This is a genomic window from Nocardiopsis sp. SBT366 (assembly GCF_001083815.1).
GTDB lineage: Bacteria > Actinomycetota > Actinomycetes > Streptosporangiales > Streptosporangiaceae > Nocardiopsis > Nocardiopsis prasina.
Window position 1 is genome coordinate 1 of the sequence record NZ_LAVM01000050.1, and the last position, 43555, is coordinate 43555.

General features: G+C 69.9%; 38 protein-coding genes. 8 read left to right on the forward strand and 30 right to left on the reverse strand.

Translation table 11 applies throughout. The annotated features are described in order from the left end of the window. A partial coding sequence (locus ADX84_RS16185; protein WP_049575044.1) for an ABC transporter ATP-binding protein occupies positions 1-761 on the forward strand: 761 nt, incomplete at its 5' end. On the opposite strand, the gene ADX84_RS16190 is transcribed toward ADX84_RS16185, so the two are convergent. Further along, positions 706-1554, reverse strand: coding sequence for a BTAD domain-containing putative transcriptional regulator (locus ADX84_RS16190; protein WP_049574923.1), 849 nt, complete (start codon positions 1552-1554; stop codon positions 706-708). The genes ADX84_RS16185 and ADX84_RS16190 overlap by 56 nt on opposite strands. 462 nt (positions 1555-2016) lie before the next feature. On the opposite strand from ADX84_RS16190, the gene ADX84_RS16195 reads away from it, so the two are divergent. Continuing rightward, positions 2017-4800, forward strand: a complete 2784-nt coding sequence (locus ADX84_RS16195) for a LuxR family transcriptional regulator (RefSeq protein ID WP_156208107.1) — start codon at positions 2017-2019, stop codon at positions 4798-4800. A 71-nt stretch (positions 4801-4871) separates the two neighbouring features. On the opposite strand, the gene ADX84_RS16200 is transcribed toward ADX84_RS16195, so the two are convergent. The 3 genes from ADX84_RS16200 to msrA all read right to left on the reverse strand — a co-directional run bounded on the left by ADX84_RS16200 (position 4872) and on the right by msrA (position 7936). Further along, positions 4872-5891 (reverse strand): acyltransferase, encoded by a 1020-nt coding sequence (locus ADX84_RS16200; protein ID WP_199776616.1) that lies wholly within the window; start codon positions 5889-5891, stop codon positions 4872-4874. 311 nt (positions 5892-6202) lie between these two features. Beyond that, positions 6203-6886 carry a DUF6518 family protein gene (locus ADX84_RS16205; protein WP_049574934.1) on the reverse strand — a complete coding sequence of 228 codons (684 nt, stop codon included), beginning with the start codon at positions 6884-6886 and terminating at the stop codon, positions 6203-6205. A 384-nt stretch (positions 6887-7270) separates the two neighbouring features. Next, positions 7271-7936, reverse strand: a complete 666-nt coding sequence (gene msrA / locus ADX84_RS16210) for a peptide-methionine (S)-S-oxide reductase MsrA (RefSeq protein WP_156208108.1) — start codon at positions 7934-7936, stop codon at positions 7271-7273. Positions 7937-8045: 109 nt separating this feature from the next. Here msrA and rarD point away from each other — a divergent pair, with 109 nt between their 5' ends. From rarD to ADX84_RS16225, 3 genes are all read left to right on the forward strand, one after another. Next, positions 8046-8969: an EamA family transporter RarD gene (rarD, locus tag ADX84_RS16215; RefSeq protein WP_049574937.1), complete on the forward strand. Its 924-nt coding sequence runs from the start codon at positions 8046-8048 to the stop codon at positions 8967-8969. Positions 8970-9087: 118 nt separating this feature from the next. After that, positions 9088-9951 carry a hypothetical protein gene (locus tag ADX84_RS16220; RefSeq protein ID WP_049574940.1) on the forward strand — a complete coding sequence of 288 codons (864 nt, stop codon included), beginning with the start codon at positions 9088-9090 and terminating at the stop codon, positions 9949-9951. 195 nt (positions 9952-10146) lie between these two features. Then, positions 10147-11448 carry a hypothetical protein gene (locus tag ADX84_RS16225; protein ID WP_049574945.1) on the forward strand — a complete coding sequence of 434 codons (1302 nt, stop codon included), beginning with the start codon at positions 10147-10149 and terminating at the stop codon, positions 11446-11448. Positions 11449-11942: 494 nt separating this feature from the next. On the opposite strand, the gene ADX84_RS16230 is transcribed toward ADX84_RS16225, so the two are convergent. The 17 genes from ADX84_RS16230 to ADX84_RS16310 form a co-directional block, all read right to left on the reverse strand. Continuing rightward, entirely contained in the window at positions 11943-12947 is a 1005-nt protein-coding gene (locus ADX84_RS16230; protein ID WP_049574949.1) for a polyprenyl synthetase family protein, read from the reverse strand. A gap of 140 nt (positions 12948-13087) precedes the next feature. After that, positions 13088-14749, reverse strand: a complete 1662-nt coding sequence (gene nuoN, locus ADX84_RS16235; protein WP_049574954.1) for an NADH-quinone oxidoreductase subunit NuoN — start codon at positions 14747-14749, stop codon at positions 13088-13090. Next, positions 14746-16389: an NADH-quinone oxidoreductase subunit M gene (locus tag ADX84_RS16240; protein ID WP_049574957.1), complete on the reverse strand. Its 1644-nt coding sequence runs from the start codon at positions 16387-16389 to the stop codon at positions 14746-14748. The genes nuoN and ADX84_RS16240 overlap by 4 nt, the downstream gene beginning before the upstream one ends. Further along, entirely contained in the window at positions 16390-18336 is a 1947-nt protein-coding gene (nuoL, locus tag ADX84_RS16245) for an NADH-quinone oxidoreductase subunit L (RefSeq protein ID WP_049574961.1), read from the reverse strand. It abuts the gene before it with no gap. Positions 18337-18350: 14 nt separating this feature from the next. Further along, a complete protein-coding gene (gene nuoK / locus ADX84_RS16250; protein WP_017543069.1) occupies positions 18351-18650 on the reverse strand; it encodes an NADH-quinone oxidoreductase subunit NuoK in 300 nt (99 codons plus the stop codon). Continuing rightward, positions 18638-19600 (reverse strand): NADH-quinone oxidoreductase subunit J, encoded by a 963-nt coding sequence (locus tag ADX84_RS16255; RefSeq protein ID WP_049574964.1) that lies wholly within the window; start codon positions 19598-19600, stop codon positions 18638-18640. The genes nuoK and ADX84_RS16255 overlap by 13 nt, the downstream gene beginning before the upstream one ends. Next, positions 19597-20145, reverse strand: a complete 549-nt coding sequence (gene nuoI / locus ADX84_RS16260) for an NADH-quinone oxidoreductase subunit NuoI (protein ID WP_049574967.1) — start codon at positions 20143-20145, stop codon at positions 19597-19599. Before nuoI ends, ADX84_RS16255 begins: the two co-directional genes overlap by 4 nt. Continuing rightward, the gene (gene nuoH / locus ADX84_RS16265) at positions 20138-21511 is read right to left on the reverse strand and encodes an NADH-quinone oxidoreductase subunit NuoH (protein ID WP_049574979.1); all 1374 of its coding nucleotides are present in this window, start codon (positions 21509-21511) and stop codon (positions 20138-20140) included. Before nuoH ends, nuoI begins: the two co-directional genes overlap by 8 nt. After that, positions 21508-23967 carry an NADH-quinone oxidoreductase subunit G gene (locus tag ADX84_RS16270; protein WP_049574984.1) on the reverse strand — a complete coding sequence of 820 codons (2460 nt, stop codon included), beginning with the start codon at positions 23965-23967 and terminating at the stop codon, positions 21508-21510. Before ADX84_RS16270 ends, nuoH begins: the two co-directional genes overlap by 4 nt. Beyond that, positions 23964-25286, reverse strand: a complete 1323-nt coding sequence (nuoF, locus tag ADX84_RS16275; protein WP_017543074.1) for an NADH-quinone oxidoreductase subunit NuoF — start codon at positions 25284-25286, stop codon at positions 23964-23966. The genes ADX84_RS16270 and nuoF overlap by 4 nt, the downstream gene beginning before the upstream one ends. Then, complete coding sequence (gene nuoE, locus ADX84_RS16280) at positions 25283-26023, reverse strand: NADH-quinone oxidoreductase subunit NuoE (RefSeq protein WP_017543075.1); 741 nt, start codon at positions 26021-26023, stop codon at positions 25283-25285. Before nuoE ends, nuoF begins: the two co-directional genes overlap by 4 nt. Beyond that, positions 26020-27315 (reverse strand): NADH-quinone oxidoreductase subunit D, encoded by a 1296-nt coding sequence (locus ADX84_RS16285; RefSeq protein WP_049574988.1) that lies wholly within the window; start codon positions 27313-27315, stop codon positions 26020-26022. Before ADX84_RS16285 ends, nuoE begins: the two co-directional genes overlap by 4 nt. A gap of 55 nt (positions 27316-27370) precedes the next feature. After that, positions 27371-28111, reverse strand: a complete 741-nt coding sequence (locus tag ADX84_RS16290; RefSeq protein WP_049574991.1) for an NADH-quinone oxidoreductase subunit C — start codon at positions 28109-28111, stop codon at positions 27371-27373. Position 28112: 1 nt separating this feature from the next. Continuing rightward, positions 28113-28658: an NADH-quinone oxidoreductase subunit B family protein gene (locus ADX84_RS16295; protein ID WP_017543078.1), complete on the reverse strand. Its 546-nt coding sequence runs from the start codon at positions 28656-28658 to the stop codon at positions 28113-28115. A 64-nt stretch (positions 28659-28722) separates the two neighbouring features. Beyond that, positions 28723-29082 (reverse strand): NADH-quinone oxidoreductase subunit A, encoded by a 360-nt coding sequence (locus ADX84_RS16300; protein WP_017543079.1) that lies wholly within the window; start codon positions 29080-29082, stop codon positions 28723-28725. Positions 29083-29240: 158 nt separating this feature from the next. After that, complete coding sequence (locus tag ADX84_RS16305; RefSeq protein ID WP_017543080.1) at positions 29241-30545, reverse strand: geranylgeranyl reductase family protein; 1305 nt, start codon at positions 30543-30545, stop codon at positions 29241-29243. A 419-nt stretch (positions 30546-30964) separates the two neighbouring features. Then, on the reverse strand, positions 30965-31675 hold the full coding sequence (locus ADX84_RS16310; RefSeq protein ID WP_049574996.1) for a demethylmenaquinone methyltransferase: 711 nt from the start codon (positions 31673-31675) through the stop codon (positions 30965-30967). A 161-nt stretch (positions 31676-31836) separates the two neighbouring features. Between ADX84_RS16310 and ADX84_RS16315 the strand changes: the two genes are divergently transcribed. Next, positions 31837-33105: a delta-60 repeat domain-containing protein gene (locus tag ADX84_RS16315; protein ID WP_049575000.1), complete on the forward strand. Its 1269-nt coding sequence runs from the start codon at positions 31837-31839 to the stop codon at positions 33103-33105. 78 nt (positions 33106-33183) lie between these two features. On the opposite strand, the gene ADX84_RS16320 is transcribed toward ADX84_RS16315, so the two are convergent. Beyond that, entirely contained in the window at positions 33184-33492 is a 309-nt protein-coding gene (locus ADX84_RS16320) for a DUF4229 domain-containing protein (RefSeq protein WP_049575005.1), read from the reverse strand. A gap of 406 nt (positions 33493-33898) precedes the next feature. On the opposite strand from ADX84_RS16320, the gene ADX84_RS25585 reads away from it, so the two are divergent. Both ADX84_RS25585 and ADX84_RS16325 read left to right on the forward strand, forming a co-directional pair. Continuing rightward, positions 33899-34099 (forward strand): BldC family transcriptional regulator, encoded by a 201-nt coding sequence (locus ADX84_RS25585; protein WP_026116196.1) that lies wholly within the window; start codon positions 33899-33901, stop codon positions 34097-34099. Between the two features lie 115 nt (positions 34100-34214). Further along, complete coding sequence (locus ADX84_RS16325) at positions 34215-34571, forward strand: PLD nuclease N-terminal domain-containing protein (RefSeq protein WP_049575009.1); 357 nt, start codon at positions 34215-34217, stop codon at positions 34569-34571. Between the two features lie 120 nt (positions 34572-34691). Here ADX84_RS16325 and ccsB read toward each other — a convergent pair whose 3' ends face one another. The 8 genes from ccsB to ADX84_RS26380 all read right to left on the reverse strand — a co-directional run. Next, positions 34692-35687: a c-type cytochrome biogenesis protein CcsB gene (gene ccsB, locus ADX84_RS16330; RefSeq protein ID WP_049575013.1), complete on the reverse strand. Its 996-nt coding sequence runs from the start codon at positions 35685-35687 to the stop codon at positions 34692-34694. Further along, positions 35684-37318 carry a cytochrome c biogenesis protein ResB gene (locus ADX84_RS16335; RefSeq protein WP_049575017.1) on the reverse strand — a complete coding sequence of 545 codons (1635 nt, stop codon included), beginning with the start codon at positions 37316-37318 and terminating at the stop codon, positions 35684-35686. Before ADX84_RS16335 ends, ccsB begins: the two co-directional genes overlap by 4 nt. Position 37319: 1 nt before the next feature. Further along, entirely contained in the window at positions 37320-38150 is an 831-nt protein-coding gene (locus ADX84_RS16340) for a cytochrome c biogenesis CcdA family protein (RefSeq protein ID WP_049575020.1), read from the reverse strand. Further along, positions 38150-38920, reverse strand: coding sequence for a TlpA family protein disulfide reductase (locus ADX84_RS16345; protein WP_369801095.1), 771 nt, complete (start codon positions 38918-38920; stop codon positions 38150-38152). Before ADX84_RS16345 ends, ADX84_RS16340 begins: the two co-directional genes overlap by 1 nt. 281 nt (positions 38921-39201) lie before the next feature. Beyond that, the gene (locus tag ADX84_RS16350; RefSeq protein WP_013155995.1) at positions 39202-39405 is read right to left on the reverse strand and encodes a helix-turn-helix domain-containing protein; all 204 of its coding nucleotides are present in this window, start codon (positions 39403-39405) and stop codon (positions 39202-39204) included. A 258-nt stretch (positions 39406-39663) separates the two neighbouring features. Further along, entirely contained in the window at positions 39664-40461 is a 798-nt protein-coding gene (locus ADX84_RS16355; RefSeq protein ID WP_049575031.1) for a phosphatase, read from the reverse strand. 187 nt (positions 40462-40648) lie between these two features. Continuing rightward, positions 40649-41809 (reverse strand): acetoin utilization protein AcuC, encoded by a 1161-nt coding sequence (locus ADX84_RS16360; RefSeq protein WP_049575035.1) that lies wholly within the window; start codon positions 41807-41809, stop codon positions 40649-40651. Between the two features lie 226 nt (positions 41810-42035). After that, a partial coding sequence (locus ADX84_RS26380) for a hypothetical protein (RefSeq protein ID WP_049575040.1) occupies positions 42036-43555 on the reverse strand: 1520 nt, incomplete at its 5' end.

The window sequence follows — 43555 nt, forward strand, 5'->3', positions numbered from 1 at the left end:
CTCCCCAGCCCCGCCGCCGCCTCGATTCCCCGCCTCCCTCTATCGCCTTCGACCGCGTCACGTTCGGTTACGACCGAGACCCCGTTCTACGCGATGTGAGCTTCGTCGTGGCACCGGGCTCCCGCACGGCCGTGGTCGGCCCCTCCGGCGCGGGCAAGTCCACCCTTCTGGCACTGATCGAACGCTTCTACGACCCCACTTCCGGATCGGTGCGCGTCGACGGCACCGACGTACGAGCGCGAGCGCGCGACGACCTGCGCTCGGGGCTCGGCTACGTCCAGCAGGAGGCACCCGTGCTTTCCGGGTCCATCAGGGACAACCTCCTTCTCGCCGCTCCGGAGGCGGGGGACGAGAGGCTGTTGGAGGTGCTGGATCGGGTTGACCTGACCGGGGTCGTGCACCGGTCACCCCAGGGATTGGACACCCCTGTCGGACAGGACGGCGTCCTGTTGTCCGGCGGGGAGCGTCAGCGGCTCGCGATCGCCCGTACCCTGCTCGACGCCCCACCGGTCCTGCTGTTGGACGAGCCCACCAGCAACCTGGACGCCCGCAGCGAAGCGGCCCTGCGCGAGGTCATGGACGACGTGGCACGTCGGCGGACCCTCCTGGTCGTGGCACACCGATTGTCCACCGTGACGGATGCGGACCAGATCGTGGTGCTCGACAGGGGAGCCGTCGTGGCTGTGGGAAGCCACGAGGAGCTTCTCACGTCCAGCCCGCTCTATCGAGAACTCGCGACACACCAGTTGCTGGCAGGTTGAGACGTGTCCGCGAACTCTCTCCGTGACGCTGGCCAGGGTCCGACACCTGCCGGAGATCACCCGCGAGAATGGCGGTGTGCAGCTCCTGGATCTCGTGGCCCGGATCAGTACCCAGCTCGTCGACCAGGTCCTCGCGCAGCCGGTGGAACCTCGCCAGGGCGTCCGCCGTGTACCCGGACGCGTACAGGGAGTGCATGAGGGCCGCTACGACGGGTTCCGCCAAGGGGTTCTGCTCGGCCAGACCGGTGAGCGTGTCGACGGCCGCGTGCGGCCGCCCGGACTGGACCAGGCTCTTCGCCCAGGAGACGCTGGCGTCCACGTACATGCGTCGGTAGCGTTCGCGCCGGTGCTCGATCCAGTCTCCTTCCAGGCCAGCCAGGGGCTCACCCTGCCAGAGACCGAGTGCGTCCTCCAGCAGATCGGCGCGCTGTTCGGCATCGCAGCGGGAGGACCTCCTGACCATGTGCTGGAAGCAGTGCGCGTCGACGCTCGCCCTGTCCGCTTGCAGGAGGTAGCCCCCGTCGTGTCGCCGCAGGAGGGCGTTGCCCCCATCGTTCGAAGCCGACGTGCGGACGATCCTCCGAATCCGGCTGATGTGACTGTGCAGGGTCCTTCTCGCATTCTCGGGAGGGTCGCTCCCCCACACACGCCAGATGAGCGCCTCCACCGTCACCAGGCGCCCGGCGTCCACGAGCAGGGCCGCAAGGACCTTTCGCAGCTGCGGTCGGCTCCGGGCGAGGATGTTCCGCCCGTCCGACCGGACGGAGACCGGTCCCAGTAAACTGAACTCCAACTCTGATCCCATCCTTGGTCGGCCACGAGGGCCCGTATCGTTCCGGGAAAAGGACTCAGTGGGCAGCACGGCGCGCGTATCCGCCGCCGGTCCCCGTATCGTCCGCCGACGCCCATCGGCATTCCGCGCCGGACGATAAGCAGTGCCCCGAGGCTTTTCCCGATCCCGGCAACGATGAACCCGTCGTTCGTCGAACAACCCCCGTTGCGGACGCCTGGATCGAGTATCCAACGCGCAACACGCGACGACTTGAGTAGAAGTGACTGAGTCTCTCCGCGTCACCGCACGAGCACGGAAGGCAATCAGGAGATCCGCCTCGGGAACCGCCGGGGCACGGGGAGTCCAGGCAGCCCACGGGCCAGCACCTGCCCTGGTGACATCCCTGGCCGTTTCCGGCCAGAGCCGCCACTCGCCCCGGTCCGGCAATCGGGTTTACGTGAACAGGCGCTCGGGGAAGCTCGGATGAGGCGAGAGCCAAACAACATAAGACCGAGACGGAATGCCCTACACGTGAATATCGGTCGATTTTCAGAGGAAGCACATGTCACGAGAGTCCTCGAAGACGCCCAGCGCGGCCACGGCGGTGCGATGGCGATTACCGGCGACATCGGCACGGGAAAGAGCGGACTTCTTGAATTCGCGAGAGAATCAGCGAGAAGGCAACGCGGGCCAACGACACTCCACGTGAAGGCCCGAGGCTCCTCCTTCGTGATCGAATCGGACCTCCCCGGAAGAGTGAACCCCTCCGTTCACGACTGCTTCCACGAAGTGCTTTCGTCCGGGGCTCTCGGTCTGGCGGAGACCCTCGGAGCTGATCGCGTCCGGGAGGAGGCCCGCCTCGTCGAACTCCTGCTCTCCCATCTGCTCGCCTGGGCACCGATCGTCCTGTGCGTGGACGACGTCGACCTCCTGCTCCCCGAAGCGGCCGGACTCGTCTCCCTCCTCTCGCACAGGGTGTCCGGACATCCCGTCTCCGTGCTTCTCACGTACCGGGACGCCGCGGCCCATCCGGACGTGCCGGGGCTGCACCCTGAGCTCCGGTTGGGCGGACTGTCCCGCGGCGCCACACAGGACCTGCTGTACGCACGAGGGCTGGCACTGCCGGACACGCTGAACGAGGTGGCGCACCGAGCCACGGGGGGCAACCCGCTCGCCCTGACCGAGTTGGCCGAGACGCCCAGGGCGCGCGAGAGCCTGGCCGAGACCTCTCTGAGCGATCGGATCCCGGTGGGGCCCAGGACCCGGCGCTCCTTCGGAGCCGCGATCGAGGAGATTCCGGCGCCCGAACGCGCGTGGCTCCTCCTGGCGGCGGCGGAGGCACGAGGAAGGCTCGGAGTCGTCATGGGCGCCGGGGCCCGTCTGGGCCTCGACCACCTGGGAATCCGCGAAGCGGAGAACTCCGGATGGCTGAGCCTGTCCTCGGGGGCCCTTCGCTTCCAGAACCCGGTGATCCGATCAGTGGTCTACGACATGGCTTCGTTCGAGGAGCGTCGGCGCGCGCACCACGCGATCTCGGACGAGTTGGCGGGGTCGGACGGCGAACGCTCCGCATGGCACCGGGCCCTGGTGGCCACCTCGCCTGACGGCGTCCTGGCCCAGAGCGTGGAACAGGCCGTGGAGACGGCCCGTCGCAACGGTGGTGAACCAGGGGTGGCCGCGCTGTTCCAACTCTCCTCCCGCCTGACCCCGGACCCCGGGAACACCCACCGAAGGCTCTTGGCGGCCGCCACCGCGGCGACCAACGCGGGCCTGCCCGAGTGGTCCTCAGCGCTCCTGCGGCGCACCTTCGCCATCAACGGCGCACCGGTGAACCCGGTACCCGCCGCCACCGACTGTGACCCGGGTGAGCCGGAGACTCCGAGAGCGGCCTACTCCCGACTCACCAGCGAAGGCACGGCCCGTCGTCTCACCGACCCCGACGAAGCCGCCTGGTCGTTCAGAAGCGCCGCCCACGCCGCCCATCGCATGAACGACCACGAGGGTTCCCGCTCCGCTCTGAGGAGGATCCTCACGCTGGAGTGCGCGCCACCCGTGCGGGAGGCGGCCAGGGCGCTCTCACACGACCGCGCACCAGGCGCTGACCAGGTCTCCGATCTCCTGGACGGGTTGACACAGGGTGGGGCCTCGGCCGACCCACAGCGGTGGATGTGGGCTTCGGACGTCGCCTGCAAGGCGCGGGACCAGCGTCTGGCACAGCGGATCACCGAGAACGCCCACCAACGTCTGCGAAGCATCAGGGCCGCCGGAATGCTGCCCGAGGTGTACCTGCGCCAGGCCCACATCGCGCTGCTGGACGGACGGTGGTCCTCTGGCATCGCGCACAGCCGCTCGGGACTGCGTCTGGCGAGACTCACCGGTCAGGAACGGTGGGCCCCGCGCCATCACGCGGCGGCTGCCCTACTCTCAGCGCTCCACGGAACCGCCGAGGAATGCCACCACCACGTCGGGCACGCTCTGAACCGCGCCCTCCTGGAGCATGACCGGGTGACCGCGGCAGAGTGCACAGCCGCCTTGGGCCTTCTCGAACTGGGGAGAGGGCGACGAGTACAGGCGTGGAACCACTTCTCCTCACTGGTGCGATCCGACTCCCCCCTGTCACACCAGGACGTGGCACTGCGCATGATCAGCGCGACAGTCGAGGCCGCGATCGCGGCGGGAGAGGTCGACGACGCCAGGGACGTCCTGGAGAGTCACATCGCTCTCGCCGGGCCGACCCCGGACTGTTGGATGGAAGCGGACATCCACCACGCCCAGGGACTGTTGGCCGCGGCCTCCGGGGACCCTCGCGTCGAGCAGCACTACAAGAGGGCGATCGCGCTGTACGAGGAGCTGGAGTGTCCGTTCCAGCTGGCTCGGGTGAACCTGTACTACGGGACCTGGCTCAGGCGACAGCGCAGTCGCACGCTCGCCCGCGCACCGTTGAGGTCCGCGACGCAGCTGTTCACGGCGCTGAAGGCCACCCCGTGGTGTGATCGGTCCCGGTCCGAGGAACGGGCCTGCGGATCGATCACCGTCGCCGTCGGCCCGGTCAAGGAGCTCAGCCCGCAGGAGTCCCAGGTGGCACGACTCGCGGCACAGGGTCTGAGCAACCGTGAGATCGGTGAGTTCCTCAGCCTGAGTCCCCGCACGGTCGCGTCACACCTGTACCGCATCTTCCCGAAGCTGAACATCACGTCCAGGCGCCAACTCCGGGATATCGACATGTCCGAGAGTTCGTCCCCTTCGAGGGGCCGAAGGACCCGCTGAGGTGACGGGGCCGGACCGACGTCGTGCCCGCCCCGGCCCCCGCTCGGATCTCCCACCTCCGTGTGCACCGCCTAGACCGTGGCGCGCAGGAGGGGGATCCTCTGGGCGACGGCCACCAGTACGAGGCTGATCAGCGTGGTGGCGACGGCGTACCCGGCGGCGATGGTCAGTCCCACCAGCCCGTCGGGGGTCCCCCCGAGGTCCCTCAGCGTGTACAGGACCATGACGTGCACGAGGTAGACGCCGAAGCTCAGCGCGGAGAGCACGGCGATCGCCCGGTTCACCCGGTGCTCGGTGCCCAACTCCGCCAGCCGGGTGCCCCAGGCGCGCAGCAGCAGGAAGGCGCCGACCGACGCGAGGATCATGGTCGGGGAAAGGAAGTCGTAGACGTACTCGGCGCCGATCCCCCACTCACCGACGGACGCCGCGGCGGCCCAGGCGCCCAGGACGGTCCCGGTGGTGCCCAGCACGAAGGCCACCGAACCGTGGAGCGCGTCGCGCGGCCCGGGCCCCCGGTCCGTCAGCAGCCAGCCCAGCAGGTAGTAGCCGAGGAACGGCAGGAACCTGGTCGCGGCGGTGACCCCGCCGACCCCGTCGACGAGGGCGGACACCTGGTCGACGACACCGATGGAAAGGGCCGCGCCGGCGAACCACCACAGGCCCGTGCGCGAGGTGTGCGCCACCACCGTGCGCAGGAACGGCGTGAACACGTAGAGCCCGGCGATGACGTACAGGAAGTAGAGGTGGATCGAGGGCGACCCCGAGGCCGCCTGGGCCAGGGAGTCGGGGAACCCGAGGCCGTCACGCCAGAACTGCCACAGCAGGTAGGCGCCGGTCCACACGAGCAGCGGCACACCGATGCGGGCCCACCGTTTGCGGTAGAAGCCCCGGACGTCCTCATCGCGCGGGCGCAGCAGCAGCGCGCCGCTCATCATCACGAACACCGGCACGCACCAGCGCAGCGCGGCGTCCACCACGTGCGCCGCCCACCAGGTGGGGCCCCCGAGGTCGGTGTAGGTCGTGCTCACGAACGGCGAATAGGCGTGCACCAGCACGACGGCCGCCATGGCGGCCACACGCGCGAAACCCATCCACGCGGTCTTGGAGACCGCCGGTGCGGCGGGTCCCTGCGGAGACGGGGCTACAGCGTTCTGGGGGGCTTCATCGACTCGCACACCTTCACCGATATCTGTTCGTTACCTGAAACGCAAGTCAGGATTCCGTTACCCGGGGTAAGTGATCGGGCCTTTTCCGTGGTCAGCGGCCCCGTACGGGCGCCCACAGGAAGACGGAGAAGTTCACCGACCACACGCCGCGAAGGGCGCACGGGTGGATCGGAGCATCCTGACAGACACACGCGGGAGCGGCAACAGGGCGAGGATCGCCGCCGTCCGCTCCTCGATCAGGGGTTGCCGCTCGCGGCCCACAGGAGCACGAACAGGACGGTGGCGCCGAAGTTGACGATCGGAACGAGTGTGACGGCACACAACAGGGCCACACCCCGGGACGCCCATCCACGGCAGAGCACCAGCACGAGCACGGCCAGGGACACGTCCAGGAGACCCGACACCGGGTGGACGGCGATCCTCCCGGCCGACTCGGAGGCCTGGACGGCGTCCCACAGGAAGGTCGCCACCAGCCCAAGGGGAACACCTGCCGCCAACGCCCGGACGGGCACCGACGGGGATCGGAGCCGACTCCCCAGGAACCCCAACAGGGCGCCCAGGAGGAGCCCGACCACCACCCACACCCGGTACTCCGGCACGTTGGGGTCGTTCGCGGCCGCCAGGTGGCCCAGGACGGCCGCCAGACAGGTCAGCGAACCGGAGAGGGTCGCCAGCCAGGGCCGGACCGCCGTCCAGCCGAGGAGGACCGGAGGCACGACGTGCGGGCCTACGGAGAGCTCCAGGAACCCGATGTCCTCCGGGTTGAGCCCGTTGACCAACGCCGCGAGCACCCCCGAGGCGAGCCCGGTTCCCACAGCGAGCCCCAGGAGGAGCCATCGCCTCCGGTCCAGGAGAACCCGGGCCGCTCCGGGTGAGGTGTCGGGTCGGGTGTCGGAGGGATCCTGCCTCCGGTCGGGCATGGGGACTCCAGGGGGCGAGGAGGCTCGGGGCCCGCCCAGAGCAGGGGGACGGGCCCCCTGCCTACCAGGGACGAGGGGACCCGACCAGTCCCCCTCGCCCTCTTCCCTGCCGGTCGTGACCAGGGAGCGCGCTCGGTCGTGCTTTGTGGATCGTTCCTCCCACCCGTCGCCCGCCGCCACACTCAACGGACGCCCGCGGCGCGGTGTCCCCGCGTTACCGCCAGGCAGCCTTCCGCCGCGCCGACGAAGCTCGGGCAGCCGACCCGGGCGGGCCCCGCTGCGGACGCTGCGGAGCTCGCGTGGCGGCGCACAGTAGGGAAGACGGGTGCTCATCGCCGGTGGCGGCTGCGCCGCGACCGGCGATGAGCACCCGGAAAGCACGCCCTAGTCGTCGCTGGAGGCCACGCCGATCGGGCAGCTGGCACCGGTTCCGCCGATACCGCAGTAGCCGTTGGGGTTCTTCGCGTCGGACAGGTACTGCTGGTGGTAGTCCTCGGCGAAGTAGAAGGCCCTCAGCGGAGCGATCTCCGTGGTGATCGGGCCGTAGCCCGAGCGCGTCAGGACCGGCTGGAAGGCGTCGCGGGTGGCCTCGGCCGCCTCGCGCTGGGCCTCCGAGTGGTAGTAGACCGCCGACCGGTACTGCGAACCGACGTCGTTGCCCTGGCGCATGCCCTGGGTGGGGTCGTGGCCCTCCCAGAACACCTTGAGGAGCTCCGTGTAGGTGATCCGCGACGGGTCGAAGACCACTCGGACCATCTCGGTGTGGCCGGTCAGGCCGGAGCACACCTCCTCGTACGTGGGGTTGGGCGTGTAGCCGCCCGCGTAGCCCACGGCGGTGGTGATGATCCCGTGCTCCGCACCCAGCCTCCAGAAGATGCGTTCCGCACCCCAGAAGCAGCCCATCGCCACGTCGGCGACCTCACTGCCCTCCGGGTAGGGCGGGGTGAGCCGGGTGCCCAGCACCGTGTGGCCGAAGGGCACCGACATCGCGGTGTCCCGGCCGGGAAGGGCCTGGGCGGGGTCGACCATGGTCGTCTGTCTGCCGAACATGTCTCCAGGCTATCCGGCCTGTCCAGGGGTTCCCGGGGCGCGCGCGAGGTTGTCCACAGGCTGGGACGGACAGGAGACAGTTGGGCGGATTCGTCCTACCATTGCGGTTGTGTCGGAAACCAACCGCGGTGTCGCCCTCGGGGCGACCGCCTTCCTCCTGTGGGGCTTCGCGGCCCTCTACTGGCCCTTTCTCACCGATTCCGAACCCGCCGAGGTCCTCGCCCACCGCATGGTGTGGGCGCTCCTCGCGATGTGCGTGTTCCTGCTGCTGGCCCGGCGTGGCTGGTCCTGGCTTCCCCAGGTGCTGCGCAACCCCAGGCAGCTCCTGCTGGTCGGGGCGGCCGCGGTGCTCATCTCCGTGAACTGGTGGGGGTTCATCTACTCGGTCTCCACCGCCCAGACCCTCCAGGCCTCGCTGGCGTACTTCATCAACCCTCTGATGACGGTCTGCCTCGGCGTGGTCCTCTTCGCCGAACGCCTGCGTACCGCCCAGTGGGTCGCGGTGGGCCTCGGTGTGGTCGCGGTCGTGGTGATGACCGTCGCCTACGGCTCCACCCCCTGGCTCTCACTGCTGATGGCCGCGACGTTCGCCGCCTACGGGGCGGTGAAGAAGTACGTGAGCCTGGACGGGATGCAGAGCCTGACCGTCGAGACCCTCGTGATGTTCCTGCCCGCGCTGGGGTTCGTGGTCTATCTGGAGGCCACCGGGGCGGGCACCAGCCTGTCTGTCTCGCCCGGGCACACCGCGCTGCTGGTGGGCGGCGGGTTCGTGACCGCGCTGCCCCTGTTGTTGTTCGGGGTGGCGGCGCGCAAGGTGCCGCTGAGCGTGATCGGCATGCTCCAGTTCATCGCCCCGACCATGATGTTCGTGATCGGCTGGCTGGTCCAGGGCGAGGAGATGCCGCTGAGCCGGTGGGGCGGCTTCGTGTTCGTCTGGCTGGCGGTGTGCGTGTTCGCCTTCGACCAGGTACGCAGCTCACGTGCCCGGTCCGCGGCGCGTCGCGAGGCGGCCCTCACCGAATCGAGACCCTGACCTGGAGTTCCCGGTTTCGGTCATTCAAAACTACCCTCGGTGACACTGTGCTAACGTCAGGTCGTGGGCGTCGGGCTCTGCCCCGCCCCGACCTGGTCACACGTCTCGGAGGGTCCCCTTGATTCCTCGCACCAGCCGAACCGGCACGCTCCGTGCCGTCTCGGCCGTGTGCGCGGCGGTGCCCTCCGCGATCGGCCTCCCGCTCCTGTTGGGCGCCCTCCTCGCCGTCCTGTGGCTGCTCAGCGCCGCACCGGCCCAGGCGGACACCGCCTCGTTGGGCTCCGGCGCCCTGGGGGCCCCGGTCTCCGAGACCGCCACCGCCACCGGCGAGGCCCTCGGACTGGGCGAGGCCCCGGCACTGGGCTCGGTCGTGCCCGAGAAGGTCACCGAACCGGTGACCACCACGCTCGGCACCGTGCACCAGCGTCTGGAGAAGCGCACGGTCGAAACCGCCGAGGCCGCCGTCAGCCTGCCCGAGCCCGCCGTGGCCGAGGTGCGCGGGTTCGTCGCGGAGATCGACCGCACCCGCGAGGAGACCGTCGAGCGCGGCCTGAGCCAGGGTCCGTCGATCCCCGAGCCCCGGGCGACCCGCTCCTCCGACACCGACGAGGACGAGGAGACCGGCGCGGACCGGGCCTCCGAGGAGGACGAGGGCTCCGAGCCCGCCGAGCGGTCGGAGGGACACGGCGTGCCCGTGCTCCCCTCGCTGACCGCGCACCACGCCTCCACCGCCCCGAGCACCGCGACGCCCGACTCCGAGCAGGAGGACGGCGACCGCGCCACGGAACACCAGCGCGTACAGCCCGCCACCGGGTCGCCCGCTCCCTCCGCCAACGGACCGGCGCCCGCGCCCTCCGTCGCCGGATACCTCACGGCCGCGCCGCTTCCCGCGCCCGCCGCCGACGCCGTGCGCCTGGCCGCGCACCGGCTGCACACCGTGCCCGCCGACCCGGCCGACGACCTCACGGTCTCGCCGGACTAGCGAACGGTCCCGCCCCGGGCGCACGACGCGCCCCCGGACCGTTCCCAGCACGTACTTCCTGGGAGCTGACCTGAGTCCCGTGCCCTCGTTCACGTGATTCACGTCAGCCGGTGGTCCGCCCCGGCTCCCCACGACCGCCGTCCACGGCGTCGCGGTCGTCCCGTTCATCCAGAGCTTCACCAGGGAAGGAAAACCATGACGCACACCAAGCGCTTCTCCGCCCGAGCAGTACTCCTCGTCACGGGCACCGCGGGCTTCGTCGCCCTCGGCGCCGGTGTCGCCGGAGCCGAGGCCCTGGCCACCCCGATGCAGGAGCTCTCGCCCGTCGTCGAGCGCGCCCTCGTCGAGGGCGTGGCCCCGACCATGCACGTGCTGGCCCCCGAGGGCGTCACCCCGATCGCGGACCGCGCGCTGAGCGAGCTCCAGGAGACCGCGAACGCTGAGAAGCCCGCCCCCGACCTGGGCGCCATCCTGCCCGACTCCCCGCTGTCCGAGACCGTCACCAAGGCGCAGGACGCCACCGGCCTGGACGGCAACCCGCACGACACCGTCGGGCACACGGTGGGCCGGAACGTGGAGTCCGCCGCCCAGGACGCCGGGACCGTCGTGGAGGACACCGCCCGCGGGGCGGGCGCTTCCGCGGAGTCCACCGCCTCCGAGGTGCTGCCCCACACGGTCCAGGCCGCCGCCGACCTGCGCGACGAGATGCTGGTCCTGCCCGAGCTGGACACCACCGGGCTGCCGAACCTGGAGGACCGCCGCCTGCCCGAGCTGAGCGAGGCGCCCTCCCTGAGCGAGGTCACCGACCTGGGCAGCGTCACCGACCTCACCGGCGACAACGCCCTGGTGTTGAACGACCTCAACCCGGTCAGCGCCCTGTCCGAGCCCAAGCCCACTCCCGTCCACACGAGCGCCGCCGTCCCGTCCGAGGGCGCCGACCTCACCGCGCCCAACATGTGGGACCTGGCGGCCGCCTTCGGTCTGGAGACCCCGAACCAGATCCAGGACGTGGTCGAGGCCACCGAGCTGACCGCCGACAACTACGTGAACCTCGGTGAGGAGGAGGTCCTGGGCATGGTGGGCAACCGCGCCTGGGAGGGCCGCGACCTCACCACGGTTCCGCAGAGCTCCCCCGTGACCCCCGGCGTCGAGGCCCCGGCCTTCGAGGCCCCCAGGGTCACGGACCTGACCGACGCCCTGCTGACCGGTGCGTCCGACCTCGGCTCCGCGGACCTGCGCTCCGCCGAGCCGGTCTCGCTCCAGGGCCCGCTGGCCGACGCCCAGCTGCCCCAGATCGCCGAGGGCATCGACACCACCACCGCCGAGGACCTGGTCAACGGCCTGAGCCGGGGCACGGACCTGCTCAACGACCTGGACACCAGCGACCTCGTCTCCATCGAGGGCGGCACCGCCGAGCAGGAGACCCCCGAGGGCATGGTCCAGCACCCCACCTTCATGGACCTGCCGGGTTCCGAGGCCCTCCCCCTCGTGCGCTGACCCCTTCCGGTCCCACTTCGCGGCGCCGCCCCACGCACCGGGGCGGCGCCGCCGTCGTTTCCGGCCTGGAGGAGAGCCCGGGACGGGCCGCACAGGTTCCAGGGGCGTGCTCGCAGGTGCCCCCCTGGCCAGGTTGGCGTCGAGGAAGGAGCGCTTCCCTCCGATGGGCGGGGAAGACCGAGCGGTGGCCGCCGTCCGCCCAGGCGATCCCACCGCCAGGACGCTCGCTGCCACCAGTGCGAGGGTGCCGCTGGCCGGTCCTCGGGTCCGGGCAGTGGCCGTGTGTCCGCATTCCTCGCGAGGGTGGCGCCTTCGGCCAAGGCGACCTGGGGCGCATGTGGGCGCGGACCCGAGGCCGAGTACGCGAAGCACCAGGAAGCGCCCGAGCGCCCCGCTGCCGTCCTCTGACGGCTACCGAAGGCCACACACGGACGCGGGCCCCGCCTGGAACCGGGGTTCCGGACGGGGCCCGCGCGTGAGTCGGGGCGGGTGGGTCAGCCGGAGCGCTCCACCACGTAGTCGCACAGGGCCAGGAAGGCGTCCCGCGCCGGGATGTCGGGCAGGGTCGTCAGTTCGTCGCGGGCCCTTCCGGCCCACCCGCGCAGCGTGGCGTCGGCCTCGGCCATCGCCGGGTGCGGACGCAGCAGCCCGAGGGCCTCCTCGGCCTCCGTGTCGTCCAGCGGACGGCCCAGCAGCGACTTCAGCCGCTCGTCGGCCGGGTCCACCGAGCGCATCGCGTAGAACATCGGCAGCGTCAGCACACCCTCGCGCAGGTCCGTGCCGGGGACCTTGCCCGAGTCGGCGCTCTCGCTGGCCACGTCCAGGATGTCGTCGGCCAGCTGGAAGGCCATACCCAGCGCGTCGCAGGCGCGGGTGAGGGTGCTCACCGTCTCCGGGTCGACCTTGCCGAACATGCCGCCGAACTCCGCCGAGGAGGCGATCAGCGACGCCGTCTTGTCGTCGATGACGTTGAGGTAGTGGTCGAGCGGGTCGATTCCGTCGCGCGGCCCGGAGGTCTCCAGGATCTGCCCCTGGACCAGTCGCGCGAAGGTCTCGGCCTGGAGCCGGACCGCCTCGGTGCCGAGGTCGGCGAGCATCGTCGAGGCCTTGGCGAACACGTAGTCGCCGGTGAGGATGGCGATGGTGTTGCCCCAGCGCTGGTTGGCGCTGGGCTCGCCGCGGCGCAGCTCCGCCTCGTCCATGACGTCGTCGTGGTAGAGGGTGGCCACGTGGGTCAGCTCGACCACCGCGGCCGCCGGGATGAGGTCCGGGACCCGCGGGTCACCGAAGTGCGACGCGAGCAGCACCAGCATGGCGCGGAAGCGCTTGCCTCCGGCCGCCAGCAGGTGGGAGGCGGCCTCGGTCAGCATGGGGTCGCTGGACCGCACCGACTCCCTCAGCAGCTCCTCGACCTTCTCCAGGTCGTCCTGGATCTCCCGGGCGAGGGTCGGGTCGACTCTCGGCAGAGCGAGAAAACCGCTCGGGACAGCACCGCTCACCGTAAGGCTCCACCTGTTGAACGGGCGTGCTGGCGGCCCCCTCGGAAGGGGACCGCCACACGCTCAGCACATGAACATGATCCGACTTGCCACGGTATCCGACCCGGAATGAAGGTCCAAAGCCACACCCGGGTCGACGGTCACTCGCCGGCGGGTGCCTCCGTGACCTGGTCGACCATGACCGCGGCCGGTTCCTGACCCGGCTCACCGGACGGCAGAAGGGTGTCCAGGAAGGCCCCCGGGAGGATCCCGAGCGCCAGGGTCGCCGCCACACCCACCGTGATCACGCTGCCGGTGAGCATCCCGGCACGGGCCACCGTCGGGCCCTCGCCCTCGGAATCCCGGAAGAACATCACAACGATGATCCGCACGTAGAAGTACGCGGTGACGGCGCTGCTGAGCACGCCGACGACGACCAGCGGGGTCGCACCGGCCGCCACGGCCGCCTCGAACACCGCGAACTTGCCGATGAACCCGCTGGTGAGCGGGATACCGGCGAAGGCCAGCAGGAACAGCGACAGCGCCAGGGCCAGACCCGGGGACCGTCGCCCCAGTCCCGCCCACTTGTCGAGGTCACCGAGCTCCTGCCCGCCGTCCCTGGTGCGCACCAGGGTGACGACGGCGAAGGCGCCCAGCGTGGTGAACCCGTAGGCCGCCAGGTAGAACATGGCGCCCGCGAGGCCCTCGACGCTGCCCGCGACCACGGCGGTGAGGATGAACCCGGCGTGCACGACCGAGGAGTAGGCCAGCAGCCGCTTGACGTCGCGCTGGGTGACCGCCACGACCGCGGCGACGACCATCGTCAGGATGGCCACCGTCCACAGCATCGGCTCCCAGATCGCCACCGAGGTGCCGAACGGCACGAAGAACACCCGCAGCAGGGCGCCGAAGGCGGCGACCAGCGTGCAGGAGGCCATCAGCGCGGTGATCGGGGTCGGGGCGCCCTGGTAGACGTCGGGCTTCCAGTTGTGGAAGGGCACGGCGCCGACCTTGAACAGCAGGCCGATCGCGACCATCCCGACGCCCATGAGCAGCAGCGGCTCGCCGTTGCCGTCCTGGAAGATCTCCGCCCCGCCGGACTCCACGGCCTGGCGGATCACGCCGAAGTTCACCGAACCGGCGTAGCCGTAGACCATGGCGATCCCGAACAGGAAGAACGCCGAGGAGAACGCGCCGAGCAGGAAGTACTTGACCGCGGCCTCCTGCGAGAACAGGCGGCGCCTGCGGGCCAGCCCGCACAGCAGGTACAGCGGGAGGCTCATGACCTCCAGGGCGATGAACATGACCAGGAAGTCGTTCGAGGCCGGGAACATCAGCATGCCCAGCACCGCGAACAGCACCAGCGGGTAGACCTCGGTGTGCTGCGAGCCCGCGAGGATGTGCGTGCGCTCCTCCTCGCTGCCCGGTACCGTGGCGGCCTGGGCGGAGAACGCGTCCCTGCCGTCCCGCCGTTCGGCGATCAGCATCAGGCTGATCAGGGCCAGCACCGTGATGGTGCCCTGGAAGAACAGCACCGTGCGGTCCACGGCCAGCACGCCGTTGGCGATGGTCGTGCCCTCGCCGACCGCCTCCACCTGGAGAACCAGCAGGAGGAACGCGCCCAGCAGCGCGACCGCCGTCAGGACGATCTGCGCGGTGCGGCGGGAGCCCTTGGGCCAGAAGGCCTCCAGGAGCACCCCCAGCACACCGGCGCCGAAGAGCACCAGGAACGGTGCCAGCAGCCACCAGTCCAGAACCGGCGGAGCCTCGGTGACTCCGTGGAGCGCCGGGGGCGCCCCGTCCGCGAGATTGAGGGGGATCACTCCTCGTCTCCTTCCGCGTCGCCGTCCGCGACCGCCACCTCGGTGTCGGCCTCGGCCTCCACGGTGCGTTCGACGGCGGGGTTGATCACGTTGAGCAGGGGCTGCGGGTAGACGCCGAACGCGATGATCAGGGCGATCAGCGGGGCGACCGCCCAGGTCTCACGCCCGGACAGGTCCGGCAGCTTGGCCAGCTTCTCCGGGGTGGGACCGGTCATCGTGCGCTGGTACATCCAGAGGATGTAGAGGGCGGCGAGGACCACGCCGAGCGCGGCGACGATCGCCGGGACCGGGCTGAAGGCGTAGACGCCGACGAACACCAGGAACTCGCTGACGAAGGGGGCCAGGCCCGGCAGTGCCAGACCGGCCAGACCCGCGATCAGGAAGACCCCGGCGAGTTTGGGGGCGACCTTCTGGACGCCCCCGAAGTCCTCGATGCGGGCGCTGCCCCGTCGGGCGATGAGGAAGCCCACGATCAGGAAGAGCGCGCCGGTGGCGAACCCGTGGTTGACCATGTAGAGGGCGGCCCCGGCCTGGGCCTGCTGGGTCAGGGCGAAGATGCCCAGGGTGATGAAGCCGAAGTGGGACACCGAGGTGTAGGCGACCAGGCGCATCATGTCGCTCTGGCCGATCGCGAGGATCGCACCGTAGAAGATGCTCACCAGGCTCAGCGCCACCACGGGCCACACGAACCACGACACCGCGGCGGGGAACATCTCCAGGCAGTACCGGAGCATCCCGTAGGTGCCGACCTTGTCCAGCACGCCCACCAGCAGGACGGCCGTACCGGGGCTGGACGACCCGGCCGCGCTGGGCAGCCAGGTGTGCACGGGCCACATCGGGGCCTTGATCGCGAAGGCGATGAAGAACCCGAGGAAGAGCCAGCGCGCGGTGGCCGGGTCGACGGCCGCGAGGGCGCCGCCCGGATCGGTCAGCTCGGTCCACAGGAAGGTGCCGCCGATGACGTACACGCCGATCACCGCGACCAGCATGATGAGGCCGCCGGCGAGGCTGTACAGCAGGAACTTCATCGCGGCCTTGGCGCGGTCCGCGCCGCGCCCGTAGCGCCCGATCATGAAGTAGACCGGGATGAGCATGGCCTCGAAGAACACGTAGAACAGGAAGACGTCGGTGGCGGCGAAGACACCGATCATCATCGCCTCGAGCGCGAGGATGAGCGCGAAGTAGCCGCGCCCGCCGTCGTCACGGTCGTCGTGTTCCCGCCAGGCGGCCAGCACCACGAGCGGCACGAGCACCACGGACATCAGGATCAGTACGAGGGCGATGCCGTCGACGCCGACCGCGAAGTGGACCCCGAAGTAGGGGATCCACGGGTAGACCTCCTCGAACTGGAGGCCACCCGCCCCCGAGGTGTCGAAGTTCAGGGCCATGACCACGACCAGCAGAAGGGTCGCGACGGAGAAGCCCAGGGCCAGGCGCTTGGCGAGCTCGGCCGAGGCCGCCCCGCCGGTGGCGGGACGGGCCTTGGTGGCCGTGGCCGTGCCGGAGCCGGCCTCGGCGCTGGCCGCGACCGAGGCCGAGGCACCGCCCGAGGCCGCCGGGGCCTTGACGCGCGGCAGCGCCCAGATGACGGCCGCGCCGATCGCGGGGAGCGCGATCGCGAGAGTGAGCCAGGGGATCATTTAGAACCTCACAACCAGCGTCGCGGCGACGATCACGGCGCCGATGAGCATGGTGAGCGCGTAGGTGCGGGCGAACCCCGTCTGTGTCCTGCCGAGTCCGGTGGAGGAGTCGCCGACCCCGGCACCGAGCCCGTTGACCGCGCCGTCGATGACCTTGTCCTCGATGACGACCAGCGCCTTGGTGAGCACCTGGCCGGGTCGCATGAACAGGCCCTCGTTGATCTCGTTGCCGTACAGCTCGTTGCGGGCCGTGTTGGTGACGAGGTTGCCCTTGGGCGCGGTGCGCGCCACGGGCTTGCGCAGGTACATGAACCAGGCCAGGGCGACGCCCAGGACCAGCACGACCAGGGCGGCGATGCCGTAGGGCGCGGTGAAGGCGTGGCCCACGGTGAAGTGGTGCGGCTCGGCGCCGATGGCCGGGGCGAGGAAGCCCGCGAACCGGTCGCCGAAGACCAGGAAGGCGCCGAGGGCGACCGACCCGATCGACAGCACCACCATGGGGGCGGTCATGCTCACCGGCGACTCGTGCGGGTGCACGCCGTCGTCCCAGCGCTTCTTGCCGAGGAAGGTCATGAAGACCATCCGCGACATGTAGAAGGCGGTGAGCGCGGCGCCCACGATGATCGCGGTGCCGAAGACCGCCCCGGCGGTTCCGCCGAGGCCGAAGGCGGCGGAGATGATGCTCTCCTTGGTCCACCAGCCGGACAGGAACGGGACACCGATGATGGCGAGGTAGCCGAGGCCGAAGGTGGCGAAGGTGATCGGCATCTTCGACGCCAGGCCGCCGTACCTGCGCATGTCGACGTCGTCGTTCATGCCGTGCATGACCGAACCGGCTCCCAGGAACAGCCCGGCCTTGAAGAAGCCGTGCGTGATCAGGTGGGCGATGGCGGCGACGTAGCCGACCGGGCCGAGCCCGGCGGCCAGCACCATCATGCCGATCTGGCTCATGGTGGAACCGGCCAGGGACTTCTTGATGTCGTCCTTGGCCGAGGCGATCAGGCCGCCCGCGAGCATGGTGGCGGCGCCGACCGTCATGACGACCGTCTGCGCCACCGGGGCGCCCTCGAAGATCGGTCCGGCGCGCACGATCAGGTACACACCGGCGGTGACCATGGTGGCGGCGTGGATGAGCGCCGACACCGGGGTCGGGCCCTCCATGGCGTCCAGCAACCACGCCTGGAGCGGGAGCTGCGCGGACTTGCCGCAGGCGCCCAGGAGCAGCAGGAGGCCGATGGCCAGGAGGATGCCGTCGCTGGCACCGGGGACGGCCGCGAAGACGTCGCTGAAGCTCACCGCGCCGAGCACGGTGAACATGATCATGATCGCCACGAGCAGGCCGATGTCGCCGACCCGGTTGATCAGGAACGCCTTCTTGGCGGCGGTGGCCGCCGTGGGCTTGTACTGCCAGAACCCGATGAGCAGGTAGGACGCGAGGCCCACACCCTCCCAGCCGAGGAAGAGCAGCACGAAGTTGTCCGCGAGGACCAGCACGAGCATGGCCGCGACGAACAGGTTGAGGTAGGCGAAGAACCGCCGCCTGCCCGGGTCCTCGGCCATGTAGCCGAGGGAGTAGACGTGGATGAGCGAGCCCACGAAGGTGATCAGCAGGACGAAGCTGATCGAGAGCGGGTCCACCAGGAGGTTGATCCGGGCGGAGAAGTCACCCGACGCGAACCACTCGTAGACCGGAACGGAGACGCTCCGCTCGGCCGCGCCCCGGCCGAGGAGGTCGAACAGGGCGAGGACCGCCCAGACGAAGGAGCCGATCGGCAGGGCGGTGGCCAGCAGCGGCCCCCACCCGTTGGTGCGCCGCCCGCCCAGCAGCAGGATCGCCGCGCCCACGAGTGGCAGGGCGATCAGGAGCCAGGCGTTCGACAGCACCGCGCTGTCGGCCGTGGTCGCCACCACGGGTTCGGCGGCGAGGTACGCGTGATGTTGTGTCACTGCCACGTCGCCTTCTAGTGCTTGAGCAGGTTCGCGTCATCGAGCGACGCGGACCTGCGGGTTCGGAAGATCTGCATGATGATCGCGAGGCCCACGACCACCTCGGCGGCGGCCACGACCATCACGAAGAAGGCGACGACCTGCCCCTCGATGTCACCGTGCATCCGGGCGAACGCGACGAACGCCAGGTTGCAGGCGTTGAGCATGAGCTCCACGCACATGAAGACGATGATCGCGTTGCGCCGGACGAGGACGCCGACCGCGCCGATGGTGAACAGAAGCGCCGCGAGGACGATGTAGTTCATCGGGTCCACGAGGACTCGACCTCCTGTCCGTTTCCGTTGCCGTTCTCTTCGCCGTCGGTGGTGGCGGATGAGCCGCTGTCACCGTCGTCGGCGGGGCCGTCCTCCTGGTCGGCGGTGAGCCCGCCCTCCTTGGAGTCGGTCGAGTCCGACGCCCCTCCGGGGAGTGCGGACCGCCCGGTCTGGACCTCCATCGGCACCCCCGACTGGTACTCGGGGTCGCGGGCGGCCAGGACGGGGTTGAGCGAGAGCTTCGAGACCGAGCCGTCGGGCAGCAGCGCGGGCATGTCGATCGCGTTGTGCCGGGCGTAGGTGCCGGGTCCGGGCAGCGGGGTCGGGTGGTCGCCCCTGATGCGGTCCTCGGAGATCTCCCGCTGGGTGCGGCGCCTGCCCGTGCGGGCGGTGTGCGCGAGCACCATGGCGCCGAGCACCGAGGTCACGAGCAGCGCGGCGGTGGCCTCGAAGGCCACCACGTAGCGCAGCAGGAGTTCGCTGGCGATCCACGGGATGGTGCCGCCGACCGGCGTGGCCGCGGCGGCGATCCCGGCCGGGTCGCCCACGGCGATCCGGGTGATCCCCGTGGTCAGGGCGCCGACGAAGCAGATCGCCACGATCGCGGTCATGAGCCGCTGTCCGCGCAGGGTCTCCACGAGGGAGTCCGCGGAGCTGACGCCCACGAGCATCAGGACGAACAGGAACAGCATCAGGACGGCGCCGGTGTAGACGACGATCTGGACGACCATCAGGAACGGCGCCTCGTTGATGCCGTAGAAGATCGCCAGTCCGACCATGGCCAGCGCCATCGACATGGCCGAGTGCACGGCCTTGCGGGAGAAGACCACGCCCAGGGCGCCGAGCACGACGATCGTGCCCAGGACCCAGAAGACCGTGGCCTCACCGGAGCCGATGGGCGCCGCCGCGGCGAGGTGCTGCGCGGGGGAGGCGGGGGTGAGCGGGATCAACTGACCGCCCCCGTGTTCTCCGGCCGGTCCTGGGTTCCGTGCTCACCGCGCCCGGTGGCGTAGTAGTCGAGGTCGCTGTCCCCGAGGCGCATCGGGTGGGGCGGCTGCTCCATGCCCTCGCGCAGCGGGGCGAGCAGCTGCTCCTTGGTCCAGATCAGGCTCTGCCTGCTGTCGTCGGCCAGCTCGTACTCGTTGGTCATGGTGAGCGCCCGGGTGGGGCAGGCCTCCACGCACAGACCGCACAGGATGCACCGCAGGTAGTTGATCTGGTAGACGCGTCCGTACCGCTCACCGGGCGAGTACCGGTCGTCGTCGGTGTTGTCTCCCGCCTCCACGTAGATGGCGTCGGCCGGGCAGGCCCAGGCGCAGAGTTCGCACCCGATGCACTTCTCCAGGCCGTCGGCCCACCGGTTCAGCTGGTGCCTACCGTGGAAGCGCGGCGCCGTGGGGCGCTTGACCTCCGGGTACTCGACGGTGGGCACCTTCTTGAACATCGTGTGGAAGGTGACACCGAAACCCTTGACGGGGTTGAGCCACTCAAGCACCGGTAACCTCCCCCTTCTTCTCGTTGCGTTCGGCGGTGGCGGCCGAGGCCGTCCGCGACGGTTCGGCGAGCACGCTGCTGCCGTAGTGGGCGGCGGTGCTCGGGGGCACCGGGAACCCGCCGAAGGAGGGTTCCTTGTGGGCGCGGCGCGCGTTCTCGGCGCGCTGGCGGGCCTCCTCCGCGCGCTCGCGGCGCACGAAGCGGACCCAGGCGGCGATGGCCGCGACGGTGGCGATGGTGAAGGCCGCGACCACACCGGCGATGACCAGCGGGTGCGCCTCGTCGAGGACGAGCATGCGGACGACGGCCACACCGGTGATCCACACGAGCTGGATCGGGATGAGCACCTTCCAGCCGAGCTTCATGAGCTGGTCGTACCGGACGCGCGGGAGGCTGCCCCGGGCCCAGATGAACAGGAACATGACGGCGACGAACTTGAGCAGCCACCACAGGGCGGGCCACCAGCCCTCGTTGGCGCCCGGGAGGATCGCGGTGACCCCGGGCGGGGCGTACCAGCCGCCGAGGAAGAGCGTCACGGACACGGCCGCGACGGTGCACATGTTCACGTACTCCGCGAGGAAGAACATCGTGAACTTCATCGACCCGTACTCGGTCATGAAGCCGCCGACGATCTCGCCCTCCCCCTCCGCCAGGTCGAACGGGAGCCGGTTGGTCTCGCCGACCATCGTGACGATGTAGATGAGGAAGGAGGGCAGGAGCAGCACCGCGAACCACAGGTTCTCCTGGGCCGCGACGATGCCGGAGGTGGTGAGCGTGCCCGCCATGATGAAGACCGCGACGAAGGACAGGCCCATCGCGATCTCGTAGCTGATCACCTGCGCGGAGGCGCGCAGGCCGCCGAGCAGGGCGTACGGCGACTGGGAGGCCCAGCCGCCGAGCACGAACCCGTAGACGCCGAGCGCCGCGGTGGCCAGGACCAGCAGCGCCGCGATCGGCAGGTCGGTGAGCTGGAGCGGGGTCATGACCCCGAACATGTTCACCTCGGGCCCGATCGGGATGACCGAGAAGGCGAGGAACGCGGGGATCGCCGCGATCATCGGCGCCGCGATGTAGACGAACCGGTCCACCCCGCGCGGGATCAGGTCCTCCTTGAGGGAGAGCTTGATGCCGTCGAACAGGGACTGGAGGAGGCCGAAGGGGCCCATCCGGTTGGGTCCGTGGCGCTGCTGCATCCGGCCCATGACCTTGCGGTCGGCCATGATCATCATGAGCACGCAGATCATCAGGAAGACGAAGATCGCGAGCGCCTTGATGGTGGTGATCCACCACGGGTCGTTCCCGAAGGCGCTCAGGGTGCTCTCCGAGGCCAGTACGGCCGCGCGCGGATCGAGAGCGGCGGGGGTCACTGCTGCCTCCCGTTGGTGGTGGGCGCGGCCAGGATGACCGTCTGCCCGGCGGTGCCGCCCAGGTCACGGCGGATGTCGCAGCCGTGGGCGTTGGCCGGGAGCCAGACGACCCGGTCGGCGATGTCGGTGACGACCACGGGGACGGTCACCGAACCCCGCTCCCCCGTGACGCGGAGCGAACCGCCGTCGGGGACCCCGACCTCGTCGGCCGTGGCCTTGGACAGGTAGGCGCGCGGCTGGCGGGCGGTCCCGGCGAGGTAGGGCTCGCCGTCCTCCATCCGGCCGGTGCCCAGGAGCTGCCGCCACGTGGACAGCAGGGCCTGGCCCGGGGCGGGCGCGGGCAGCTCGGCCGGACGCACGGAGGGTCCGGCGGGCCGGTCACCCACCCACATGCCCAGCTCCAGGAGTTCGTCGTAGGCGCTGGCGGCGTCCGGCAGGCCCAGGTGGACGTCCATCTCGTTGGCGATCGCGGACAGTACCCGCAGGTCGGAGAGGGCACCGGGCACCTTGAGCGCGTCACCGAAGGGCCGGTGGCGGCCCTCCCAGTTGACGAAGGTCCCGGACTTCTCCGCGACGGCGGCCACCGGCAGCACCACGTCGGCGCGGTCGGTGACGTCGCTGGCGCGCAGTTCGAGGCTGACCACGAACGGCACCCTCGCCAGGGCCTCGCGGGCGGCGTCCGGGTCGGGCAGGTCGTCCAGCTCGACCCCGGCGATGACCAGGGCGTCCAGCTCACCGGACGCGGCCGCCGCGATGATCGCGTCGGTGTCGCGGCCGGGGGTCCCGGGCAGCGCGCCGACGTTCCACACGCGGGCCACCTCGGCGCGGGCCGAGTCGTCGGCGACCGGACGGCCCCCGGGCAGCAGGCCCGGAAGCGCGCCGGCGTCGATCGCGCCCCGCTCACCGGCGCGACGCGGAACCCAGGCGAGCCGGGCTCCGGTGCGCTCGGCCAGCGCGGAGACGGCGGTCAGGGCGCCGGGGACGGCGGCGAGCCGCTCACCGACCAGGATGACGGAGCCCTCCTGGCCGATCGCCTCGACCACCTCGGGGTGGTCGGCGTCCAGGGCGTTGAGGACGCGGGCCTCGTCGCCGGGGACGCTCCGGACCAGGGTGCCGGAGGTCTTGGTGAGACCGAGGCTGGCGTGGGAGGCGATCGAGTAGACCTTCAGCCCCCGCTTGCGCGACCCCTTGCGCAGGCGCAGGAAGGTGGAGGGCGACTCGTCCTCCGGCTCGAACCCGGCCAGCAGGACGGCGGGCGCCTTCTCCAGGGCGGTGAAGTCCACGCCCACCGGGGTCCCCGCCACGTGGGCGGCGAGGAAGGCGGACTCCTCGGCGGAGTGCTCGCGGGCGCGGGCGTCCACGTCGTTGGTGCCCAGGGCCACGCGCGCGAACTTGGCGTAGGCGTAGGCGTCCTCGTAGGTCAGGCGGCCGCCGACCAGGACCCCCACGTTGCCGCGCGCGGCGCCCAGCCCCTGCGCGGCGATGCTGATCGCCTCGGGCCAGGAGGCGAACTCCAGGGCCCGGGAGTCCTCGTCTCGGACCAGGGGGCGGGAGAGGCGGTCGGACCGGGTGGCGTAGGTGAACGCCCACCGGCCCTTGTCGCAGTTCCACTCCTCGTTGACCTGCGGGTCGTCCCCGGCCAGCCGCCGGGTGACCTTGCCCCGCCGGTGGTCGGTGCGCTGGGCGCAACCGCCCGCGCAGTGCTCGCACACGCTCGGTGTGGAGACCAGGTCGAAGGGGCGGGACCGGAACCGGTAGGCCGATCCGGTGAGCGCGCCCACCGGGCAGATCTGCACGGTGTTGCCGGAGAAGTAGGAGTCGAAGGCCTCCCCCTCGGCGATGCCGACCTGCTCCTTGGCGCCGCGCTCCATCAGCTCGATGAGCGGGTCGCCCGCGATCTGCGCCGCGAAGCGGGTGCAGCGGGCGCACTGGATGCAGCGTTCGCGGTCCAGCAGCACCCCGGTGGAGAGCGCGATCGGCTTGGGGAAGGTCCGCTTGACGTCGACGAACTCGCTCTCCCCCTGGCCCGTGGACATGGCCTGGTTCTGGAGGGGGCACTCGCCGCCCTTGTCACAGACCGGGCAGTCCAGCGGGTGGTTGATCAGGAGGAACTCCATGATCCCGCGCTGGGCCCGCTCCGCCACCTCGGAGGTGAGGTGGGTGTTGACCACCATCCCCTCCATGACGGTGATGGTGCAGGAGGCCTGCGGCTTGGGCATCCCGCGCCCGTTGCCCATGTCGGGGATCTCCACCAGGCACTGGCGGCAGGCCCCGACCGGGTCGAGCAGCGGGTGGTCGCAGAACCGGGGGATCTGGATGCCGAGCAGCTCGGCGGCCCGGATCAGCAGGGTGCCCTTGGGAACCCTGATCTGGAAACCGTCGATGGTGACGGTGATCAGGTCCTCCGGGGGCGGGGCGGGCGAGGACCCGCCTGAGGTGTTGGAGGTGACGGTCACCGGTTCCCTCCCTCTTCCGTGGTCGGCCGGTCCGCCCAGAGGGTGGACCTGGAGTGGTCGAAGGGGCAGCCGCCCTTCTCGAAGTGGTCGACGTACTCCTGGCGGAAGTGCTTGATCGACGACATGACGGGGCTGGTGGCTCCGTCGCCCAGCGCGCAGAAGGAGCGGCCGAGCAGGTTGTCGCAGATCTGGAGCAGCTTGTCGATGTCGGCCTCGGTGCCCTCGCCCCGCTCCAGGCGGTCCAGGACCTGGACCATCCAGAAGTTGCCCTCGCGGCAGGGAGTGCACTTGCCGCAGGACTCGTGGGCGTAGAAGGCGATCCAGCGGCCGACGGCGCGGACCACGCAGGTGGTCTCGTCGAAGATCTGGAGGGCACGGGTGCCGAGCATGGACCCGGCGGCGCCCACCGACTCGAAGTCGAGCGGGGTGTCCAGGTGCTCCTCGGTGAAGATCGGAGTGGAGGAGCCGCCCGGCGTCCAGAACTTGAGCCGGTGTCCCTCGCGGACACCGCCCGCCATGTCCAGGAGCTCGCGCAGGGTGATCCCGAGCGGGGCCTCGTACTGGCCGGGGTTGGTGACGTGCCCGGACAGGGAGAAGAAGCCGAACCCGGCGGACTTCTCGGTGCCCATGGACGTGAACCACTCGGCGCCGTTGGCGACGATCCCGGGGACGCTGGCGATGGACTCGACGTTGTTCACCACGGTGGGCGAGGCGTAGAGCCCGGCCACCGCGGGGAACGGCGGCTTGAGGCGGGGCTGGCCCCGGTAGCCCTCCAGGGAGTCCAGGAGGGCGGTCTCCTCACCGCAGATGTAGGCGCCCGCCCCGGCGTGCACGACGACGTCGAGGTCGAAGCCGCTACCGAGGATGTCCTTGCCGAGCAGCCCGGCGGCGTAGGCGTCGGCCACCGCCTGGCGCAGGCGGCGGATGACGTGGACGACCTCGCCGCGCACGTAGATGAAGGCCTGGTTGGACTTGATCGCGTACGAGGCGATCGCCACCCCCTCCACCAGCACGTGGGGGTTGGCGAGCATGAGCGGGATGTCCTTGCAGGTGCCCGGCTCGGACTCGTCGGCGTTGACGACGAGGTAGCGCGGGTTGGGGTTGTCCTTGGGCAGGAACCCCCACTTCATCCCGGTGGGGAAGCCCGCGCCGCCGCGGCCGCGCAGACCGGACTGCTTGACCAGGTCCACGATGGAGTCGGGCTCCATGGTCAGCGACTTCCGCAGTGCCTCGTAGCCGCCGGTGGCCCGGTAGCCGTCGATCGTGAAGGAGTCGGGCCGGTCCCAGTTCTGGGACAGGATCGGGGTCAGGGTGGTCACTTGGCGCCCTCCTCACCCTGGTCGGGGCGGGTGGGGAGGTTGTTCGGGTCGGGCGCGGTCCAGCCGTTGCGCTCCGCGATCCGGAGTCCGGCCAGTGACGGGCCGGCCGCCTGCACGCCCTCGCCCGCGCGGCCGTCGTCGAACCCGGCGAGCACGCGCGAGGCCTGCTTCCAGGTGCACAGGCTGGCGGGGCCACGCGTGGGGGCCACGTCCTTGCCCAGACGCAGGTCGTCCACCAGCTGCTTGGCGGTGGCCGGGGTCTGGTTGTCGAAGAACTCCCAGTTGACCATCACGACCGGCGCGAAGTCGCAGGCGGCGTTGCACTCGACGTGCTCCAGGGTGACCTTCCCGTCCCCGGTGGTCTCCGCGTTGGCCACGTCCAGGTGCTCCTTGAGGGCGGAGAAGATCTCGTCGCCGCCCATCACCGCGCACAGGGTGTTGGTGCACACGCCCACCTGGTAGTCGCCGCCGGGTTCGCGGCGGTACATGGTGTAGAACGTGGCGACCGCCCTGACCTCGGCGAGCGTGATGTCCAGCTGGTCGGCGCAGAACCGCATGCCCTCCGCGCTGACGTGCCCCTCCTCGGCCTGCACCAGGTGCAGGAGCGGGAGCAGCGACGAACGCGGCTTCGGGTAACGGCTGATGATCTCCTTGGCGTCCTGCTCCAGACGCGCCACGACCTCGTCGGTGAAGACCCCGGGGGTCTCCACGGGTGTGTTCTCGTTGGTCTCGCTCACCGGTCCACGCCTCCCATCACCGGGTCGATACTGGCCACGGCCGCGATGACGTCCGCCACCGTCCCGCCCTCGCACATGGCGGCGACGGCCTGGAGGTGGGTGAAGGACGGGTCGCGGAAGTGCACGCGGTAGGGGCGGGTGCCCCCGTCGCTGACCGCGTGGCAGCCGAGCTCGCCCTTGGCGCTCTCCACCGCCACGTAGGCCTGGCCCGCGGGGACCCGGAAGCCCTCGGTGACCAGCTTGAAGTGGTGGATCAGCGCCTCCATCGAGCCGCTCATGATGTGCGCGATGTGGTCCGGCGAGTTGCCCATGCCGTCCGGGCCGAGCGCCAGCTTGGCGGGCCAGCCGATCTTGGCGTCCTCGATCATCACCGGGCCGGGCTGGAGCTTGTCCAGGCACTGCTCGACGATCTTGAGGCTCTCCTCCATCTCGGCGATGCGCACCCGGTAGCGGGCGTACACGTCACCGCCGTCGGAGACCGGGACGTCGAACTCGTAGTCCTCGTAGCCGCAGTAGGGCTTGGCCTTGCGCAGGTCCCAGGCCAGGCCCGAGGCGCGCACGAGCGGCCCGGTGATACCGAGCGCCATGCAACCGGGCAGGTTGAGGTACGCGACGTCCTTGGTGCGGGCCAGGTAGACGGGGTTCTCGTCCAGGAGCTTGCGCATGGTCCCGATGCGCTCGGGCATCTCCTTGAGCAGCTCACGGATCTTGCCCACGGCGCCGGGCGGCAGGTCCTGCGCCACCCCGCCGGGCCGGATGTAGGCGTGGTTCATCCTCAGGCCCGTGACGAGCTCGAAGATGTCCAGGATCATCTCGCGCTCACGGAAGCCGTTGGTCATCACCGTGGTGGCGCCCAGCTCCATGCCGAACGTCGCCATGGCCACGAAGTGCGAGGCCATCCGGTTGAGCTCCATGAGCATCACGCGGATGACGCTGGCGCGCTCGGGCACGCGGTCGGTGATGTCGAGCAGCTTCTCGACCGCCAGGCAGTACGCCGTCTCGTTGAAGAGCGGCGTGAGGTAGTCCATGCGGGTCACGAACGTGGTGCCCTGCGTCCACGTCCGGTACTCCATGTTCTTCTCGATGCCGGTGTGCAGGTAGCCGATGCCCACGCGGGCCTCGGTACAGGTCTCGCCGTCGAGCGTGAGGATCAGGCGGAGCACGCCGTGGGTGGAGGGGTGCTGGGGGCCCATGTTGACGACAAGGCGTTCGGCGCTGGTGCCCTGGGCCTTCTCGATGACGTCGTCCCAGTCCCCACCGGAGGCGTCGATGTAGTCCTCGGTGACGGTCATGCCGTGCCTCCCTTCTGGAGGGGCCTTCGTGTGGCTGGTGTGGTGGCCGCGCGGATCACGTGTAGGACCGCCGCTCGTCCGGCGGGGGCACCGTGGCGCCCCGGTACTCGACCGGGATGCCGCCCAGCGGGTAGTCCTTGCGCTGGGGGTGGCCATGCCAGTCGTCGGGCATCTGGATGCGGGTCAGCGACGGGTGGCCGTCGAAGACGATCCCGAAGAAGTCCCAGGCTTCGCGCTCGTGCCAGTCGTTGGTCGGGTAGGCCGACACGATCGAGGGGATGTGCGGGTCCGCGTCGGGGCAGGTGGTCTCGACCCGGATCACGCTGTTGTGGGTGATCGACCGGAAGTGGTACACCGCGTGCAGCTCGCGTCCGGCGTCCTCCAGGTAGTGGACGCCGACCACGCCCGTGCACAGCTCGTACCGGAGCGCGGGGTCGTCGCGCAGGACGCGGACCAGCTCCAGCAGGGCCTCGCGGCGCACGTGGAAGGTGATCTCACCACGGTCGACCTCCACCCGTTCGACCTCGGCCTCGCGGCCGATCGCGGTGAGAGCCGCCTCGAGGTCGTCGGCGACCCTGTCGAAGTCGGCGGTGCGCGGGTCGTCGGGGTCCGTGAAGGGGCGCTGGCTCTGGGCGGGAGCGCTCCCCCGCACCTGGAGGCCACCGAATCCGGAGGTGTCGCCCGAGGTCTGGGCGCCGAACATGCCGGTGCGCCTGACCGGTGCGGCCAAGCGCTCGCGACCGAGCTGGTCGGGGAGGTTCTCCGCCGCCTCGTCGCGCTCGTTCTCGTTGCTCATGTCAGTCCTTGGTCACCAGGGGCAGCGAACGGCGGAGCAGGCGCTCCTCGGTCTCGGTGATCTCCTGCTCGCGGTGGGCACCGAGCTTGGTGTTCTGCACCTTGTCGTGGAGCTTGAGCACGGCGTCCAGGAACATCTCCGGCCTGGGCGGACAGCCCGGCAGGTAGATGTCGACCGGGACGATGTGGTCCACGCCCTGGACGATCGCGTAGTTGTTGAACATGCCGCCGCTGGAGGCGCAGACGCCCATCGCGATGACCCACTTGGGTTCGGGCATCTGGTCGTAGATCTGGCGCAGGACCGGGGCCATCTTCTGGCTGACCCGTCCGGCCACGACCATGAGGTCGGCCTGGCGCGGGGTGGCGCCGAACTTCTCCATGCCGAACCGGGCGAGGTCGTAGTGGGGGCCGCCGACCGCCATCATCTCGATGGCGCAGCAGGCCAGCCCGAACGTGGCGGGCCACATGGACGACTTGCGGGCCAGGCCGACGACCTGTTCGACCGTGGTGAGCGCGACTCCGGCTGGCAGCTTCTCTTCGATACCCATCAGCTGCGGACCTCCTCGGGGGTGGGCGGCTGGGTGTGTTCGGGGGCTTGGGGGGTCAGCTGGATCAGTCCCATTCGAGGCCTCCGCGGCGCCACTCGTAGGCGTAGGCGATGGAGACGTTCACGAGGAAGAGGATGATCGCGATGACGCCGAACCAGCCGAGGGCGTCGAAGTGCACGGCCCACGGGATGAGGAAGATGATCTCGATGTCGAAGACGATGAACATCATCGCCGTCATGTAGTACTTGACGGTGAAGCGGCCACCGCCCGCGGGCTGCGGGGTCGGTTCGATTCCGCACTCGTACGCCTGCATCTTGGCCCGGTTGTACCGCTTGGGTCCCATGACCGCACCGGCGACCATCGACAGGACGACGAAAGCGGCGCCGATCCCACCGAGCACGAATATCGGTGTGTACAGCTCCACGGCTCACCCTCCTCCACTGAATGGCTGGTCGGAGCGCGCGACCGGCTGACTTGTGAACGTTTTCACGTGCTTCTCTCGGCTCTTCCCGAAATGTCTTGTGGTGTGGCCGGACCGCGGAGAAACGGCGGTCCGGCCGTGCGTGTGCGCGCCCTCGCCCGCTAGGCGGCGGGCGCCATCCTGGACAGGCCGTTGATGACCCGGTCCATGGCGTCGCCCTTGCTCGGCTCCGTGAGGTTGGCGAGCATCTTCAGCACGAACTTCATGAGCGTGCGCTGACGCAGTCCGTACTTGGTCGCGTACTTCATGAACTCGGGCTGGCCGATGACCTTCACGAAGTAGCGGCCCAGCGTGTAGTAGCCGCCGTAGGTGTCGGCGAGGACCTCCGGGTACCGCAGCAGTGCGCGTTCGCGCGTCTGCTGGGTCGGACGGCCGTGCGCCTGCACGATCACGTCGGCGGCGATCTGCCCGGCCTCCATGGCGTAGGCGATGCCCTCACCGTTGAAGGGGTTGACCATGCCGCCCGCGTCGCCGACCAGCAGCAGGCCGCGCGCGTAGTGCGGGACCCGGTTGAAGCCCATCGGCAGCGCGGCGCCGAGGATCTTGCCCTTCTGGTTCTCCTCGGTGAAGCCCCACTCCTCGGGCATGGACTCGGTCCACCGGCGCAGGAGCTTGCGGTAGTCCACGTCCTGGAAGGCGGACGTGGAGTTGAGGATGCCGAGGCCGACGTTGCTGGTGCCGTCGCCGACACCGAACACCCACCCGTAGCCGGGCAGGAGGACGTCCTTGTCCCCGCTGCGGTCCCACAGCTCCAGCCAGGACTCCAGGTAGTCGTCCTCGTGGCGGGGGCTCTCGAAGTAGGTGCGCACGGCCACGCCCAGGGGCCGGTCGTCGCGCTTGCGGATGCCCATGGCGACGGAGAGCCGGGAGGAGTTGCCGTCGGCGGCCACGACCAGCGGCGCCCGGAAGGTCACGGGTTCGCGGTCGGCGTTCTTGGCGTGCACTCCGACGATCCGGTTGCTGCGCTCGTCCATGAGCGGCCCGGTGACGTTGGTGCGTTCCAGGAGCTTGGCACCGGCGGACACGGCCCGGTTGACCAGGATCTGGTCGAAGTCGAGGCGCGTGCGCACGAGGCCAAAGCCCGGATAGGAACCGAGGTCGGGCCAGGGCAGTTCGAGACGCACGCCGGCCCCGACGATGCGCAGGCCGTGGTTCTTGATCCACCCCTCGTCCTCGAAGGTGATCCCCATGGAGGTGAGCTGTTTCACCGCCCTCGGGGTGAGGCCGTCGCCGCAGACCTTCTCCCTGGGGAAGGAGGTCTTCTCCAGGAGCAGGACGTCAAGCCCGGCCTGGGCCAGGTAGTAGGCGGTGGTGGAGCCAGAAGGGCCAGCGCCGACGACGATGACGTCGGCGTCGTACTCGATCCGTTCCCGGCCTCTGGGAGAGGAGGTGGCTGTCTCGCTCACGGATGTGTCCTCGACTACTCGCGCGGTACACCGTGGCGGGTCAGTGCGGGTTCGACCCGCTCACGGGGGGTGCAATGGGTTGTTTGGGGACTTCCGACATATCCGACATGGGTCTTGTGTCATAAGCCTCGTGGCCTTGTGAAGCACTTCACAAGCCACTTTTCCGCAGTCTAGACCCTCACGAGCCAGGAGGCGACCCCCGGGGGGCATTCTTCAGAAAATCGGATATTGAGCCCACAAGCCTCCACACACCCACCAAAGCCGTCACAAACAGTCAAAAGCGCAGCTAGCGCCACCTGCTGAACACCTGGTGACCCATGGGTAACAGAAAAACCCCAAGGAACAGATCATTCCTTGGGGTTTGCGTACTTTTTAAGTTAGAAGAGAAGACTTTCGCCTTGTGAGTGCTATGTCTGTTTTTACTTCTCGCGGAAGCCGCGGTGCAGCGCCACTGTGCCCAGCGTCAGGTTGCGCCACGCGACCCGCGACCATCCGGCGCCCTGGAGGTACTTCGACAGCTCCGCCTGGTCGGGCCAGGCCATGATCGACTCCGACAGGTAGTCGTAGGCCTCGGAGCGCCCGGAGAACGCGCCGGCGATCTTCGGCAGCGCCGCCATCAGGTAGGTCGAGTACAGCTTGTCCACGAACTCCACCGGGATGTGGCTGAACTCGCAGATGACCAACCGGCCGCCGACCCTGGTCACCCGGCGCAGCTCCCGCAGCGCCTGGTCGACGTCGGCGACGTTGCGCAGACCGAAGGAGATCGTCACCGCGTCGAAGGTCTCGTCGGCGAAGGGCAGCGAGAGCGCGTCCCCGGCCACGAAGGTCACCCCTGCGCGCGAGGCGCCGCCCCGGCGCCGGGCCCCGTTCTGGAGCATCCCCAGAGAGAAGTCACAGGCGATCACGCGGGCGCCCTTCTTGATGAAGGACTCCGAGGAGGTTCCGGTACCCGCGGCCAGGTCCAGCACCAGTTCGCCGCTGTGGGCGTCGACCGCGTCGACCACCGCGCGTCGCCAGACGCGGTCCTGGCCGAGCGAGATGACGTCGTTGACGAGGTCGTAGTTCTCTGCGATGCCGTCGAACATCGCGGCGACGTCCTGGGGCTTCTTGTCGAGCTTCGCGCGGGTCATGGCACCAGCCTAAGGGTGGCCGGACAGCGCGGAGGACCGGGCCGCACAGGAGCCCGGAAGGGCACTGACCAGGCAGACGGTCGATTACTTGACGTAGTCAAAGGCATACTCCGTGCAATGATGTGGTAACCGAAACCACCACCGCGCGCCCGAGGAGTCCCGTGAAACCGGCCCGATCGTTCGTCGCCCTGACGATGAGCTCCCTTCTCCTGTTCCCGCTGGGGGTCGCGACCGCCGCGCCCGCCCTCGCCGCACCCCACCAAGGCGTGGTCAGCGAACAGCCGGTCCAGTGGACCCCGCACGTCCTGGACGGGACGGTCAAGGACATCCTCCGGATCGGCGACACCGTCGTGGTGGGCGGGGAGTTCCAGAGCGTGTCCGACGCCGACGGCGCCCGGACCCACAACCGGCGCAACCTGTTCGCCTTCCGGCACGGCACCGGCGAACTCCTGCCCGGCTTCGCCCCGCAGGTGGACGGCACCGTCAACACCCTGGCCGAGGGCCCGAACGGGTCGCTGATCATCGGCGGCCAGTTCCAGCGGGTCAACGGTTCGGCCAGCCGTGGGATCGCGCGCGTCGACGCCAGGACCGGCCGGAACGTCTCCGGCTTCGGCGCCAAGCTGGACGACGGGAGCGTGTACCGGCTCGCCAGCGACGGACGCCAGGTCTACGTCGGCGGCAACTTCACCGGAGTGAGCGGACAGGAGCGCACCGGGCTGGCCCGGATCGACCCCGCGACCGGCCGGGTGGACGCGGGCTTCACCCCGACCATCTCCGAACAGCGCCGGGGCGTCCTGCGCGTGCAGGAGCTGGCCCTGAGCCCGGACGGCCGCAGGCTCGCCATCAACGGGACGTTCACGAAGGTCGACGGCCTGGACCGGTACCAGATCGCCATGATCGACACCGCGAAGGGGGCGCCCACCACCTGGTCGACCTCGGCTTACGAGGCGGAGTGCGACTACTCGGCCATCCACACCTACATGCGGCAGATGGACTTCGCCCCGGACGGCTCCTACTTCGCCGTGGTGACGGGGGGCGGGCCGGAGGTGAAGCCCGGCCTCTGCAAGTCCACGGCCCGGTTCGAGAACACCGACGCCGCGAACTCCGACCCCACCTGGTCCAACCTGACCGGCGGGGACACCCTGTACTCGGTCGAGGTCACCTCGTCCGCCGTCTACGTGGGCGGCCACCAGCGCTGGATGGACAACGAGAAGGGCGCCCTGAACCCCGGTCCGGGCTCGGTCGCCCGCGAGGGCATCGCCGCAGTGAACCCCGACACGGGCCGGGCGCTGCCCTGGAACCCGGGGCGCTCGCGGGGCCACGGCGTGGAGGCGTTGCACGCGACCTCCGACGGCCTCTACGTCGGCAGTGACACCGATCGGCTGGCGGGCGAGTACCACGCGCGTCTGGGGATGTTCCCGGCCCTGTGAGGGGCCGGCGTCAGGTGAGCGCCTGACGAGGAGTGGCCACGGGGTGGTGTCCGAGCGGTCGGACCACCGCCCCGTCGGTCACTTCTGGGTGTTCTCGGACTCCTGGGCGCGCAGGATCTCGTCCTGGATCTCGTCCTCCCGGGCCGCGCCGCCCTCCAGGCGGTCCCCCACGGCCTTGTCCTGTTCCTGACGCTTCTTCGACCAGTCGTCGACCGAGGCCGACATCTGGTCGCGCCACTTGGAAAGGAGAACGTAGGAAGCGAGGCCGCTGATCAGCCACGCGAGAACCAACGCGATCCACGAGCGCGCGCCGAAGAGGTAGACGACGCCGAAGGCGCCCGCGAACAGCGCCACGCGGGCGGCGGTATAGGTCAGCCAGCTACGCATCAAAAAGCCTCACAACAGACGTTTACCTGCACTAGATTGGGCAGCGAACCCATCCACGCAGATCAGGTGCGTGGACGGCCGAGTCATACGACCGCGGTCGAAGGGGTGGTGTCCCGGATCAGGCAGCCTTACCTCCAGGTTAAGGGCGTGTCTTCGCCGGTCCGCACCAGGGCGGGGTGTGTCCCGTCGCAGGCCGCGCGCGGTCAGCACTGGATTCAGATAGTCATGGGATGTTTGCAATCCCGACAGCCGGGTCTGAACATCACGTTCCGATCACATATCCCCCGCTTCTCCCCCGAACGCCGCAATTTCTCCGAAAACTAGGGAGGAAACGGACCAACTCGTGCACACTAGGGGATCAAACGCCCGCCGCCCCCTCAGTCCAGGCGGGCACGATTGGGGGAATGTGAAGGTGGAACGAGCAAGCGAACGCCTGTTGACCCCCGGGGAAGTGGCCTCACTCTTCCGGGTTGATCCCAAGACCGTGACTCGCTGGGCCGCCTCCGGGCGCATCAGCAGTATTCGGACCCCCGGCGGGCACCGCCGATTCCGGGAGTCCGAGGTACGCGCCCTCCTGCTCGGGGAACCGAGCGAGAGCACCACCTGAAGGACGTTCGGCACGCCCCCGACGGTCCCGGACCCGACGACCCCCGGTGGTCTGCCCCGTACCCGGGCCGGTGTCCCCGGCCGGGAGGGGTCGACAGCGAGAGTAGGCTGGAACCATGGTGTGGCTCGGTGGCCTGATCACGCTCGTGTCGATCGTTCTATGGGTGTACGCGTTCTTCGACGCGTTGACCACCCCTGCCCAGGAGGTCCGTAACCTCCCGAAGGTCCTGTGGCTGGTCGTCATCGCCCTGTTCATGCCCGTGGGTTCGATCCTGTGGCTCTTCCTCGGTCGTCCGCCCAAGCCCGTCTCCGTCCTGGGCAACGCGTCCTCCCCCGCCGAGGCCGCCAGGTCCGTGGACGACCTCGACCCGTCAGACTTCGCCAAGCCCTCGGACAGCCCGCACCCGCTCGGTCCCGACGACGATCCGGAGTTCCTCAAGGACCTCAACCGTCGGATCGATCCGGAGGACTGAGTCTCCGCAGGAGCTGGCACACGCCACACCGCGCGCGACAGTCGCGGAACCCGGAACACACAGGTGGGGCCGTACCCGAACGGGTACGGCCCCACCTTCGTCCCACTGCCCGGACCGGGGTCAGGCGTAGGAGTGCAGCCCGCTGAACACGTAGTTCACGGCGAAGAAGTTGAACATGACGGTGAGGAAGCCGATCACGTTGATCCAGGTCGCCTTCGGACCGCGCCAGCCGCCGGTCGCCCGGGCGTGCAGGTAGGCCGCGTAGATCACCCAGGAGATGAAGGACCACACCTCCTTGGGGTCCCACCCCCAGAACCGGCCCCAGGCCTCGTCCGCCCACACGGAACCGGCGATCACACCGAAGGTCCACAGCGGGAACGCGAAGAGGATGAACCGGTGCGAGATGCGGTCGAGCAGGTCGGAGCTGGGCAGGCGTCCGGAGATGCCCGCCACCTTCTCACCCAGGGCCCGCTTCGCCTCGGCCCGGTGCGCCACCAGGTAGGTGATGCCCGCCGCGCCGGAGACCATGAAGGCGCCACCCGCGATGATCACCGCGGAGACGTGGATCGGCACCCAGTAGGACTGGAGCGCCGGGATCAGCGGGCCCGGGTCCACGTACAGCCACCGCACACCGATACCCAGCAGGATCAGCACCGGGACCAGCACGAACGCGCCGAGGAAGCGGGCCTGGTAGCGCCAGGAGGCGTAGAGCAGCGCGCCGACGGCCACCAGGCACATCGCCACCACGAACTCGAACATGTTGCCCCAGGGCCAACGTCCCGCGGCCAGCCCCCGGGTGATGATCTGGGCGAGGCCCAGCACGAAGCCCAGAGCCGTCACGCCCAGCGCGATCAGGCCGAGGACGCTCTGGGAGGCCTGCGCCTCCCCCTCGTCCGTACGGACGTTGACCTCGATGTCATCGTCGTCGGCGCCCTCGACGGAGCCCGCGCCCACGGGCATGAGGCGTCCGGCCCTGAGCTTGGTGCGCTGTCCGTAGGCGGCCTCGATGGCGAAGAGGAACAGCGCGGCCGCGTACGTCACGATCATCGCGATGATCAACGTGTCACTGGCCGACGCCATCGTCTCGTCCACCGGTCCGGCGAGTGTGTACGTCACCGGTCACTCCCTCTTGTCGTCGACCCTCGCGGGTCGGATGTGGTGTGGGGGCCGTCGTCGGGCTCGCTCCTGAGCCGTCCGGCGAGCCGTTTGGTGATCTCGTGGAACTCGGCGTTGTCACCGGCGACCTCGGTCTTGCCGAGCCCGGCCAGCTCCACGCGGGTGGTGCCGTCCTCCCCCTTGGTCGCGCGCACCCACACACGGCGGGGACGGACGAACAGGGTCAGGAGCAGCCCGGCCACTGCGGCCGTGGCCGCGCCCAGCGCGGGCAGGCGGGCACCGTCCCGGTTGCTCTGGAGCGTGGCGTACTCCTTGTAGCCGGTGAAGGTGATCGAACCGGCCTCGTCGGGCAGCTCCCAGGTGTCGCCCACCGCCATGACGGGGGACTCCCCCAGCGGTTCCATCCCGGCGGTCTGGAGCTGGTAGACCGACTGCGGATCCACCATTCCCATGTCGCCCTGGTAGGCCTCCAGCGTCACCCTCGGGTTCTGCGCCCCGGGGAAGGACGAGACCAGCTCACCGTCGGGGTCCTCGGCCGCGGTGGGCAGGAAGACCCCGACGAAGCCCAGCTCCTCGCCTCCGGTGTCGGGCACCTTCACCACACCGTCGGAGGTGTAGCTCATGGTCTCGCGGTGCAGGAACGGGACCGCCTGGTCGAAGACCAGGTCCCCGTCGCCGTTGCGGACCTCGAACTGGGGCGCGTACCCGTGCCCCAGGAGGTACACCTGGACCCCGTCCACGCTCAGCGGGTGGTTGACCTCCAGGGTGTGCTGCTGCTCCTCGGCGCCGGGCGACTCCGTGTAGCTCAGCTCCGCCACGTAGGACTCGGCCTGTCCCCGCAGGTCCCCGTCGTCGATGAAGGAGGCCTCGAAGCTGTCCAGGTGGATCGTGAACGGCTCGAAGGCGTCGGTGTCGGTCCAGTGCCCCGGATAGATGGCGTCGTAGGAGGGCAGCGTGTTCGCGAACCCGTCCCCCTCGACCAGCAGCATGTTGCCCCGATAGCCGAAGAAGGACCCCGCGGCCAGGGCCAGCAGCAGGGCCAGCAGCGAGAAGTGGAACAGGACGTTGCCCGCCTCGCGCAGGTACCCCGTCTCGGCCGAGACCGAGTCACCGTAGCGCTCGACCCGGTACCCCTTGAGCACCTTGCGGGCCTGTTCCAGGGCGCTCTCCGGCGAGGCCGCGGTGCCGAACCGGGCCACGTACGGCATCCGCCCCAGGTTGCGCGGGGTCGCCACCGGACGCGCCCGTACCGCCTTGGCGTGCACCAGCGCCCGCGGGATCACACACCCGGCCAGCGACACGAACAACAGCAGGTAGATCGCCGCGTACCAGGGCGAGGAGAACACGTCGAACAGGTGGAACCGGTCCAGCCACGGAGCCAGCTCCGGGTTCTCACGGAAGTAGGTGGCGACCTCGTCGACGCTCACCACGTTCTGCGGCAGGATAGACCCCGGGATCGCCCCCACGGCCAGCATGAACAAGAGGATCAGCGCGGTGCGCATCGAGGTGAGCGTGCGCCACACCCACCGGATCCAGCCCACGGGGCCCAGCCCCTTCGGACCCGGTTTCCCGGCCTCGGGCGCCCCCGCCTGGTCGGCGTTCTCGGAGTTCTCGGACGTACGCGTACTCAAGTCAGATCACCGTCTGGAAGTTGGCGGCCCAGCCCTGCATGGCGATGGTCATCTGGGTCCACAGACCCGTCACCATCGCCAGGCCGACCAGGACGAGCATGACACCGCCGATCACGGTGACGGTCCGGGTGTGGCGCTTGAGCCAGCCGAACGCGTTCAGCGCGCGCCGGTAGAGCAGCGACGCCACGATGAACGGCAGGCCCAGCCCGACGCAGTAGACCAGGGACAGGAGCATGCCGCGCCCGGCCCCGCCCTCGATGAAGGCCAGCGTCTGGACGGCAGCCAGGGTCGGGCCGATGCACGGCGTCCAGCCCAGGCCGAAGAGCACACCGAGCAGCGGGGCGCCCGCGAGACCGGCGCGGGGCAGGCGGTGGAAGCGGAACTCCCGTCCCAGCCCGGGCAGCACGCCCATGAAGGCCAGCCCGAGGAGGATCGTGAGCGCGCCGAGCACGCGGGTGATCGGATCGGTGTGGTCCATGAGGAGGTCACCGAGCCAGCCGATGAACCCGCCCACGGCGACGAACACCAGGCTGAACCCGGCGATGAACAGGACGCTGCCGGTGACCATGGTCCAGCGGCGCCCGGCCAGCTCGGCGTCGACGTCGGAGAGCGTGCTCGTGGCGGTCGTGCCCTCGGCGCCCGAGGCGGGGTCGGGGGCCTTCGCCTGACGTTCCCGCACATGGGAGCCGCTCATCCCGGACACGTACGACAGATAGCCGGGGACCAGGGGCAGCACGCACGGGGAGAGGAAGGAGACCAGTCCGGCGGCCAGGGCCAGGGGTGCGGCCAGGAGGAGGGAGCCGGACATCACGGTGGTACCGATCGCGTCCATCAGTCGCCGTTCCCGTCCTGGGCGTCCTCGTCGGAGCCAGGGGCGCTCGCGTCCTCGGAGGGCTCCGCGCCCTCGGAGGGCTCCGCGCCCTCGGTGGGCTCGGCTCCCTCTCCGTAGCCCTCCAGCTCCGAGACCCGGGTCCGCTCCTCTGGATCACCCAGGTCGAACTCCACCACCAACGGGTCGAGCAACCCCGTCAACTGGCCGTACGTCGTCGGACCGATCACCCGCGCCGCGATGTTCCCCTCGGGGTCGATCAGCAGCGTGCTCGGGATCGCCCGCGGCGGCACCGTCTCACGGAACGCCTGCGGGATCTCCCCCGGCTGGTCGTACAGGCTCGGATACTCCACACCCTTGTTCTCGGTGTAGGCGATGGCCGCGGTCTCGTTGTCCTTGATGTTCACGCCCAGGAAGTCCACGCCCAGGTCCCCGTACTCGGCGTGCACCTCGTCCAGCACCGGCTGCTCGGCGCGGCAGGGACCGCACCAGCTCGCCCACACGTTCACCACCAGGATCCGGCCCTCGTACTCCGACAACGACAACTCGTCGCCCTCGAAGGTCGTCCCCGTCACCTCCGGCGCCGCCGCGCGTTCTCCGTCCTCGAAGACCGTGGCGCTGCCGTCACCCGAGATGAACCGGTCCTCCTCGCCCCCGGTCTCGATCTCCGTCCCCCCGGCGCATCCGGACAGGACGAGGACGGCCGCCACCGCGGCGGCCGACAGGGACGGCACGGCACGACGGCGTCGCGTACCTGGGCTGCTACTGGGCATCGAGGGGACCTCGCGAACCGGGTGTGATCAGGGCGGACTACAACAACGACAAAGTGTAGTAGATGCCCTGGGGCCGGCTCGGCCGCCCCGACACATGGGAGGTCCTCCGGTACGGCGCCCGAGGTGGCCGGTGTCCGGCGGGAGGTGGGGCGCGGACTCGGGGGAGGCGTCGGGCGCGGGACGGCACACGTCAGGGGCGATGCTGGGGAACATCGCCCCTGAGTGGTCGGCGGATCGGGCGCTGGGTCAGTGGGCCCCGCCCCCGGGTCCGGCCTGGCCTGTCAACCAGCCTCGACGAATGCCTCGCGGAGGTAGTCGTGTACGGCCCGTTCGGGGACCCGGTAGGAACGCCCCACACGAATCGCGGGGAGAACTCCCGAGTGCACCATTCGGTAAACGGTCATCTTGGACACACGCATGATCGTGGCGACCTCCGCCACGGTCAGGAACCTGACCTCTTCGAGAGGCGGTTTGCTCCCGTTCATCTTCCGACGCCCTCATTCCCGGACGTGAGCATTGTCTACCGTTCAGCCCTGGCGTGCCTCACGGTGCTCGGGGGACCCCGGCGAAACAGTCCCCGTCCCACCGACACGCCAGCGTGTCATGCTGTCACTACTGACACGTCCGTTTTCAGAGTAGAGCCGAGTTCCCCTCTACGGAAGGTCGTTCGTGCTGTCTTCGTGGCCGCGCGTTGACCAAGGGTCAGATGAGGTTTAACGCTGGGTATAAATGGCCGACCACACTCAAAGAAGGCCCGCTCTGGCGAGCACGTAGTCGCGCAGCGGAGCGTAGTCCTCGGGTAGGTATCCGTCGTCGAGAGGCACGGTGACCAGCAGTTTTCCCTCATGTTCGGCGAGGAAAAGAGCGGGGTCGTTGCAGTCGGCGAAGCCCACCGTCGGCACCCCCGCCTCCCCCGCGGCACCCGCGAAACCGTGGTCGGCGATGACCAACTGCGGCCATGGCTCACCCCGGTCCGTGAGTTCCGCCAGGATCGCCCGCATCGCGAAGGGGTGGTGGCTGTGCCGGGGCAGGTGTCCGTCCGTCACCAGGGCCACGTCCTCCCGCCAGACCACGATCCGCCGGTTCGGCGGCCGTTCCGTGGTCACCTCGTAGGAGTAGCCCCCCGCCGCCGTGAGGACCTTGCACCCGCGTGCGGAGAGCGCGTCCTTCCACGACTGGTAGGTGTCCCGGAGGTTGCGCGGGTGCCCGGTGGCGAACATGACGCTCTCCTGGCGCCGGGCCGCCAGCGCCAGCCGGTCGCCGAGGGCCTCCAGGGCGTCGATGGTGAGGTCGGGGTCGATGGTGTCGATCCCCCACACGTACTCCTCGTCCCCCACCACGCCGCAGCGCTTGTTCATCAGGGCGAGGACCTCGGCGTACGTCCAGTCGTGCGCGAAGGTCAACCCGAACTGGTGGTACGGGTCCTTCTGTACGAGCCTCCGGTAGTGGCGCAGGTTGTTCTGCCGTGGGGTGTCGACGTGCCCCGCGATCCCCGTGCGAACCAGATAGGTGATGAGTTCGGCGCGTGTCGGCGGCGTCACCTGCGTTCCCCTTCCTCGTCTGCGCGGCGAGCCGGTGACACGCCGCGCGACCACCACGGCTTCGGCTCCTGTTCGCCCGGTAATAATCCCCTTCCTACCCGCTGAACGCGCGCCACGCGGCAATCGCGGAGATTTCGCGTGGTGTGATCGGCGGCGGCGCCGGGTGGGCGGGGCGGAGGGGTCCGGCTCAGAGGGTGGGGTCGATCCCGTGGCTGGGGAACACCGCGGTGCGGGTGGCGTGGATGGCCCGGTCGACGGGGTCCCCGGGGTCGTAGCCCTGCTCGAAGGGGGTGAAGGAGACCCCTCGGCCGTCGGTCATGTAGAGCGGGGCGAGCTCGCCGGTGCGCTGGCGCACGAAGTCGCGCCACCCCTGCGGAGTCTCCCGGTCCGGGTCGATGGGCGCGCCCGCCGCCTCGGCCAGAAGGTGGGTCCAGGCCCGGGGCACGACGTGGACGAGACCGTAGCCGCCGCCACCGAACAGCAGCCAGCGGCCGCCCGCCGTCTTGCGCGCGAGCTTGTGCAGCTCCTCGTAGGCCCGGCGCTGCCCGTCCACGCTGAGCGTGAGGTTGGCCAGGGGGTCGAGGGCGTGGGTGTCGCAGCCCTGCTGGGTCACCAGGATCTCCGGCTGGAACTCGTGCAGCAGCGGCGGGACCACGGCGTCGAAGGCACGGTGCCAGCCGGTGTCGCCGGTCCCGGCGGGCAGGGGGACGTTGACGGCGTACCCCTCGGCGTTGGGGCCGCCGACCTCCGAGGCGTGTCCGGTACCCGGGAACAGGGTCGCGGGCGACTCGTGGAGGCTGATGGTGAGGACCCGGGGGTCGTCGTAGAAGGCGTTCTGGACGCCGTCCCCGTGGTGCACGTCCACGTCGACGTAGGCGACGCGCTTGGCGCCCTGTTCCAGGAGCCAGGCGATGGCCAGCGCGGGGTCGTTGTAGACGCAGAACCCCCACGCGTTGCCGTGCATGGCGTGGTGGAGTCCGCCCGCGATGTTGGCGGCGTGCGCGCTCTGTCCCGTCCACACGGCCCGGGCCGCCGCCACGGAGGCGCCCGCGATCAGCGCCGAGGCCTCGTGCATGTGCGGGAACACGGGGTTGTCGGTGGTGCCGAGCATGTGGGCGTCGTCGGGCTCCAGGGTCCGACCGGCCCGCTTGACCGCCTCGACGTAGGCGGGGTCGTGCACCAGGGAGAGGAGTTCGTCGGAGGCCGGTTCGACGTCCAGGAGGTCGACCCCCGCACCCTCGAAGACGCCCAGCTCGCGGCTGAGCGCCATGGTCAGCTCGACCCGGATCGGCGCCATCGGGTGCTGCGGCCCGAAGTCGTAGGCGGTGAGTCCGTCGTCCCATGCCACCCGAAGTGAGCAGGACGTGCGCCCTCCCATGTGGTGACCCCCGTTTCAGGTGTGCGTGCTCCGAAGCACACAGTACGCAAGGCCGGGCCCGGGCAGAACCCCGGGTCCGGTTCGTTCTCCGGCGCCCTCGGGCGGGAACCCGGCCCCGGAATACGGGAACGGCCCCGGAGGGGGGTTCCCTCCGGGGCCGCGGGGCCCATGACGGCGGTCCCGCCGCCGCGCGTGTCTAGCCGTTCTCCATCTTGTAGTAGCAGGACTTGTAGGTCTCGCCCGCCTTGAGCTTCTTGGTGCCGTGGAGGGGCTTGCCGAAGCCGGACTCGGTGGAGGTGATCATCAGCCGGTACTCGCCCGGGTCCAGCTCGATCCGCATGACCTCGCCGTCGTCGAAGCAGGAGTTGCCGGTGGGCGGCGAGGTGTAGACCTTGCAGCCCTCACAGGGGTCGGTGAACTCCTCGCCGTGGACCGCTTCCGGTCCCACGTACATGAAGTGCATCTCCTCCGGCGAGTTGTTGGTGAACTCGATGACGACCTTGTCGCCGCCTCCGGTCTCGTACGGGCTCATGTCCTCGATCGAGGACTCGCCGAAGATGGTCTGGAGGTCCATCTTCTGCTCGATGCGACCGGCTCCGATGTGCTTGGTGAGCTTCTCGACGTCGTCGGTCTCGTAGTCCGGGTGGCTGGCCTCCAGGTACTCGACCGTCTCGTCCGCGTCGTCGAGGTCGCCGGAGTCCACCTGCGCCCAACCGCAGTTGAGCGCGGCGTCGGGGCGCTCGTCCTCGATGCGCTCGGCGATGTCTGGGGCCGCGTCCCAGGAGAGGTCGTCGAACATCCCGATCTGGTCGAAGGCCGAGCACCAGTTCTCCGACTGGTAGTCGCCGGTGGCCACGTCGTACAGCTCGACGAGGGCGTCGGGCACCTGAGCGGCGGACGGGGTGTCGGAGAAGTCCTCGGCGATGAACGCGTAGGTCTCCTGCGCCTGTCGGAAGGCCTCGCTGACCTCGTCGGTCACGGTTCCCGTGTACATCTGGTCCGCGTCGGCGGCGAGCTGGGCGGCGTAGTCGAAGTGGATCTCCGCGATGCTGCCGTCGGTGTCCTCCCAACGGGAGCCCGCGTGCGCGAAGTAGTCGGTGTAGGACTCCAGCGCGTGGTCGTAGGCCTCGTTGGCCACGTCGGACTGGGCGCGGCGCAGGATCTCGCAGGCCTCGCCACCCTCGCGGGCCCTGTTCATCAGGGACGGCGACATGGAGAGCTGGAATCCGCCCTCCACCTGGCCGTAGCCGTCGATGGCGGTGTCGCAGTCGCCGTTGGCGTGGGCGGTGTCGGCGACGCGGAGCCGCCACTCACCGGTCTGCCAGACGCCGACCAGCGACAGCGCCATGACCACGACGAGGCAGGCGGCCAGGACGACAGGTTTGGATCCGGCCGTGGGCTGCTCGCCCCGGGCCATGAGGCGCCGGTCGTGCTTGCGCCCGGCGAAGAGGCCGTGCACCACGGTGACCAGGACCCACGCGAGCAGGGCCGGAGCCCAGGTGAGCAGGTTGTCGGCGGCGCCCATGACGGCGGCAGTGACCAGCAGGCCGATGGTGACGGCCAGGTTGATCCCGAAGAACACCCAGCTGCGCAGGTAGAAGTAGCCGGCGCCGACACCGGACAGGTTGAGCAGCGCGGCGCGCAGCCCGGCCTTGGACTTGAAGAGGCCGAGCGGGGGCAGGGGCGGCGGCGGGGGTCCACCGAACTGACCGGAGG

Bases quoted from the DNA above. Each gene is read 5' to 3' on its own strand.
- ADX84_RS16195 (WP_156208107.1), top strand. From the start codon at position 2,017: ATGAGGCGAGAGCCAAACAACATAAGACCGAGACGGAATGCCCTACAC.
- ADX84_RS16200 (WP_199776616.1), bottom strand. From the start codon at position 5,891: ATGGGTTTCGCGCGTGTGGCCGCCATGGCGGCCGTCGTGCTGGTGCAC.
- ADX84_RS16205 (WP_049574934.1), bottom strand. From the start codon at position 6,886: ATGCCCGACCGGAGGCAGGATCCCTCCGACACCCGACCCGACACCTCA.
- msrA (WP_156208108.1), bottom strand. From the start codon at position 7,936: ATGTTCGGCAGACAGACGACCATGGTCGACCCCGCCCAGGCCCTTCCC.
- ADX84_RS16225 (WP_049574945.1), top strand. From the start codon at position 10,147: ATGACGCACACCAAGCGCTTCTCCGCCCGAGCAGTACTCCTCGTCACG.
- ADX84_RS16240 (WP_049574957.1), bottom strand. From the start codon at position 16,389: ATGATCCCCTGGCTCACTCTCGCGATCGCGCTCCCCGCGATCGGCGCG.
- ADX84_RS16285 (WP_049574988.1), bottom strand. From the start codon at position 27,315: ATGACCGTCACCGAGGACTACATCGACGCCTCCGGTGGGGACTGGGAC.
- ADX84_RS16290 (WP_049574991.1), bottom strand. From the start codon at position 28,111: ATGAGCAACGAGAACGAGCGCGACGAGGCGGCGGAGAACCTCCCCGAC.
- ADX84_RS16295 (WP_017543078.1), bottom strand. From the start codon at position 28,658: ATGGGTATCGAAGAGAAGCTGCCAGCCGGAGTCGCGCTCACCACGGTC.
- ADX84_RS16310 (WP_049574996.1), bottom strand. From the start codon at position 31,675: ATGACCCGCGCGAAGCTCGACAAGAAGCCCCAGGACGTCGCCGCGATG.
- ADX84_RS16320 (WP_049575005.1), bottom strand. From the start codon at position 33,492: ATGCGTAGCTGGCTGACCTATACCGCCGCCCGCGTGGCGCTGTTCGCG.
- ADX84_RS16325 (WP_049575009.1), top strand. From the start codon at position 34,215: ATGGTGTGGCTCGGTGGCCTGATCACGCTCGTGTCGATCGTTCTATGG.
- ADX84_RS16340 (WP_049575020.1), bottom strand. From the start codon at position 38,150: ATGGACGCGATCGGTACCACCGTGATGTCCGGCTCCCTCCTCCTGGCC.
- ADX84_RS16345 (WP_369801095.1), bottom strand. From the start codon at position 38,920: ATGCCCAGTAGCAGCCCAGGTACGCGACGCCGTCGTGCCGTGCCGTCC.
- ADX84_RS16350 (WP_013155995.1), bottom strand. From the start codon at position 39,405: ATGAACGGGAGCAAACCGCCTCTCGAAGAGGTCAGGTTCCTGACCGTG.